Genomic DNA, 57,671 nt, shown 5'->3' with positions numbered 1-57,671 from the left:
CGTCGGTGTCAATGATGCTCGCAAGCGTCGCCTTGCCCACGCGGGCATCGTAGTCCACCACACGGCCGCCCTCGAACTTAATCCAAAAATCGTCGACTTTATTGCCGTGGTGGATGAGCGGCATGGCCGAGTACACGATACCGTCGGCACGCATGCGATCGGGCGAAGTGAAGACCTCCTCGGTGGGAATGTTGGGGAAGAAGGGATGTCCATCGGGCGTCTTGCCCTTGCCGCCGGCCCACTCGTGACCTTTCGTCATGCCAATCGTCAGATCGGTTCCGTTCGAAGCGGTGTAGTGCAGGCAATCAAATTGATTATCGTTTAGGAAACGCAGGTTCTTTTCGAATGCGGCGTCATGGAGTTCCCAGTCGCTCTCCGGGTCCTGGCCATCGGCGCGAGCGGTGTGCAGAATCGCATTCCACAGCTTATAGATTGCAACCTCATCGGCGTCTCCCGGGAACACCTCGTGCGCCCAAGCCACGACCGGAGCGCCGGCGATGCACCACGGATTGATGTTGTAATCCAGTCCACGGCGGAAAACTTTGCACTGCGTATTCCTCGCCTTGGATGCCGCGGCCGGCTTGGCTGGATCGATGCCCTTGAGGGCTGCAGGATCCGCACCCTCGATAAAGATAAAGCAGGCACCGTCCTGGGCCAGGGAATCCAGCTGCAGGCGCTTCCACTCGGGCGTCTGCTCAAAATAGCTTTTATCGACATGCTCGTACGTGAGCCTCGTCACGGCATCATCAGCCCAAATGACCGTCACGTGGCCGGCGCCGGCAGCATAGGCCTCCGCGACCACCACGCGCGCAAACGGCGCGCACTCGACCGGAGACTGAACGACGACCTCCTGGCCGGGCTTGACGTTTACGCCCTTGCGAACGACCAGGCGCGCGTAGTTTTTAATCTTGGGCTCCAGGGCCTTCATGCCCTCCAGAGCTTCTTCGACCGTCAGGGCAGCTCGAATCATGTGCCACTCCATCTATCTATAGAACAGTAAAAAGGCGCGCCGCAAAAACGACGCGCCTTATATCTTAGCGATAAGTATGTATGCAAACGCTACTTCTTCTTGGAGGCCTTCTTGTCCTCCTCGGCAGCCGAACGCTCGATAATGGCGTTGAGCTTGTTATCGGACATACCCTCGGCCTGCGTGCGATACATATTACGCAAGGGACGGATGCGCACGAAGTCGTAGATGAAGTCACCCAGAATGACGACGTAGGACAAAACAATGCCGACCATCTGGACGGGGCTGGACACCGTGCCGCCGGGAGCGAAGTAGAGCGAAGCCCCAATTGCCACGACGAGTACCATGCCGATGGCGAGCACGGCCCACCAGATACGACGGCGCTTGGTGTAGTCCCCATCCTGCTTGAGGAGGATATTCGACACCGTGTAGATGCGGTCCTCCTTGGCGCGCTGTTTGGCCTTGCGGGCGCGTTTCTCCTCCTTGGAAAGGCCTTCCAGGTTTTCACCCTTCTCGAGCTCCTTACGGCGTGCCTTGGATGATGCCGGCACGACGTGAACAGAACCTGCTGCCTGACGAGCGGGCTTGGCGGATGCGGCGGACTTGCGCGCAACCCCGGTGACCTCGCGGGATTGCGTGCGCTTGTTCGTGGCGCTGCGGGTACTCACTTACGCGTTCTCCTTCATGCTTGTGAACTGGGAGCCCGTGATGATCTGGAAGGCCTCGCGATAGCGCTCGGACGTGCCATCGATGACCTCGGCGGGCAGATGCGGGGTCTCCCCCGTCATATCCCAGTTGGCCTTGAGCCAATTGCGGACGAATTGCTTGTCGTAGCTAGGCTGGATCTTGCCCTCCTCGTAGCTGGCGGCAGGCCAGAAACGGCTGGAGTCGGGCGTGAGGCACTCGTCGATCAGCGTGACCTTGCCATCGATGACACCAAACTCAAACTTGGTGTCGGCGATGATGATGCCACGGGTCGCGGCGTACTCAGCAGCGGCCTTGTAGATCTTGAGAGACAGGTCACGAATCTGCGTGGCGATGTCCTCGCCCACGATCTCGCAGCAACGCTCGAACGAGATGTTCTCGTCGTGGTCACCGATCTCGGCCTTCGTGGACGGCGTGAACAGCGGCTCGGGAAGCTTGGAAGCCTCGGTCAGGCCCTCAGGCAGCTGGATGCCGCAGACGGTGCCGTTCTCGTCGTAGGTCTTCTTGCCCGAACCGGTCAGATAGCCGCGGACGATGCACTCGATAGGAATCGTCTGGGCCTTCTTAACCAGCATGGCGCGGCCAGCGAGGTAGTCACGATACTCAGCAAACTCCTCGGGGAAATCCGCCGGGTCGATGGAAACGAGATGGTTGGGGACGATGTCGGCAAACTTATCGAACCAGAATGCCGAGATGCGATTGAGCACCTCTCCCTTAAACGGAATCTCGTCGGGAAGAATGAAGTCGAACGCAGAAATGCGGTCGGTGGCGACCATCAGCAGGTTTTCACCGGCATCGTAGATATCACGAACCTTGCCACGGGAATCCGGACGACGCTCCATCGTTGTCACGTGAGTCACTCCTTACCTAAATACGACAGAAATGCGGGTTCTTTCCCGCACGTTTTCGCAAACTCGGAGCGGCAGGGACGAAACCCCTCCTTCACCGAATAGCGAAAAGCTAGTGCTCCATTGTAGTAGATGCCGCGTCCGCCGTGTGCTCGCGAGGCAGATGAATCGTAAAAGTCGTACCCTTTCCAAGCTCCGACTCCACGGATATGTAGCCGTGATGACGCTCGACAATCTGCTTGGTCACGGCGAGGCCAACGCCCAGGCCGCCAGCTTCGCGGGCGCGGCTGGCATCGGCGCGCCAAAACCGCCCGAAGATGCGCGACAGATCGTCCTTGGCAATACCGATACCGGTATCCGAAACGGCAATACTGACATGCTTGCGGTCACTGAGCACCGACACCACGACCCAACCGCCCTCGGGGGTGTAGCGCATGGCGTTGCTCATGAGGTTGATGACGCATTGCGTGATCATGTCGGGATCGGCCTCGACGACATCGTCGTGTCCCTGGGTTTCATCTGCAAAGCGAAGACGAAGGTCTCGGTCGGCAAACAGACGCTCCTGGCCGTTCACAATCGATCGCACGAACGGAACCATGTCCACCGGTTCAAGATTGAGCGGCGCCGTGCTGTTTTCCATGCGCGACAGGTCGAGCATCTGCTGCACCAGACGGGCCAGGCGACGCGTCTCGGAAGCAACAGTTTCCAAATGTTCATCATCGGTGGGATACACCCCGTCCTGCATGGCCTCGACCGTTGCAAGCATGGCCATAAGCGGCGTGCGAAGCTCGTGGGCGACATCCGAGGTCAGGCGCTTTTCGTGCTTCATGTCCTTCTCGAGCGAGGTGGCCATCTCATCAAAGGTCTCACCCAGCTGATCGATTTCGTCATCGCCGCGCAAGCCCGTGCGAGCTGATAGATCACCATCGCGAATTTGCTTGGCCGTGCTGGTAATACGATGAATCGGCTTGGTGAGCATGCGCGACATGAGCGATCCGATAACGACCGAGATGCAGACGGCAACAACCGCAGCAAGGGCCATGGCGTTAAAGGTCTTCTCTCTAAACGCAGAATCTGCCTTGGTGAGCAGTGCGTCGGACCCGATCGCCCATAGCTTTACCTGTCCGACATGCTCGCCGGAAGACGTTATGATTTCGACGTTGGCAACGCTATCGGAGTCGGTGGGAGCCGACGAGACCGGGCTATGCGAGGCCTTTTTACCGCTTGCGCTGCTCGACGTCGATTCGCTCTCGCGCACATCGGCGGTCGCACTTGCCGAAGGCCATGAGTCGTCATAAACGATCACGCCCTTTTTGTTGACGACCTGCATGCCCAAATCGTCGGACACCAAACTCGATGTCGCGACCGTGCGCAGCTCGCCAGCCGTCCAATTGCCGTTTTCCTCATACGACGTCGCAAGCTTTTCGGCGGCGGAATTGGCGATCTCAACGATATTGGAACGCGTGTAATCCGAAAAGACGGTGCCCCACACAACGGAGACAACGCCCACCAGCACCAATACCGTCATGAGCGACGTCAGGGCAAAAGCCAAGGCCATACGCGAGGGATAGCTCATCGTTGGCCGTGAATCGGAACGAGGCGTGTTCCAACTTGCCTTGGAACCCGCCTCGTTCTCCTGCTTGTGCTTTTGTCCGATTTCAAAGCGCGCAGGTGTCATATGTGATTTCCCTATTTCTCGTCCGACTTATCGGTCTTGGCCGGGGCCTCAAAACGATAGCCGACGCCGTGGACGGTGTAGAGCCACTTAGGCTTCTTGGGATCATCGCCCAGCTTGGCGCGAAGGTTCTTCACGTGGCTATCGATGGTGCGCTCATAGCCCTCAAAGTCGTAGCCGAGCACCTTCTCAACCAGCTCCATACGGTTGTAGACACGACCGGGATGACGGGCAAGCGTGGTGAGCAGCTTAAACTCGGAAGCGGTCAGGTCTACTTCCTTGTTCTCGACCAAGATCTTGTGGCCCGAGATATCGATGACCAGATCGCCAAAGTCGAGCACCTCAACGGCAGGCTCGTCAGCCTGGTGGGCACGACGGAACAGCGCGCGGACGCGGGCGACGAGCTCGCGCGGCGAGAACGGCTTGATCAGGTAGTCGTCGGCACCAAGTTCGAGGCCGATAATGCGGTCCTCGATCTCGCCCTTGGCGGTAAGCATGATAATGGGCACATCCGAGGTATCGCGGATAGTGCGGCAAACGCGCTCGCCGGGAATCTTGGGGAGCATAAGGTCGAGCACGACCAGGTCGAACTGATGCTTCTCGAACTCCTCGATCGCGGACTGGCCGTCGCCGACACCCACAACCCAGTAGCCTTCGCGCTCGAGATAGGCAGCGACGGCGTCACGGATTGCCTTCTCATCCTCGACCAGCAGAATCTTTTTTGCATCTGAAGCCATAACACGGCCCCCCTGTCTCAATTAGCTAAGAACAAGCCCATTTTAACGCACCTGAGCCCGCCGGATGCCGCTATGACGCGGCGGCTCGGCGGGCGGTACTCACAATTACAACGCGTTTATTCCCCTGTTGGCGCCTTTTTAACCCCTCTAAGCTTAAAGAGAGAATAGGCGTGCAGTGACCGTCTCTGGTATACCCTGGCTGTTGCGCACCGTGGCGTACGTAAGGAATGAGTCCGATTTTCCCGCCGTAGCTGGATAATCGCCATACTCCAAAGCGCGGTCGGGCGACAGCAGCGAGCCATAGGTCTTGGCAGAGGTGTCGATCAGGAAATGCGATGCCTGCACCTTAACAAGGTATTTATTCTTCTTGCCAGCCGCACATGCGAGCGGCTCGCGTGACAGGAAGAGGTACGGCCCTCCCTCATTACCGATATACGTGCCCATGTTGCCCAAGCTGCCCACGCCACTATAGGTCGCCTCGATAGAAAACACGAAGGTATCGCCCATATATACGGCCTCGAAAGGCGAGACTGACGAGGGAAGGACTAGCTGGGCACGTTTGGTGTTGTTGCCGTCGGTCAGATCGATTGCCGTTATGCCGTAGTAGACGCCCTCGTCGTTGCGGACACGCGGCGAGATGGTCAAAATGCCGTCGCTCGCACGCGGGGCCGATGCAAAGCGGCCCGTCGATTTCCAAATTGTCTCTGCCTTGGATTCATCAAGCGAGCGACGATAGCAAAACGAATCACTACTCGTTTTATTGCCGCCTGCCGAAGGCATTTTATACCAGATGACTGATGACCCGAACGCCGTAAACAGTGGCGGATCATAGTCCTTGCCACCCCGATCGAGCTCAACCACGTCGCCAGAGAGCGAAGCGCCCGACAGATTTTGAGCGTAGAGCTTCCACGATGAATTGGCAAAGTTCATCTCAACCCACGCAAACACGCCATCGCCGGCACGGACATCGTAAAATGCATATCCCGTGCCCTCGATAGGATCCTCGATTAATGTGGTAAGCGAGCCATCGCCCAGGTTGAGCACACCAAGCGTATTGGCATGCAGGGCAGAAGCAGGCGCCATCATCGCCGCGGCGTAATCGCCGTCGCAGTAGTACAGCAGCGTACCCAGAGGCAGCGTCCACGACGCCGCCGGCTCAAGATCGATGTCGACTGCCTCGTACTCATCCGTAATCGAGATGATTTTGGAATCGTCCTTGATAACCTGCGGCTCGCCGGCGGCATCATCGCTGGTGCCCGTTTTTTTCGAGCATCCGGCAAGCACTGTGGCAGCGCCCGCGGCAGCCCCTCCGAGCACAAAGCCGCGGCGCGATATTCCGTTCTTGACGTGGTCGGCGATACCCATTAGGCGATCTCGGCGCGAGCGGCCTCGATAGCGCGTGTAAGCTGGTCGGCGCAGGAGGTCTTTTTCATACCGCAGGTATTACCAGCGAGAACCTCGATTACACGATCGGCAGGAGCACCCTCGACCAGCTTAGAGATAGCCTTGAGATTGCCGTTGCAGCCACCGGTAAACTCGACGCCCACCACCTTGTTGCCGTCATCGGACAGGTCAAGGTGGATATTGCGAGCGCATACGCCCTGAGGCTTGTAATCAAAACTAATCATTGCGTTCCCCTCTCGTAAAGCAATTTCAGACGTCTATTATCCCCGTCCGAACCGATAAAGTATCGCGGGCACCGATTCAACATTCCCCAATGCGCAAACCGGCAACAGCAATACTAGCAATCTGCTTCCCGAGCGTGGACTTTTCGTTTCTCTTGATACATGTTGTGGTCAGCGATGTGGTAAATCTCGGTCAGTGTATAACCGGGTGCCTCTGCCGTCGCGACGCCAAACGACGCACTGACTGTCAGCACCTCATCGCTCGCAGCAGCAAGGCTGAGGCGAAGATCTTGCACTACTTCACATGCGGATTCGTGATCGGTGTGAGGGCAAATCAGCAAGAACTCGTCGCCACCAATGCGCATAGGCACATATTTCTCGCCTGCCGCCCGCCTCAATACAGACGCCGTACGCCGTAGCAGCTCATCGCCCATTTCGTGACCGTAGAGATCGTTGGTACGCTTGAGGAAATTGCAGTCCATCATGATCACACTCACGGGCAGGGACTCGTTCACCAGGTCGTCGCCAAGGGACTCAAGGTAATTTCTATTGCGAAGTCCCGTCAGCTTGTCCTGGAAAGAAAGCTCCTCGGCGCGCTTTGTCATCGAGATGTTATGCGTTGCCACGACGACCGATTCCAGTCGACCCCGCTCATCGCGGCGCTGTGGAACAACCTGCAGCGAATACCACGTACCTCGGCAGTCTCGTACCTCGGCATCCAAGTACGGCACGCCCTCCATACGATCCCGAAGCGTCTTTATATCTAAGAGTTCCATGACCGCCTCGCGACTTTCGGGACTCACAATGTCTCGGCAAACCGTTGCAAAAAAGTCATATGCCTCGGAGTGCTCGGCAAATATCTTCGCCACCGATGGCGACATGTTAATCCCCTCGATCTCAAGCGTGTCGAGATGCAACAGGAGGGTCGACTCATACGTGGAACTGATGGCATTGATGATGCCGAGCTGCTTGTCCTTTTCGGCCAAATTGCGACGATCGGCGACGATACGCACCAACAGCACTACAACCAAAAACACCAGGAACGCCAGTACGCCGGCAGTGATAAATGAAATCCTGCCCGACATGACCTCAGATTTGGGATAGAGCGCAAACAGGCGATAGTCCTTATACGCCGCACGCACGGCATACCAGGTACTTCCCCGATATTCGACACGTGATAAGCCTTCGTCTTTCCAATCAATTCCGCTATCGGCAAGAAGCCGGGCGAGAGTTATATCGACGGTCGAATCGTTTGAAGAAACGATTTGTGCATCGCGCATCACGAACACCGTTGGGCTCTGATGGAATGTGTTGTTCACGAGCACGTCGGCGATCGTATACGAATAATCATCGGCGGGCTCGGGCGCAAGCGATCGATACCCCAGCGCTACGCCATCACCGTACGGAACAACACTCACGGCAAAGTCGACATCTCGACGCTCAACGACCGTCGAGTAGGACACCTTGGAGCCTCGGTACATCGATGCGACCGACGAACAGGCAAGCTCCTCTCGCCATAGCATCAGCGGATCGCGACCGTCGATATCGTAATGAGCGGCCATATGACCGTCGGCGTCCATGACCAACATTCCCGAAAGGTGCTCGGTATGGACGTACTCCTCGACGAGGTCATCGTTGACTTCAACGTGATCAGGTGGCAAGAACGTCGCAAACGACTCGAGCGCGGCATCCAAATTGTGCGTCGCCTCGGTTTTTCTTCCCTGTTCATATCGGTCATATTTTTCGCAGGCGTTTTTTAAAAACACCATGGTTTCCTGGCCAAACCCAAGCGTTTTATCGAGACAGCGATGCGTGCCGACCACATACAGCAGACCCAACAAAGCAGCGCTGGCCACAACGCAGATAGCCACGGTGACTAATGCCTTTCGGCGTAAGCGGCGCTCATCATTTGTCATGATTCCGCTCCTTGCCCGTCCGTCGTCGCCCCCGCCTTGTACTTGCCCACAATGCGCTCAATCGTGCCATCTCGATCCATCTCGAACAGCACGGTATTGAGGTTTTTGACGTACTCCCCCTCATAGCCGTCCTTAAACGCGACGCCAAGGTCAACCGTCATAACGTTGTCAGCGAACACGCGGTAAAGGCCGGGATACTGGGCGACAAGTCGATCAAGCGGCTGAACGTCCGCCATCCAACAGTCGACATACCCTTTGGCGAGGGCGGCTTTGCAGAGCTCGGCAGAACCATACGATTTGATTTGCACGTCCGGCGAGATTTCCAGATCCCCTGCGAGCAATCGGCGTTCGCTCACCGAGCCCGCAATCACCGCGATGGTCTTGCTTCCATCGAGATGCGCCAAGGACTTGATGCCACTCGTTTTCTTGGCGGCAACCGAGACCGTCACGGTTAGATACGGCTCGGTCCAGTAATACTTATCCTCGCGATAACAGGGAGAATAATCACACCACAGGCAATCGATATCACCGTTTTTGAGCAGCCGGTCGCGATCGTTCCAGTCAATATCGACAAACTGTGGCTTGAGCCCCGCACGCTTGCAGGCCTCGCGGGCGATGTCGATATCGATACCGACGTAATCGCCCGTGGTATCGATATACACATAGGGGTCGTTATCCGTAACGCCGATTTTGAGTACTGGGAGATCTTTGTCGGCTTCATTCGAGGAGGAAGAACTGCTTCGAACGGTATACGTCAGGGCGGCCACACAGGCAGCAACAAGGAGCATGAGCGTAAACGAGACAATGGCGACTCGCTTGATACGTCCGGGCACGCGCCTCCCTTCATCGAAACAGCAGTCGGATTTCATTTTATACCCGGGGCTGATGCGGCAATAAAAAAGCGCCTCGCCCAAGACGGGCAAGGCGCCAATGGTCCAAATGCAACCGCAAGCGGTCGAATTAGTTTAACCCTACTCGAAGCTCAACTGCTCCAGGCGATCGAAGACCGTGTCGATACGGGTGAGGAAGTCCCACGGATCAAAGATCTCGTCGAGCTTCTCCTGGCTGACGGTGCAGCGCGGGTCGGCCTCGAGACGCTCCTTAAAGGTGGGGCCGGAGACGCAATCCTGCACCTCGTGCCAGGTTGCCATGGCGTTCTCCTGCACAATGGCGTACGCGTCCTCGCGGGTGATGCCCGTATCGACGAGGGCCAGCAGGACCTTGGAGGAGAAGATGAGACCGCGAGTCTTGTTGAGGTTGGCCATCATGCGAGCCGGATACAGCTGCAGGCCGTCGATAACGCGGATGAGGCACTGGAACATGTGGTCGAGCGCGATGAAACTATCGGCCTGGGCGACGCGCTCGGCAGAGGAGTGCGAAATGTCACGCTCGTGCCACAGGGCGACGTTGTCGAAGGCGACCTGGGCGTTGGACTTTACGACGCGCGACAGGCCGCAGACCTTCTCCATGGTGATGGGGTTGCGCTTGTGCGGCATGGCGGAGCTGCCCTTTTGACCCTTGCGGAACGGCTCCTCGGCCTCGAGCGTATCGGTCTTCTGCAGGTTGCGAACCTCGGTAGCGATGCGCTCACAGGTGGCCGCGGTGGTGGCGAGAACGCCGGCAAGGTAGGCATGGTGATCGCGGCTGATGACCTGCGTGGACAGTGGGTCGTGAACCAGGCCCAGGTGCTCGCAGACATATTCCTCGACAAACGGCTCGATGGAGCTGTAGGTGCCGACAGCGCCCGAGATGGCACCAAAGGCAACGTTCTTGCGGGCATCCTCAAGACGGTCCAGATCGCGCTTGAGCTCCCAGGCCCAAGAGCCAAACTTCATGCCGAAGGTCATCGGCTCGGCATGGATGCCATGAGTGCGGCCGGCACAGAGCGTATTGCGCTCCTCAAAGGCGCGACGCTTGCAAATCTCGCCGAGCTTCTTGACATCCTCGATGATCAAGTCGCAGGCCTGGGTGAGCTGGTAGCACAGAGCCGTGTCGCCCAGATCGGAGCTGGTCATGCCATAGTGAACCCAGCGGCTGGGCTTGGGGTCGCCCTCGGGAACATCGGCATCGATGTATTCCTTCATGTTGGTCAGGAAGGCAATGACGTCGTGGCGCGTGACTTCCTCGATCTCATCGACCTTCGCCTTCTCAAAGTTGGCATGATCGCGGATCCACTGGGCCTCGTCTTTGGAAATACCGATCTTACCGAGCTCCGCCTGGGCCTCGCAGGCCAGAACCTCGATCTCCTGCCAAATGGCGTACTTGTTCTCGAGGGAGAAGATGTGTCCCATCTCCGGGCGGGTATAGCGATCGATCATAGCGGCTCCTTTTTGGTTATTGGCACGTTGGTCGTAACCCAACCATTGTACCGTGCGCAGGTGCAAGTATGGACAGCAGGCATGAACCTAACATTTTGGAATTGGAGCGGGCATGGGGACATCCGCGTATTTGCTTCGCAAATACGCACCGGCTGCGGCGACACACCCGGACCTACACCCATGCGCGGGCAAAATGGGTTGAATCTGACGCCCCCGGCTGTCTCCCGCGCTCGATGGAGCGGGCAACGGGACGTCCGCGTATTTGCTTCGCAAATCCGCACCGGCTTCAGGCGCCTGCCGGCGCCTTCGCCTGCTCGCTACAAACGCTTCGCGTTTGTTTTACGCTCGCACCCTGGCGGGTTCGAGTCCCGGCGCTTTATTGAAAAAAGCACGGCACCGGAACGGTGTCGTGCTTTTACTTTTTCTGGAGCGGGCAACGGGACTCGAACCCGCGAGTGTCAGCTTGGGAAGCTGATGCCTTACCACTTGGCGATGCCCGCTTGTGTGTTGGCTAGTATAACGCGGTTGTCTTGTTCGATACAAGGGTGGCGATGCTTGTTTTAGCTGTGGAGATTCGTTTGAAAATCGCATCAATTGTGGAGACGAGGACCTTTGGCCTCCTGTTCTCCTTATCTTCTACCTGCGCTTTTGCTTGATTGTTGTATTTGAGCTCAATTTGTCAGGAATTGGGCAAGCTTTTGGTCAGGCTCCGGTACTTACCCGCATGAACCTCGGGGGTAGCCTCATCATACGCGTCGCAGCCTCCCCGTGCGGCGCACGAGGGATAAGGAGCAGCCATGTCCAACGCACCCACGCACTCTGTCCACAGCGCAATCGCAACAGGCCCGCTGCTCCTGCTCCTCTTCCTGCTTTTCGGCTGCCTGGCACCGGGAGCCGCATTTGCCGTCGATGGCTACGACCAGCTCGGCTTCCGCACTATTAGCGATGATTGTGGGCCCTTCTTCATCGGCAAGTATGAAGCTCAAGACGCCTCGATTGTCTACTGCATGAACCAGGAGCGCCCCGGCCCCACCAAGCCGGGCGGCCCATGGCTCAACTTTGATCAAGGCTGGGTGTGGCTCGACGACGAGTTCGCGGCAATCGTTTGTCACGGATATCCTACCGCCACGTCGTTTGGCGGTTACCATCTTTCACCAGATCGCGCCCGCGCCGCCACCCAGCTTGCCGTATGGATGCTCAACGGCACTACCCATGTCGACGGCACCTACTCCTACACGACCGCTCAGGGCAAAACCAAGAGTGGACACTTTACCGCCGACAATGAAGTCGTGGCGGCTGCGCGATGGCTCCACGACAGCGCAAAATCAGGAAGCATCAAAGCCGCTCCGCACCGCGCGCGGCGCTATCTAGGAGCCGTATCGGGCGGCAGCAAACGTCAAGACATGCTCTATGTACTGCCGGCGGTCTCTGTTTCCTTCCAAAAGCAGTCTGCAAACGCTGCCATTACCAGCGGAAACAATACTTATCAGTTTGACGGGGCAACATTCGATGTTTTTGAGAGCGCCAGCGGCGCGCGTGTCGGCACCATCCAGATGGACAGCAACGGTCGAGCGCAGGCAGCACTTCTGCCCAACACGGCATACTACCTAGTTGAAACAAAGGCGCCGGCCGGCTATGTCCCCCGTCGTGATCGCATCGCCTTTACCACGGGGAATGACGGTGGACAGGTCGCCGTTGATGAACAACCCGGCACCATCACCCTGCATGTCGTAAAACTCGATGCCGCGACGAATGCCGGACCCCAGGCTGGAGCTTCACTTGCGGGAGCAGAGTTCACGTGCGTGTCGCAATCCACCCCCGGATGGGCGCAAACCCTCACAACCGATGAAAGCGGTCGAGCTACCCTCACCGATGTCCCCCTAGGAACCTTTACCATCTATGAGTCAAAAGCCCCCGAGGGCTACCTGCCAGCCAACGACAGCTGGTCCTATACCGTTGGAGCCGACCAGCTCGGTGATTCAGGCGTGGTCGAGATCGAATCGCGCGTTTCCGATATCCCCATTGCGTTTGACCTTGAGATTTCCAAATTCAAGGACTACGGCAATAGCGATCAATCCGGCCTGGAGCAGCCGGCAGGAGGTGTTGTCTTTGAGGTTGTCAGCAACAGCTCTCAGCAGGTTGTTGGCACACTGACCACAAACATCTATGGCTTTGCCTCCACCAAAGATCAGTCAGAAGCATGGTTCGGCGCAGGCAAGCGACCCGCCGGTGTCCACGGAGCCATCCCATACGACCGCGCCGGCTACACCGTTCGCGAGGTTCCGGAAACCGTCCCCGAGGGTTTTAAACGTGCAGGGGAATGGACCGTCGGGGCCAAGCAGATTTCCGACGGCGCCGAGCTTCAATATATCGTGGACAACCACGCTCTGTCGACGCATCTCCAGATTGTAAAACGCGATGCCCAAACAGGCGCTTCTGTTCCGCTAGCCGGATTCACCTTCCAACTCCTCGACAGCAATCACAAACCTGTCTCACAAACATGCTGGTATCCAGCACATAATGTAATGGACACCTTTACGACTGACGCGACCGGCACCGTCACACTGCCCGAATCGCTCGTGCCGGGCACCTATTATGTACGCGAAACTTCGGCCAAAGAGCCCTATCTTGTCGGTGAAGAGATCGAGGTAAACATACCCGCCGACATGAACCTAACGCCCATTGCAATCGCCTCGTATTATGACCACGCCGCGACCGGAAACATCAGGATCGTTAAAACCGATGCCGTAGACGGCAGCAGCCTCGCGGGCGCCATCTTTGAGATCCGTGCCTCGGGTGATATCGTGCGCCCCGATGGTAGCATTGCCGCGCTCGACGGTGAGACCGTCGCGACCATCGCGACGGATGAAACTGGAGAGGCACGCGCGGACGATCTCCCGCTGGGATCTGGCACCGCACGCTACGAGGTTGTCGAGACTCAAGCGCCGGCAGGCTTCTTACTCGACCGGACGCACCATATCGTCGACCTTACCTATGCCGACCAGAAAACACCCGTTGTGGAAGCACGGCTTAACGTATCCGACGATTACACCAAGGTTGATATCTCCAAGGTCGATGCAAGCGGAGAGCAGGAAGTGAAAGGTGCACAGCTCACCTTATATGGTCCCGATAAAACCGAAATAGACTCCTGGACCTCATCCGATAAGCCACACCGCATCGAACATCTTGTACCCGGCACCTACTCGTTGCGCGAAACGATGTCTCCGCGGACCTATGACCTTGCCGAGGAGATAACGTTTGAAATAAAGGATACGGGAGAAGTCCAATCCGTCGCGATGAAGGATGCGCCCATCGAGATCAAAGGACAGGTCGACAAGCGTCAGGAACTTGTCCAACCTATCGGGAAGGGTCTGCTGGCCAACGGCGATGGTAAAAATCGCGCCGCGACGCAAACCAATACGGACGGACTTTTCTCCTATACCATCGATGCTCGAAACGATTCAGCTACCTGGGTTGATGAGTTTACGATTACCGATGATCTTGAGTGTGCCAAAGACGGCACGGCGAGATTCGTCTCAATCGAAACCCCCGTCGCCATCGGCGACCTCAACGGTCTGTGCAACGTGTGGTATCGCACGACGCCGTTGGACTCGACAGACGTCGATGGGCCGGCAAACGCGACGCTTGACAATGGGCACGAAAATCCTTGGCTTGAGTCCGACGAAGTAAAAGAGAGTCTGGGTGAGGATTGCCGCCTCGTCGATTACGACGGCTGGCACCTCTGGAAGGCGGATGTCTCGACCACGGAATCCACCACACTCGAGGCGAAAGAACTCGACCTTGCATCCAATACCGTCGTAACGGGCATTCGCATTGAATACGGTGCAGTAGCCGCCGACTTTACGACTCGAAGCGATGTGGATTCTTGGACCCGTGATGATCTCAAAGATGAGCACGACGACCTTGACGATGCCAAAGCAATCCTTGGCACAGACGCTCGGGGCGCAGCCGTGCACATGCAGGCAACGTCGGCTTATACGCCCCAAACCGCACTCACCAACAGCGCGCGCGTCGATCTTTGCCGCAACGGCGGCGGCGATAAACTTGAGTCACATGACGAGGACCGTGTCACTCAACGCTGTACCCTACCGCAGGACCTACCGGCAACAGGATCAGTTCCCATCGCCGCCTGCATCACCGCGCTTCTGACCTCGGGTGCCGCAGCCCTATGGTTCGCTCGCCTTAGGTCGATCCCAAAGAACCGCTAGCACGATGAAAAAAGCGGGCGAGCCAGTCCCCCGGCTCGCCCGCTTTCAATCATTTAAATCGCCGTATCTACTCTGCAGACGAAGATCCACCATCAACGATTGCCTGCTCGGACTCAGGAATCCCATCGGCACCCGTGCTCTGTTCTTGCTCCACCTCTTCGCTGATTGCGGAGGCAGGGGTCGAGCCCTTCGCACCCACGATGTAGGCAGCCCCAAATCCTAACGCAATGGCAATCAAGGTCAAAATCACGTAGACAGGCCAATGGCGCTTAATATACGAAAACACGTTGACTCCTTAGAGCTCCGTCTACGAACGGCGGATAACCTCGGTCACGACCTCGGATACCGTGGCAATGTTCGTCGGGTTGACATTGTGGGGCAGGTCGTCCTCGGTACGAGCACAAGCCAGGCGCGTGCCGTCCACGCCGGCGATGGTGAGGGCTCGGCGGCTCGCCTCGAGCGCGGCATAGGCATCGGTCTTGGCATAGGGCATCTCGAGCGCGCCACAATCGACATGGAACGACTTGCACACCTTGCTGACCAGGTTCATGATGCGGCGATCGCCCTTGAGCAGCTGCTGTTCGCCCTCGACCGTCACCACCGAAAGCCTACCGGCGCCGACGGATTCAAGATTGATGAAGAATACGCCGCGGAGCTTATCGCGATGCGAAGCCAAGAAGGCCTTCATACCGGCGCCATCACAATCCGAGGCGCCCGTTGCCACAAACCAGATATCGTGACCGAGCAGCTCATCGTCACCCATAGAGGCGACAGCCGAGAGCATATCTTCGGAAGAAGCGCCGTCGGAAGACGTAGCGCCGCCCTTCCAGCCATCGTTATCGTCCTCGAAATTATCCCACGAACCGATGCCGCGACCGGACTTCTTGGCATCGTAATCGTCTTCGACGCCCAGCCAATCACTCATGCTGTCCTGTTCGTTTTTCTTTTTACGACCGAACAGGCCGCCCAGGCCGCGCTTGCGAGACTTGGGTGCCGCCGGGGCGGGAGCCGAAATGGTCTCGATCGGCTGAGCGCCCGACGCAACGGGTATAGGAGGCGCAACGGGTGCCGATGTGGGTTCGGGACCCTGAGCGGCAGCAAAGGGGTCGTTGACCTGTGCGGAGGGGTCGGGAAGGTCGAACAGCGACGTGCGAGACGCAACGTTTGCCTGCTTCATCGACGGCAGCGACGGATCGGGGACCGAAGCCAGCGGAGACGAGGAAGGTGCAGGCGACGGAGCTGACGCCGGATCGGGAACATTCATCTGCGGACGCGGCGATGCCTGGGAGGAAATCTGGGCCATAAGGGAATCGACCGTTTCGTCCTGGGTGGGAGCAACATCGGCAACCGTGGCACCGGAACCACTCTGGGTCGGCATGGTGAAAATCTGCGTGGAGTAAGGCCTCGACTCATCTGTCTCGGGAGCCTCGGAAACCGCAGGCACTTCCTCCTGCTCGACCTCGGTCGAATCATCTTGCTCGGCTGCCACGTATTGCTCTTCGTCAGAGTTGGCCTCGACGGACTCGTCCTCGGCGACATCTTGGATTTCGGCAGCATCAATAGGCTCGTCATCGTCTGCCGCGCCGCCCTGCTCATCGGAAACAGGAAGGGGCTCGGCAATCGCGGTGCCTTGCTTTTCAAACGTTATCGTGGAATCGAACTGCGCGGCATCAAACGACATGGTGCTATCGACGTGCTGCTGAGCCTCAAAGGACGTTGTAGCTTCGGCAGCGTCGACGGGCACGGACTGCATAGCCTCGTTCTGCTCGAACCCTTGCGCCGCGCGCTCACGTGCCGCCTCGGCTGCCTGCTGCTGAGCGATAGCCTCCTGCTCGGCAGCCTCGCGTGCGGCAGCGCGCTTCTCCTCGAAATCGTCGACAAATTTCTTGCCCTTTGCAAGCGCGCCCTTAAAGAAGTTGGAAGCGCTGGCGCCAATCGAAGAGAACGCGGATGCAATATCGGCATGGGGCGTTGCCGCGGGAATCTCGGCCGAGAAATCAGTATCGCTCTCGTAAGACACGCGCCTCGGCTGTTCAACGTAATCGTCGTCAGACTCATCCGCAGCGTCTTGCGCCGGCGCGGCGGGAGCCAAAATGTCCAGTCCTACCGCGGGATCGATCGCGGACACCGCCTCGGACTCGGCAACGGCAGCGGTAACCGCGGCAGACTCATCATCCACGGCGACAACGGGCGCAGATGCAGTCACGACGGGGGCAGGCTCGGGCTCAAACGTCGGCTCCTCGCCTTCCTCGTAATCGAGCGTGCAGGACTCGGGAAGCATTCCGAGCGCACGGATGGCATCCGAACCAAAGCGGATGTTGCCGGCGGCATTGCGATAGAGCCTGGGCTCGGGCTCGGCCGCGACAGGCTCCTCCGCCGGCTCGGCAGTGGGAACCTCGTCATTGAACTCTTCGGCCTGGACAGCCTGATTCTGATCCTCGGGCACGATGGCGCCAATCAGCGTCTCGTCGGCAGACGCACCCTCAAAGCCCTCGATCTGCTCGTCGAAAGCCTCGCCCTGTTCGGGCTCGGTCTGAGCGTCGGGAGCAATCGGCTGACCGAACTCGTCCTCGGCGTAGGTAGGCTCTTCATACTCGATGGTGTTGCCGTAGTCGTTTTGCTGTTGGGCCGCGGCATACTCCGCTGCTGCGCGCGCCATCTCCTCGGCACGACGCTTCTGCTCCCCAAAATAGGTATCGAACGGAACATCGTCGGGAAACTCGTTTTCGCCCTGGAAGGGAGCAACGTTGTCCATAACGCCGAGCATAGCGGCGACAGAAGACTTGTTGCACACTGCGCCGGACGTATAGGGAAGCACAAAACGGTTAGAAATGATGTTTGCCGCGTTGGCGAGCGCAACGAGGGAAGCGAGGATCGCGACAATCCACAGCAGAACCTTGAGCGCGCCGGGGAGCGGCAGGATACGCAAGATGGCAACGGCAGCAGGGGCAACCGTGGCAACGGGCAACAGCTTGGCGATGAGCGCACGATACGAAGCATAGGGCTCGCGGGCGAGCAGCTCAGCACGGGGAGAGTCGTAGTGTGCGACAACGACCACCGGGCGGTTGCGCGGAGACGCGAGCGGGCCCGAGGCCTTGTGGTAGGCGATGACATTTTGGCTCACGCCCGTCTTGCCCAGGCGCGAAACCACGGGATGGCCCGTGCGCTCGAGCACGTAAAGAACGGCACCGACAATGGCCAGCAAGGTGCCGACCAAGCCGATGCCGCCGCCGATGCCCATCAGCAGGGCGCCGGCAAACGCAAGAATACCGGTAACGGCAAATGCCAACCTGCTGGGCGCCGGGGCATTGAACTCCTGAACCTCGGGATCAAAGCCGTGGTTGCGGAAGATCTGAGCGATATCCTCGGCAGCCAAGCGCTCTTCTTCGCTGCATGCCGGCGTGATGCCGGTGTTCTGCAGCAGGTGGTTAATATAGTTCTGGGTGTTCGCCATGTGCGCTCCACATCCATAATCCGGCAAATAGGCCCAATGCATGCACATTAGAACCGTATATAGTCGAAAGTATACCCCGAGCGAGCGCAAACGACCGAATTCGGGCCATCTTAACGCCCCGAGCGGACAAGGATATAGCCTAATCTCCATATCGGACTAAAATCATGGCAGCAAACCACCTTCTCATGCGAGGACTCTATGACGGCAAGCGACGCGACCGCGACAATTAAAAAGGGGAATTCGGAGCCCAGTTTCGATAAAACGGCTCAGCGCATCCTCAATCTTTTCTTTGTGCTCAACAGCTCCCCCGAACCGCTGACGACCGAGCAGATCGTCTTGGATTCTGACTTGGGATATGGCTCGGGCAATATCGACTCGGATAAGCGCAAGTTTCGGCGCGATCGTGACAAACTGCTCGAACGCGGCATCTTAATCAAGGAGGTTCGCCCCGCCGGCGCGCAGGAGACCGAGGAAAGCTCATGGACAATCGACCGCGAGCACACGTTTGCGGCAGGCGGCCTCATCACCGCAGACGACGCCGATATCCTGCTCAACGCTATCGACCAGACAATAGCGGCCGGCTCATCCACTTTTGCCGCGCCGCTTGCCGATATTCGTTCCAAGATTGCCTACCTCACCGGCAGGACGACGGCGGACGAAGCACCGATCCGCCGCTCTCCCACCGTCGATGCGGTATGGAGCGCCTTTGCCGAGCGATGCGCACTGCGATTTTTATATCAGAACGGACGCGGTGAGCAGAAAGAGCGTACCGTCTGCGTCTACGGCATGTTCGAGCGCGAGGGCGTTGCGTACTTCTGCGGCCTCGACAATGCCACCGACGACATCAGGACATTCCGCTGCGACCGTATCGTTCGCGCTTGGCGTCCTTCGAAGGCCTACGCCATCCCTGCAGACTTCAATCTCAACGACTACCTGTTCTTTGAATTCGATTTTGCCGACCGCCCGCCCGTTGCGGCTACGTTCTCGTTCGCCCCGCAGACGCAGATCGATATGATCAACGGCCTCACGCGCGGGCGAGGTGAGCTCGCACACACCGATTCGGGATGGACTTGGACCGTTGACGTGCGCGATCTTGAAGCCGCCGCCTCATTTTGCATGGCCCACGCCATGGACGGCATGAGGCCCATGGCCCCCAAATCGCTCAAGCAGGCGTGGAACCACCTCATTGAAAGGACGGTGCACGAGCATGCCCGTGCGTAAACTCACCAGCGAGCAGAGGCTCTCGCGCGCCATCGACATTATGGAGGCCCTCTACGCCGCCGGCGAGAGCGGCATGACACGAACCGAGATTTGCAGTCGCTTTGACATCACGGGGGCGTCGCTCGACGAGATTCTCGAGATCGTCTCGACGCTCGCGGACCGAGAATCGGGTGCGCGTATCATCTGCGAATGCCACGGCGAGCGCGTGGTCCTCACCGGTGACGCCGGGCGTGTACTACCGCTGCGCCTGAGTGCCGCCGAGGGCGCTGTGCTCAACCACGAACTTGAATCGTTGGGGATCGAGCCCCAGGCGGCGGCTCGAATTCGACATGCTCTTCTACCCGAAGAGCTCGGCTATAACCAGCACGTCTTTGACACCGTCAACCACGGGTCGCACTGGCAGCAGCTGAGCTGCGCCATTCAGGACGGTGTTCGCTGTCGTATCTCGTATCGCTCGATGGACGATGCGCGGCCACGCGAGCGCCTGGTCGACCCCTTGCGCATTACAGCAAACGGCGACCAAACATATCTGATTGCCTGGGACATCGCGGTCGATGAGCAGCGCACCTATCGCATGGATAAAATCGAGGGACTCGCCTTGACGGAAGACTCCGTCGTGCCTCACGCACCGGACGTTGCATCCCTCCACGATTCCCTTGCCCGGACGCAGCGTAGCGCAAAGCTCTTGATGCCATTCGATATGGCGGAGCATCTGGACTGGGCCGGCATCACCCTAATCGAACGCAGCGGGACAGACATGGCAACGGTAACCGTACATTACGGCTCCGAGCGTTGGCTGCTGAGCCAGATAATCGCAGCGGGCGGAGCCATCCGCATCTTGGATGACCCCGCCCTGTCAAAGCGTCTGTGCGATATGGCAAAAACCCTCGTCTGTCCGCTTTAGCGCCGCCGCTCGTGGCGTGCACGCCACAGCTGTAGATAGTGCCCGATCTGCGCCGATTCGATGCGCTGGTAGGAGCTCGTGGGCAGCGACGTTAAGAACTTCTTTCCGTAGCCCTTCGTCACCAGGCGCGGGTCGGCCAGAATCAGCACGCCGCAATCGGTCGACGAGCGGATAAGGCGGCCGGCCGCCTGCTTGACCTCGAGCACTGCCTCAGGCAGCGAATAGCGCGCCCAAGCGCGGTCTTCGCGCAGGTTGCGCTCGCACGAGAGCGGGTCCGTGGGGCTCGAGAACGGCAGCTTGGGAATGATGACGCAGCGCAGCGTCTCGCCGCTGGCGTCAAACCCCTCCCAGAAGGCCTTAAGCGCAAAAAGCGATGAGGTTGGCTCGTTGATAAACCGGTCGCGCAGGCGACGAGGAGATGAGTTGCGCTGCTGGCAGTTGAGTTCCAGGCCCGCACGAGCCATCTTGGGCTCGACGCGATCGTACAGCTCCTCCATGTCACGCCTGTTGGTGAACAGCGTGAGCACCGAGCCGCCCATGGCAAGATGAGCGTCGACCAGCACGCGCTCGAGCGCCGTAAGATAGCTCTCACGATCGCGCGGATCGGGGATATCGCCCGCAACGACTACAGCCATGTTCGAATCGAAGTCGTAGCTCGAGTCCAAGTGCAGCGATGAGGATGTTGAAGCACCGATGCGATCGAGGCCGACCGCATGGTTAAAGTGTTCAAAGCTTTTGGACACCGTCATGGTCGCCGAGGCAAAGATAGCCGTGTGAACCTCGGGCAGCCACTCGGTTGCCAAGGCCTCGCCAATATCGATGCGCTCCGCGGTCATCGACTCGCCGCCGGCACGCAGCCTGCGATTGACCTGCAGCGAATACACGTAGTGTTCATCGGTGCCGTCAATGATGAGCTTGAGGTTCTCGGCCAGCTCGTGCAGGCGGCGCGAGATATCACCCAGGTCGACAACAACCTCGGGCTTGTCGGCGGCGACGGCTTGTACCAGCGCGTCGACGCTCTTGTCAGCTTGTTCCAATGTGCCGATGGCAGCGTAGGCCGACTGTAAGAAATCATGCCAGTCGTCAGATTCGCGCAGCTCGGGGCCAATCCATAGATTGGCATTGTCATAGCCCCCACGGGCACGGCGACCGAGCTCGCGAACGCCATCGAACACGCCGGCGATCGCCATGCTCGCGCGCGCAACCGTCGACGTCGCCTTGGCAGTAAGGCCCAGATAGAGCGTAGAGCCCTCGGAGGTTGCCAAATCACGGGAAACCTGGCTTAGCGCGCCGGTGCTCGAGCCACCCAGACGCTCAAACAGAACGCGTGATTCGTCCGCCGACACCACGCGCGCCCATTGACGGCGTGCCTCGCGCTCGATGGAGTGGGCCTCATCGATCACCCAGTGACGGATCGGAGGCAAGATTCTGCCCTCGGCCGCAACATTGCGGAACAGCAGGGAATGGTTGGTGACCACCACATCGGCATGCGCCGCGCGACGGCGGGCGCCGTGGACCAGGCATTTATCGGGGAAAAACGGGCAGAGGCGACGGGCGCACTCGCGCGACGCCGTCGTAAAGTCGGGACGGTTGACACTGCGCCAGCGAATGCCGAGCGAATCGAGGTCGCCATCGGCCGACTGACACACGTACGCCATGATGACCGCGACTGCCGTAAGCGTGTCGGCAGGATCACGCTTGGTCGTAATTTCGACTTGGCCACGGCTCATGCGCTCAAGCTTACGCAAGCATGGATAGTGGTCATAGCCCTTGAGGGCGCAAAACGATAGGCCTCCGTCCAGCTGCTCGGCAAGTTTGGGCAGCTCATGATACATGAGCTGGTCGGCAAGATTATTCGATTTAGTCGCGATACCAACCGTGATGTTGTTGCGGCGCGCGGCCTCGGCAAAAGGCACTAGGTAAGCCATCGATTTGCCGACGCCCGTCCCCGCCTCAATCACGCGATGCGTTCCCGTAACGAGTGCGTCACGGACCTCGAGCGCCATCGCGATTTGCTCATCGCGCGGCTCGTACGTGGGATACATGCGATTAACCAGGCCGCCCGGCGCATAGTCCGCCTCGATTTCCTCGCGGCTCGGCATCTTAAGGACCGGCAGCTCGTCCGCATCGACGCGATCATCGGCCCGATCGGCCTTGAGCACGTCGACGCGGGCGGCGCTGAGAGAGAAGATGGAACCGGGGTTCTGTCCCGCCAAGAACGAGAAGATGGGACGATAGGACCAGGGCACGTCGGGGTGCATGTCGGCCAGGCGCGCCATTAAGCCCTGAGGCAAGTCGTTGAGCGCCACGAGCAACACACGCCACACGCCACACAGGGCGTCGACATCGGCGTTGGCGCGGTGCGACACCGAGTCGCAGCCAAACAGGTCGGCCATGAAAGACAGCTTGTGAGAGGCCAGGCGCGGAAGCGCGATGCGCGACAGTGCCAGCGAATCGATCCAGATGTCGCTGACGTTGACACCGCCCTTGACCGACTCGATAAACGAACGGTCGAAGGTGGCGTTATGTGCGATCACCGGGCATCCACCGACAAAATCGTCGAGAGCGGCCACGGCCTCGACAGCCGATGGGGCATCTGCCACATCGGCATTTGTAATGCTCGTGAGCTTGGTTATCTCGGCGGGAATCAGCTGCTTGGGATGCACGAAGGTATCGAAGCGATCGACAACCTCGCGGCCAGAAAGGCGGGCCGCCGAGATCTCGATAAGTTCATTGTCCTGCACCGAAAGACCTGTGGTCTCGGTATCGAGGACGATAACGTCTTCCTCGATGAGGCCAAACGATTGGGTTTTGGCGCGCTCGGCAAGCGTGGCATAGGAGTCGATGACAAACTGCGGCGTTCCTGACGAAACCGCGTCCTCGATTAGCATGCAATGCCCGCTCGACGAAGACCCATACGGATCAGGCTGTCACAGACCTGCGGGAACGTCATGTCATCGGTGTGGCGGATTTCATCCGGATACAGCGACGTATCGGTCATGCCGGGAATGGTATTGGTCTCGAGGATAACGGGGCCGTCCTCGCTCACGATAAAATCGCTGCGCGAGATGCCCAGGCAACCGAGCGCCTTATGGGCAGCACAGGCGAGCTCCTGGGCACGAGCGTAGTTCTCGGGTGAAATCTGCGCCGGAATGCGATGGATATCCGTGGGGTCGACATACTTCACGTCCAGATCGTAGAACTCGCAGTCCTCGGGCTTGCGGATCTCAACGATCGGCAGGGCGCGCACGTCATCCTCGCCATACACGCCGACGGTGATCTCGGTACCCTCGATGCACTTCTCGACCAGCACCTTGTCGCCGTACTCAAACGCCTTGGCGATTGCCGCAGGCAGCTCAGAGGGCTCATGGACCAGGGAAATGCCATAGCTGGAACCGTTTACGGCCGGCTTCACAAAGCAGCGCTCGCCACAAACCTCGACGATATGATCAATATCGACTTCATCGCCCGCCTCGAGCGCGAGGCCGGGGGCAATGGGAATGCCCGCCTTGGCGTACAGGAGCTTCGAGACCTCCTTGTCGGCACCGCAAGCGCTGGCAAGCACGCCCGAGGCCGTGTAGGGGATACCCAAGGTCTCCATGGCACCCTGCACGGCGCCATCCTCACCGCCGGCGCCGTGCATGGCGATAAACGCCACGTCAAAGCCACCGGTCGCCATGGTTACCATAAAATCATCGGCAGCCGTGTCGAGCAGCTCCACCGAGGTGTAGCCGGCCTCCTTCAAGGCCGCCACGACGTTCTTTCCCGAATTGAGCGAAATCTCGCGCTCAGCGGAATGACCGCCCGCCAAGACCGCTACGTGCATGTTCTCTAGGCTTTTACCCGGCATGGGCAGACTCCTCCTCTATAATTTCTGCAGCTGATACCATATTGTAGCGATACCCTCTACGTTTCCCCAAAATCGAAAGGCTTCCATGAATCCCAGGACTAAATCTCAGGACATTCGCGACTTGAGCCAAAACGATATTCGCGAGCTTGTGGCCGAACTTGGCCAACCCGCCTTCCGCGCAAAGCAGCTCATCGAATGGGTCTTTGAGAAGAACGTTTGTTCGTTTGACGATATGACCAACCTTCCCAAGGCTTTCCGCGAGCAGCTTAAAGAGGCTTTTGCCTTTGACACGCCGACTGAACTCACCAAGCAGGTTTCCAAAGATGGCTCTCGCAAGTATCTGCTCGAGTACCACGACGGCATTTCCGTCGAGACTGTCGGTATGCCCCGTCGTAACAAGCTTTCCGTCTGCGTTTCCACCCAGGCAGGCTGTGGCATGGGCTGCGCCTTTTGCGCTACCGGTCTCAACGGCCTCAAGCGCTCTCTGACCGCTCAAGAGATCGTCGACCAGGTGTTGCACGTCTCGAATGATTTTGGCGAGCGTGCCACAAGCGTCGTTTTCATGGGCCAGGGCGAGCCTTTCGCCAACTACGACGAGGTTCTCAAGGCACTGCGCATCCTCAACGACCCCGATGGCATCGGTATCGGCGCTCGTCATCTCACCGTCTCTACCAGCGGCGTTATTCCCGGTATTCGCAAATTTGCCGACATCCCCGAGCAGTTCACGCTTGCCGTTTCCCTGCATTCCGCCATCCAGTCGACGCGCAATAAGCTCATGCCCGGTGTTAAGAAGTACACGCTGCTCCGCCTTCACGAGGCACTTCAGCTCTACACCGAAAAGACTGGCCGCCGCCCGACCTATGAATATGCCATGATCGAAGGCGTCAACGATACGAATCCCGAGATGCAGGCACTCTGCGACTTCTGCGAGGGAACGCTGTGCCACGTTAACCTGATTCAGCTTAACGACATCGAGGGCAGCCCGCTCAAGCCGTCGCCGATTCATAAGGTCGAGGATCTTCAGCGTCGCCTTGAGTCTCGTGGCATCGAGACCACAATCCGTAATTCTCGCGGCAATGATATTGATGCCGCCTGCGGTCAGCTGAAGCAACGTTTCAAGGTCCAGAAGAACGCATAGGGGAGTCTGCGTCCCATAACGTTTCATGTGAAACATCCGACAGCCCTGGTTGCAAATAATGCAACCAGGGCTGTTTCATTTCTATTCATGCTATTGGATTTGATTTACATAAGGTTAGTTATATGGCCAAAATAAGGGGTCCTTGTCTCCTAAATCAGACAGGGCCCACTTTAAAACTGGCAAATAATTGTTAGGTACCTAATAACCAACATTTTCCCACTGATGGTTAACCCAGTCTTGGTTAATCTTGGGATTCTTAGTCACCTGAGCAGTGCGCATAGCGACATCTTCGGTCATCACATCCATTTTTTTCTTAGATGTATCGACGATATCCTGAGCTCCGCGCAGCAGTCGACCGCGCAGTTCATCATCCGTCGCAATCTTATAACCAGCAAAAGCACCAGCGGCGACGGTGGTTGCAAACGCAATGACCGCGAGAACCTTACTCTTCATCCTGATCCTCCTGCCCAAATTGAATCATCTCGCCAAGGATACGGGAGAGCTCTTCTTCGTCTTTGAACTCGATTTCAATTTTGTTCTTGCCACGCGAGCTCTTCACACGAACATTCGTGTTGAAAACTTGACGAAGGACTCGAGCGGCCTTTTTGAATGACTGAGGTGTTGCTGGCCTCGGAGTCCTTGGCGTCTCTCCGGCAGAAAACAACGGAGCAAGATTTTCTGTCGCTCTAACGGAAAGACCTTCTGCAACAACCTTCTCAGCAAGTCGAATCCTGGCATCTTCATATGGAACTGCAAGAATCGCTCTCGCATGGCCCGCAGTAAGCTTGCCCTCGAAAATCATCTTCTGTACGACTTCGGGAAGATCTAGCAAACGAAGTGAATTTGTAATTGCAGAACGAGACTTACTGACAGCCTTTGATAATGCCTCTTGTGTCATACCGCTGGCATCAATGAGCTGACGATAACCCTTCGCCTCTTCGACGGGATTCAAATCAGAACGCTGAAGATTCTCGATAAGAGCAAGAGCGAGCATCTCCTCATCATTAACTTCCTTAATGATGACAGGCAGTTCCTCAAGACCAGCAAGCTTTGACGCCTGGTAACGGCGCTCACCAGCAATGATCTCATAGCCGTTTCCATGCTTGCGAACCAACAGAGGCTGCAAAACGCCATGTTCTTGAATCGACTCGCTCAACTCTCGAAGTTCGGTTTCGTTAAAGTGAATTCGCGGCTGATTAGGATTGGGAACAATATCCTCAATAGGCAGTTTAGTTTCAGATGCGGCATTTGAAGCCGATGCAGCCGAACCACCGGTCTCATACTCGGCCTCTGAGACCAAAGCATTGAGTCCACGTCCCAATCCTCCACGTTTCTTTGCATTAGGCACGCTTGATCACCTCTTTTGCAAGGTTCATATACGCTTTTGCACCCTTATTTTGAGGTGCATAGGTAATTACTGGTTCTCCAAAAGACGGAGCTTCGGAGATTTTAACCGTACGAGGGATCAGCGTCTTAAATGCCTTATCACCAAAGTACGATTGAACCTCCTCAACAACCTGATTCGACAGAGAAGTACGCGAGTCAAACATCGTCATTAGCACGCCATAGGTGTCTAAGCCCTTGTTCAGACGTGATTTCACCATCTTCATTGACTCAAGCAGCTTCGTAACGCCCTCGAGTGCGTAATACTCGCACTGAATCGGAATCAAAACGCTGTCTGCTGCGGTCAAAGCGTTGATGGTGAGCAAGCCGAGCGAAGGAGGACAGTCAATGAAAATAAAATCGAACTCGTCTTGAATGGGCTCAAGCAAATCTTTGAGGCGGGTTTCACGAGCAATTGCGCTTACGAGCTCAATTTCGGCGCCTGCAAGTTGAATTGTTGCCGGAATAACGAATACCTTTTTGCAATTTGTATCAAGAACAAGCGATTCTGCCGGCACGTCATTCAGTAATGCATCATAGATGCACTGATTAAGGTCTTCTTTTTCAATTCCAAATCCACTGGTGCTGTTTCCCTGCGGATCAAAATCGACAATCAGTGTCTTGCGTCCCTGTTCACCCAGTGCTGCTGCAAGGTTTACAGCCGTCGTTGACTTACCGACGCCGCCTTTTTGATTGATGATTGCAATAATACGCGTGTCTTTTGCGCTCTTCGAACGCTTAACGTCGCGAAATCCCACGGTCCCTCCTGGTGTGTATTAAAGCTGTCAAACGGAGGATGTTTCACGTGAAACATTCCGATTCGAAATCAACCGCCATGTTTCACGTGAAACACCGCAAGTTGTTAGTACCCATTATGTTTCACGTGAAACATCTAGGCAAGCGGATTCTTCTTTGCCATGCCATTTGCACGAGGCAATGAAACGGAAGCTGGATGACTCTTCTTAAGAACAATGAACTCCCTGTGGCCCAAGCCCTCAGGCAAATCGATTGCATCATTCAGAAGCAGAGTGAAGCCGCAGATCTTAGCTGCTGACATGCCAGTAGAAAGCTCCTCATCTGATGGATTGCCTTTCGTGATAACAAATAGCCCTCCATCTTTGAGGTACGGAGCCGCATACTCAACAAGAATCGGTAGAGGGGCGAGTGCACGAGCGGTTACGACAGAGAACTGTTTCTTATGGCTTCGAGCATATTCTTCAAGGCGATCATGGACTGCATGACCATTTTTCAATCCCAGAGCATAAGCAAAAGTATTGACAGCATCGACCTTCTTGCCAACAGAGTCAATATAAGTAGCTTTTCGATGCGTGGTTATCGTTAATGGAATACCAGGGAAGCCCGCACCTGTTCCCATATCGAGCAAAGCACCCTCAGGAGCCTTATTGATATAAGGGAGCAAAACAAGTGAGTCGAGGATATGAAGTACAGCAGCATCTTCTACGTTAAGAATACGAGTGAGATTGGTTGTCTTATTAGTTTCAAGAACCAAATCCAAATGCTGAATACATTTCCTTAGATCAGCATCATTTATATTCAAGGAATACTCTTTGCAATAGGAAGTTAGACGACTCAGTATCTCGTCAGCCTGCTGATCGGTGAGTACAAACAACAGAAGCTCCTTTCTGACAAAAATCAGTGTATCGAGAACTTTTGACAAAAAAGGGGACGTGGAAACCACGCCCCCTTAGCATAAACTCGAGTAAATTATCGAGCAACAATCACCACATGGCGATCAGGGTCAGAACCCTCAGAATGGGTATCAACGTCATCATTGCCTCGAAGCGCAATGTGAACCAGTCGACGCTCATAGGCATTCATGGGCGGAAGCGAAACACTCTTATGAGTACGGATGACACGCTCGGCGGCAGACTGAGCCATAGAGGCAACCTTGTCCTGACGACGGCTCTTGTAGCCCTCAACGTCAACCACAACCGGATACCTAAAACCAAGCTTGCGGCTCACCAGCAAAGAGAACATAACCTGAAGGGCATCAAGAGTACGACCATGACGGCCAATGAGAACAGCAAGATCAGGAGCCGTAACATCCAAAATCAGCTCGCCCTCGTCGCCCTCGTACTCATCAATAGGAGAGTTGGCGGCATCGAAGTGCGAAAGGATGGAACGCAGAATGGAAATCGCAACATCGGCAATGGTGTCGAGCTCCTCATCGGTCAGCTCTTCACCGGCCTTGTAGCGCTGTGCAATCTCGGGATAATCGCCCGCAATCTGCGGGGCAACCTCCTCAAGCATATCCTCGATGATCTCTTCAGACATAACGTACTCCAAAAGTTAGGTACCTAAATAAGATTGATATCCCGACTACTTCTTCTTGTGCGGACGCGGCTTCTTCTCGCGACGGGTAACCTCGACCTGCAGCGGAGCGTTCTTGAGGCGCTCCTCCTCATCGGCCTTAGCCTTGTCGATAACCTTCTGCGTCACGAAGATCTGCTGGACAACCTGCCAGGCAGAAGACACATCGTAGTACAGCAGAACGCCGACTGGCAGGCTCCAGCCCATCCAAAGCATCATGACGGTCATGACGACGGCCATCATGCGCATGCTCTGGGCCTGCTGACCGGTCTGATTGCGAGACATATACAGCTGCGGAATCAGGGTCAAGACAGCAAACAGAATCAGGCAAACCAGCGCAGGCAGCGCAACCATAAAGCCATCGGCAAAGGAAGCGCTCGGCGTGGTGGTCAGGTCGGGCAGGATGTTGAAGAACGAGAACGTGCCGTCGCTAAAGTAGTTCGGCAGGTTACGCAGCAGCGTAAATAGGGCGAACAGGACAGGCATCTGGATCAACAGCGGCAGGCAACCAGCCATGGGGTTGAACTTGTTCTCGCTGTAGAACTTCTGCATCTCCTCGGCCTGACGCTGGGGATCGTCGGCGTAGCGCTCCTGGATCTCGAGCATCTTGGGCTGCAGCACCTGCATACGGGCCGTCGACTTGGTCGACTTGAGCATGAGCGGCGTCAGCAGCAGACGGATGATGACCACCAGGATGATGATGGACAGGCCCCAGTCGACCGCAAAGGTCTGGATGAGCTTGAGCAGCTCGAAAAGGATGTTAACAATCCAATCCCACATGTAAGTTTTCCTCCGATAGCGAGTGCCCGCTAGGGCACAGGGTCATAACCGCCGACGTGCAGGGGATTGCAGCGAGCGATGCGCCTCACGGCAAGCCAGCAGCCTCTCAAAACACCGTACCGCTCAATCGCCTGAATGGCGTATTGCGAGCACGTTGGGTAATAAATGCAAGCGTCAGGTAATAAGGGCGAAATAACCTGTTGATATATGCGAATAGGAGCGATGGCAACACGTCGCAAAACGTGATTGCTCATCGCTCCTCCCCGGCAACGCCGGCGCGTTTCATAAGCGAACGCAACGCCTTGTCCATCTCCTGCGGCGAGGAAATCCTCGTCTTGGGAGTCGCGAACAAGATGATGTCATAACCCGCAACGGGAAATCCGCAGCTGCGGGCGGCCTCGCGCATCACACGCTTAGAACGGTTGCGCACGACTGCACAACCGAGCCGTTTAGCACCAACGAAGGCGACCCTTCCGGAGTCGCCTTCGCCAACCGATTCACATATGGTCATTCGAATCAGAGGGTGATTGAAACGACGCCCCTGACTGAACACATGCTCGAAATCTTGCCGAGACTTAATAGTCTTCATGCGAGATGTGTGTATCGCTGCTAGACAGTGAGACGCTTGCGGCCCTTGGCGCGGCGACGGGCGAGCACGGCACGACCACCCTTGGTGGCCATACGGGCACGGAAGCCATGGGTCTTGGCACGCTTACGCTTATTAGGCTGATACGTACGCTTCATCTTAAGTTCCTCCTGCTGCATTTCGAGTGTCCGCGGGAGCGCGGACGCAGATATAGACACGTGAGCTTGAAGATTGTAGGGAAATCAATGTTCAAATGTCAAGAAATCAAAGGTAAAAGGTTGCAAAGAGTACACGGTTCCCCCATAAGCAGAACCGGCATTTGAGGCAGCAGGCAACTTTTCACGAAATTTCATCGAGTTTTCAACAGGTCGTGTTGGAAATGTTGAGAACTTTTCGTCCGTTTTCCAAAGTTTTCAACAGGTTTTGAAAACTTGTCGAAAGATGAGAAACATTGCGCGGTGAGCTACTATTTGTTCAAAACCTTTTGAAAGATTGCGAGCGGCATGTCTGACGACTTCTACACCATGGTCGATTCCGGTGACCCGGCACCCGACAACGAGCACATCACCGGCGTGCGCGAAAAACGCAACGAGGGTGAGCAGGACACCGCACAAGCACCAAAAGCCATGTATGCAGCGCGCATCGCGGTCTACGATGACATGCTGTCGACACCGCGTGTCATCGTCATCGAACCGCAAGACGTCCGTACCTACTTGGAAGAGACAACCAACACCGTCTACCAGTGCATGAAAGAGCAGGGAGGACGCATCTCGCTGATGGTTATCCGCGAGATTGTCGAAAACTTTATCCACGCGCATTTTGCAGAGCCCATCATCTCGATTCTCGACGGTGGCGATACCATCCGCTTTGCCGATCAGGGTCCGGGCATCGACGACAAAGAGCGTGCCTTCGATTTTGGCGTAACCAGCGCAAACAGCAAGATGAAACGGTATATCCGCGGTACCGGAGCCGGGTTTCCCATGGTACAGGAGTACTTGGAAAACGCCGGCGGCGCCGTCTCCATCGAGGACAACATGGGCAACGGCACCGTCGTGACGGTAAGTCTGAACCCCAAGCGCGTGCAGGAAATCGAGCGTGCCGGCGGGCGAGGGGCAGCCGTGCGACCCGAAGCAGAACAGCAGGCATACCCCCTAACCAACACGTTTGCACAGCAGCCCGCGGCGCAGCAGATGCAACAGCCTGGAAGTTTTCCCATGCAAGACCCCCAGGCACCGCTGGGCAACGCAATGCAAAACATGCCGGAGGGCATAGGCTCGGCAGATCTGGACACAGGCACCGTGCAGCAGGCGGCAGCCATGTCAAACGCCCCGCAAATGGGCTATCAACCGTACCCGCAAGGGTATCCTCCCCAATATATGCCGCAGCAGGGATACGCCCAGCCGTATCCCCAACAGTATCCTCAGGGATACCAGCAGCCGTACCAACAAATGCCCCAGGCGCAGTACAACCCATGGGCCCAGCAGATGCCTCCGCAGCCTTATCAACAGTGGCCGCAAAGTTTTCAACAGCAGCTGCTGCCCATGCAGAGTTCTCAACGACCAGCAGCTCAAATGATGTATCCTAATGCGGCGAATCAATATGCACAGCCGCAGCAAAACGTATTTGTGAGCGAGCGCGGCGAAGCGGCGCTGGGCTATCTGGCTCAAAACCAAGAGTGTGGCGCAACCGACCTGGCACGAGCGTTTGGAAACTCAGCGCCCACGTGGTCGCGAACGCTCAACGACTTGGCGCAGGCCGGCTTGGTAATCAAACATGGCCAGAAATATCATCTGACCGAAATAGGCAGCGCTCGCGTGCGGGCCCAAAGTTAAGGAACGGGAGAAACAGTGGACGAGGAAGCAAGCATCATCCTGGGAGATGCCATCGCCTTTTGTCAGCGCGACGGCCAAGATGCACGCCTCATCAATATGCTGGGACAATCGCGCGCCGTGAGTTTAACCGAGGACACTCTGACGATTGAGGCACCTTCACGCTTTGCCATCGCTCAGCTCAAAAAGCATCAGCCGACCATCGAGGCGTACCTAGAAGAAATCGCCTTTGCACCGATTGCGCTCAATATCGTGGCACCGCAAGGCGCCTCGACAAATACGGCCCCGGACGCTCACCCGGTAGCGACCGCCACCGCAGCGGCAACGCCGGTGCCCGAGCCTCGACGCGACGATGTTTCCCGTGAAACCATGGCGCCGCAGCCGGCTGCTTCGTTCGCACCGGCGGTAGAGCCAGTCCCCTCGCCCATCCCGACCGCCACGCATATGCCCGTCGCACACGAGGCGACACCCGGCGAGGAATCGGGCATTGCAATCAAAAACACGTTGTCCGCCGACGATTTCCGCCGCATGATGACCCAAATGAACGGCAGGCCACCGGCGAAAAGCGCGAGTTCGTCCGCAGCGCCGGCAGCACCTTCGGCGGCGGCCCCGGCGGCAGTCGAGAAAAACGCGGACGGGGCGCCCCTCGCAGCGAATTCGAAATTCACGTTTGAAAACTTCGTCTTCGGACCGGAGAACAGCCTTGCCTACCGATCGGCACTCAAATTCGCCATGCTTGCAGACACGCCCGGTACCTGCACGTCGCTGTTCATCTACGGCAAATCGGGCCTGGGCAAGACGCACCTGCTGCTCGCCATCAAAAATGAGCTGGCAGAGAAATCGCCCGAGATCAAGGTGAAGTACGCCAACTCGCAGGCGTATCTGGACGACTTGATGACGGAATTCGACCGCCAAAAGAAGAGCAACGCCCCCATTATGCAGGCGTACCACGGCGTCGACGTGCTTATCATCGATGACATCCAGAACATCATTGGCAAGCGCGCGAGTGTGGATTACTTCTTCCAGTTGATGGACGAATTTATCCGTAACAACAAGAAAGTCGTGATCGCCGCCGACCGCGCCCCCAAGGACCTTAATATGGATGAGCGCCTGACCAGTCGCTTTAATGCCGGTCTGCTGTGCCTGGTGGCGGAGCCCAGCTACGAAATGAAGTACAAGATTTTGCAGCGTTATTACGAGAACACGATCGCCGCCGCACCCGAGGCGGGCAACGACTCGTTGCTGGCGGCCTACGGGGGCGACGGCGGACATCTGACCGACGCGCACTTTAAACACATGGCCGAGGTCTCGGGCACCAACATTCGCGAGCTCGAGAGCTTTTGCGAGCGCTGCGCCGGCGAGGCGGGCGACCGCGAGCGCGAGGGCGGGGAGCTCACCTTTGACGATATCGACGCCATCGCCAGCCAGTACTTCGACACATCGGCCAAAAAGATCAACGTCCAGACGGTTCAGTCCGTCATCGAAGAGCAGTACGGCGTGACGCACGAGGAGCTCATCGGCCCGCGTCGCAACGCCAATATCGCCAAAGCACGCCATATCGCTATCTACCTGGCCATCGAGATGTGCGAGATGACGACCACGGCGGTGGGCGCCGAATTTGGCAACCGCAACCACTCGACCGTCAGCACGAGTTACAAAAAGGTCCAGAAGATGATCCAGGAAGACCGCACCGTCACCGAAGACCTCAAGTCGCTGCGCGATAAAATTACACTGCGCTCGTAGGGAAATAGAGACACCTGTTGAAAACTTGTCGAAACCACGGGCATAAGGTGTCTAAAACCCAACCCGCGGTGATGAAAAGTTTTGCGCAGGTTTTGAACGTGGAAAACCACCCCTGTTGCACACAGGTTGCTGTCGATTCTCTTTCCGGGTCTGACCTGCGTCTTAGGGAGTAATCAACAGTTTCGTCAGTGCTATTACTATTATTAAGATATTTATATCTATAGAAAGGTATTAAAAGATGAAGTTCACCGTCAGCCAGAGCTCGCTTACACAAGCCATCGGCGTCGTTATGAAGGGTGTCGCTTCGGCATCCACCCTTCCCATCCTGTCGGGCGTGCTCGTTAAGGCCCAAGACGGCATCTTGGAATTCCAGACCTCTAACTACACTATCTCGATCCGTCATCGCATCGCGGCGCATGTCGAAGAAGAGGGCGAGATGGTTATCCCCTGTAAGATGCTCTCCAATATCACCAAGACCCTCCCCGATGCCCCGGTCACCTTTGAACTGTCCGAGCGCCAGGTGCTGATTGGTTGCGAGAAGAGCTCTTTTAGGCTGAACACGCTCGATGCCAATGACTTCCCCGAGTTTCCGGCCTATGCCATCGAGAGTGCCGTGGAGCTGCCGACCGATGTCTTGTCCGAAATGGTCGGCCGCGTGTGGCGCGTCACCTCGACCGACAAGGCTCGCCCCATCCTGGGCGGCGTGCACATGAAGGTCGAGAACAACACCGTACGCCTGGTGGCGACCGATTCCTTCCGCTTGGCCGTGTGCGATACGCAGGTCGAGACCTCGACCCTCGAGGGCTCCTTTGAGCTCAACGTTCCGGCTGACGCCTTTAACGACGCGCTGAACATCATGGCCAGCCAAGCGACCATCATGATCGGGGCTACCGACACCCAGGTCGTCTTCGAGGCCGGCAACACCACCTACGTGTCGCGCCGCATCGAGGGCGTGTATCCCAACTACAAGCAGCTCATCCCCGATTCGTGCGTGACGAGCGTCAAGATCGACGTCGCCGCCTTTAACGCCGCCCTCAAGCGCGTGGCCGTTATCGCGAGCGCCAACCCCGCCGTCAAGTTCGAGATCGATGTCGAGAACGGGCAGATGGGCCTGTCCTCCATTTCCAATGACCAAGACCTTGCGCAGGAGACGATCGATGTCGAGGCCGAGGGCGAGTCGGGTACCATCGCCTTCAACTACCATTACATCTTCGGCTGCCTCAATGCCCTGTCCAAGGAGAAGGAGATCACGCTGGAGCTCAAGAGCTACTCGCAGGCGGGCATCTTCAAGTCCTACGACAAGATCAACTACCTGTACCTGGTCATGCCGGTCCGCATCTAGCGCTGCGCCATGACCATGTTCGCCCGCGATCTTTCCGTCGCGCACTACCGCAGCTTCGATAGCTATCGCCTTGCCCTGGACGAGGGCGTGACGATACTCGCGGGACCCAACGCGGCGGGAAAGACCAATCTCATAGAGGCGCTGCAGCTGCTGACGAGCGGCGCCTCGTTTAGGCATTCGACCGCAGCCGAGCTCGTCCATGACGGCGTGGGCTCGTGCAAGATCGAGCTGAGGCTCGAGGGCGACGGCCGCGTGCTTGATATGGGATTGAGCGCGGAGGACGGTAAGCGCTCGTTTAGTCGCAACGGCAAGAGATGCTCTGCCGCCGGTGTGCGCGGGGTTCTGCCGAGCGTGCTGTTTTGCCCCGACCATCTGGACATGGTTAAGCGAGGCGCCAGTGTGCGCCGCGCCGCCCTTGATGACTTTGGCATGCAGCTGAGCGCACGCTATGCCGATCTTGCGAGCACCTATGGGCGCTGCGTGACCCAGCGTAACGCCTTGCTCAAGGAGACCTGGTGCTGTCGCGAGATGCTCGGCGCGTGGAACGATTCGATTGCCCGCGCGGGCTCGGCTCTGCTCGTGCACCGGTTGGCCCTGCTCGACCGGCTGGCGGGCCATGTGCACACTGCCTACGGGCAAGTGGCGTCAGGCGAGGCCGCCAACGTGACCTATGCGTCCACGCTGGGGGATTTGCCCCAGGTCGAGGATCGCGAAGAGCTGAAGGGTTGGGCGTACGAGCGCATGCTGGCCGCCCTTGACGAGCATGCCGACGAGGAAATTCGCCGCGGCGTGACGTTGGTGGGACCGCATCGCGATGAGATCGAGTTCACCGTGGCGGGTCGCTCCGCCCGTTCATTTGCCAGCCAAGGACAGCAGCGCACGCTGGTGCTGTCCTGGAAGGTGGCCGAGGTGGCCGTGGCTCGCGATGTCCTGGGCACCGCCCCGCTGCTGCTTCTGGACGACGTGATGAGCGAGCTCGACGGCGAGCGTCGCGGCGCTTTCCTGCGGCTGATCGGCGATGATATCCAGACGGTCATAACTACGACCAACCTGGGGTACTTTACCGATGACCTGCTTGATCGAGCCAAGGTGGTGAGCATGGGTGAGACGTGCTAATTACGAGCGCGAGAGCGAGACAGTCGCCTTCAGTGGATTTTTGAACGCAGAGCGCCAGCGCATCCTGGCGTCCGCGACCCCCGAGCGCCGTGCGCAGATGGAGGCTGCCGAGGAGTCGCGCACGGTCTATCGCGCATGGAACGCGGTGTGCTCGGGCACGCGCGAGGGACGGCATGTGACGGGGCTGCGCTACCTGCCCGAGTCCAATGAGCTGCTGGTGTATCTCGACTCGCCCTCGTGGACGCAGGAAATGACGCTGTTGCGCGAGATCATCCGTGCGCGCATGGAGCGCGCCGGTGCGCATGTGGACGGCCTGGTGTTCAAAACCACCGCGCCCGGTCACACGTCGCCCGCCGCCAAGGAGCGCCTGCGCCCGGCGACGACCGAGCGACCGCCGGCCCCGCACGCCGACCTAAGTGAGGCCGAGCGTGCCGAGATCGAGCGCCAAGTGGCGCCCATCGAAGACCAAAAACTGCGCGAGGCCCTCGAGAATGCCATGAGAGCCAGCGCCGAGTGGGCCAAGGGCGTGCAAAGCAAAAAAGAGCCTTAAATCGCATCTGGTGGCCTTGTAGAGCCAAATACCCTCGTTCCCGAGGGTATTTATTTACGATAAACTAGTAAGGCTGTACACATTTTCTTGACTGAAGGAGGACGTGTGGCAAACGAAAACGATTACGATGGCGGCGAGATTAAGATTCTCGAAGGTCTCGAGGCCGTTCGTAAGCGCCCGGGCATGTATATCGGCTCGACGAGCGCCAGCGGTCTGCATCACCTGGTGTGGGAGATCGTTGACAACTCCGTCGACGAGGCCATGGCCGGTTTCTGCACCGAGATCCAGGTGACGGTCCACGCCGACAACTCCATCACGGTCGTCGACAACGGGCGCGGCATCCCCGTCGACGAGCACCCTGTTAAAAAGATCCCGACGCTCGAGGTCGTTATGACGATCTTGCACGCCGGCGGTAAGTTCGATAACTCGGCCTATAAGGTCTCGGGCGGCCTGCACGGCGTGGGCATCTCCGTCGTCAACGCACTGTCCAAGCGCGTGGTCGTTCAGGTTCGTCGCGATGGCAACACCTACGAGATGGAGTTCTCGCGCGGCAAGACCGTCAAGAAGATGGAGGTCGTGGGCACCTCGGATTCAACGGGCACCACCGTCACCTTCTGGCCCGACGACGAGATCTTCGAGACCTGCATCTACGATTTCGATACGCTGCACAACCGTCTGCAGGAGACGGCGTTCCTCAATAAGAACCTTAAGATTGTGCTGACCGACGAGCGCGAGGCGACTCCCCACGTGGAGGAGTTTTGCTACGAGGGCGGCATCATCGACTTCGTCAAGTTCCTCAACGAGGGCAAGGACGTCCCCGAGGCCTTTAAGGAGCCCATCTACATCGAGGGCAAATCGGATCCGGACGCGCCTGTGACCAAGATGGGCGAGGTCGAGGTTTCCCTGCAGTGGAATAGCGGCTACGGCGAGAACGTCATGTCGTTCGCCAACGACATCTACACTCCCGAGGGCGGCATGCACCTTGAGGGCTTCCGCACCGCGCTCACTCGCGTGATCAACGACTACGCGCGCAAGCAGAACCTGCTCAAGGAAAAAGACGCCAATCTGACCGGCGACGATGTACGCGAGGGCCTTTCGGCCGTTATCTCGGTCAAGCTGCCCGATCCGCAGTTTGAGGGCCAGACCAAGGCCAAGCTCGGCAGCTCCTATATGCGCGCGCTGACGCTCAAGATCGTGACCGACGGCCTTGCCGATTACTTGGAGGAGCATCCCAAGCCCGCCCGCGAGATCGTCAAGAAGGCGCAACAGGCCTGCAAGGCGCGCAACGCCGCCCGCAAGGCGCGCGAGGCGACCCGCCGCAAGAGCCTGCTCGAGACGGCGTCCCTGCCCGGTAAGCTCGCTGACTGCTCGGTGCGCGATGCCGAGCTGACCGAGCTCTTCATCGTAGAGGGCGACTCGGCAGGCGGTTCGGCCAAGGACGGCCGTCGCCGAGACATCCAGGCGATTCTGCCCCTGCGCGGCAAGATTCTGAACGTCGAACGCGTTGGTGACCATCGCGCGTTCTCGAGTGACACCATCCAGTCGCTGATTACCGCGATCGGCTGCGGCGTCACGACGAGCGCCGGCGACGGCGGCGACTTCGATATCACCAAGGCGCGCTACCACAAGATCATCATCATGACCGATGCAGACGTCGACGGTGCGCATATCCGCATCCTGCTGCTGACGTTCTTCTACAAGTACATGCGTCCGCTGATCGATGCCGGCTACGTCTATGTTGCCTGCCCGCCCATCTTTGGCATTAAGGTGCGCAACAAGATCCACTACGTGTATCCCAACGGCCGCCAGCCCGAAGACGAGATCCTGCGCGACACCATCCAGAGTCTGGGCCTGAACCCCGACGACAACGACGAGGACGGCAAGGCCAAGGACGGCAAGATCACCAAGAAACGCAAGGGCTATACCGTCCAGCGCTACAAGGGCCTGGGCGAGATGGACCCCAAGCAGCTTGCCTCGACGACGATGGATCCCAAGACCCGCATCCTGCAGCGCGTGTCGATCGAGGATGCCGTGGTGGCAGACCGCGCCGTGCGCGAGCTGATGGGTTCCGAGGTCGGCTATCGCCGCGAGTACATTGAAAAACACGCGCACGATGCGCGCTTCTTAGACGCCTAGGTTTCCCAGGCACCCCATCTTGCCCTTCAGGATTTCGGGCGCCGCACGCAAGGCGCGCGCCCTCATCCTTCAGGGCAACCTGGGGCACCTGGAAAACCTAGGAGGGTTATCCGGTGTTCCCGGTAATTCGTCTCCGTGGCAGGGAACTAATGGACCACGCAAACCATGAGGAGGTAACGTGGCAGACGATATCAACAATAACGAGGGTATGGGCGAGGCCGGCGATGCCGGTATGCCCGATGATCTGAAACGCCTGCTTGCCCGTGCTGAGCAGGGCGAGGACGGCGATCCGGACGCCTATAACCCCGATGCCGATGATGATGAGGAAGAAGACGACGACGGCGAGCTCGAGGAGAGCTTTGGCGAAGTCGACCGTGGCGCCTCTGCCGGCGAGGATATCAACGGCGGCCAGCTCCAGATTTCGGAGTTCGGCCGTGAGATGAAGCAGTCGTTCATCGAGTATTCGATGTCGGTCATCACGGCGCGCGCCCTGCCGGACGTGCGCGACGGCTTAAAGCCGGTGCACCGCCGCATCCTGTACGCGATGAACGAGAGCGGCATCTACCCCAACCGCCCACACAAGAAGTCGGCGTGGACGGTCGGCGAAGTTATCGGTAAGTACCACCCGCACGGCGATTTCGCGGTCTACGAGGCCATGGTTCGCCTGGCGCAGTGGTTCTCCATGCGCACGCCGCTCATCGACGGTCACGGCAACTTCGGCAACATCGATGGCGACGGCGCGGCGGCCATGCGTTACACCGAGAGCCGCCTGGCAAAGCCCGCCATGGAACTGTTGCGTGACTTGCAGAAGGATACCGTCGACTGGCAGCCCAACTACGACGAATCGCTCGCCGAGCCCGTGGCACTGCCTGCGCGCTTCCCCAACCTGCTGGTCAACGGCAGCCAGGGCATCGCCGTCGGCATGGCCACCAACATCGCTCCGCATAACCTCACCGAGGCGATCGAGGCCACCTGCTACCTGATCGACAACCCCGACGCCACCGTCGACGAGCTCATGCAGATCATGCCCGGTCCGGACTTCCCCACCGGCGCCATCATCATGGGCAGCGCCGGCATTAAGCAGAGCTACGAGACCGGCCGCGGCTCCATTACCGTGCGTGCCAAGGCACACGTGGAGTCCACCAAGACCGGTCGCAGCCGCCTGGTCTTTACCGAGATTCCCTACATGGTCAACAAGGGCACCCTGCAGGAGAAGATCGCCCAGCTCGTCAACGACAAGCGCATCGAGGGCATCTCGGATATGCGCGATGAGTCCAACCAGAAGGGTATCCGTCTGGTCATCGAGCTCAAGAAAGGCGTCATTCCGCAGGTCGTGCTCAACAACCTGTATAAGTACACCTCTCTGCAGACGACCTTTGGCGCCAACAACCTGGCGCTTGTCAACGGCGTGCCCAAATGCCTGAGCCTGCGCGAGATGCTGCAGCACTACATCGACCACCAGGTCGACGTCGTCACCCGCCGCACCCGCTTCGACCTTAAGAAGGCCCAGGCCCGCGCGCATATCCTCGAGGGCTACCTGATGGCCCTTGACCATATCGACGAGGTCATCAGCATCATCCGCTCCTCGCAGACCGACTCCGAGGCCAGCAGCCGCCTGATCGAGCGCTTTGGCTTTACGCCCGAGCAGACCACGGCCATCCTCGAGATGAAGCTGCGCCGCCTGACCGGCCTGGAGCGCGACAAGATCCAGGAAGAGCTGGACGGCTTGCGCCGCGCCATCGCCTACTACGAGGACCTGCTGGCGCACGAGGAGAAGATTCTGGGCGTCATCAAGGAGGAGATGCGCGAGATCTCGAAGAAGTTCGGCGACAAGCGCCGCACCGAGATCAGCCAGGTTGAGAAGGACCTGGATGTCGAGGACCTCATCGCCGACGAGGACATGGTCGTGACCATCACCCACACCGGCTACGTTAAGCGTATCCCGGTGGCTGCCTACCGCGCCCAGAAGCGCGGCGGCAAGGGCGTGTCGGGCGTCAACCTCAAAGAGGACGATGTCATCGATGAGATGTTTATCGCGTCCACGCACGAGTACGTGCTGTTTTTCTCGAGCAGGGGCAAGGTCTATCGCCTGAAGGTGCACGAGCTGCCGGTGGGTACGCGCCAAGCGCGCGGTACCGCGATCGTCAACCTGCTGCCCTTCGAGGAGGGCGAGAAGATCGCGAGCGTCATCAGCTGCCGCGAGTTCCCGGCCGACGAGTATCTGATGTTTGCCACCAAGAGCGGCATGGTCAAGAAGACCGTGATGAGCGCATACGACCGCAGCCGCCGCGACGGCCTGATCGCTATCAACCTGCGTGACGACGACGCGCTGCTGAACGTGCGCCGCGTGCGCGAGGGCGACAAGATTATCCTAGCCACCACCGCGGGCAAGGCAATCATGTTCTCCGAGGAGCAGGTGCGCGCCACCGGCCGCGACACCAGCGGCGTTCGCGGTATCGGCATGAAGGACGGCGTGAGCGTTCTGGGCATGGAAGTCACTAACGGCAACGGCGATCTGTTCGTCATCACCGAGCGCGGCTACGGCAAACGCACGCCGGTCGCGGACTACCCGGAGCAGAATCGCGGCGGCCAGGGCGTCTACACCATCCAAATGACCGAGCGTAAGGGTAACCTCGCGGCCATGAAGACGGTGGGCCCGCAGCACGAGCTGTTCATCGTGACGGAGGGCGCGACGGTCATTCGCGTCAAGACCGACGAGATCAGCCAGACCGGCCGCGCCACCCAGGGCGTCAAGATGATGACCGTCGACGACAACGACCGCATCTGCGCCGTAGCCCGCATGACGGCCGCCAAGGAGAAGCCCGAAGGCGAAGGCGCCGAGGCCGCAGCCGACACCGAAGAGGCCCCAGTCGACCTAGGCGACGGCAATGACATGCCAGAGGATCTCCTAGACGAGTAAGAGGCCCTAGCTGGTAGAAAATATCAGACCCCATATATCGGCGGTCGGCGCACTGCGCGCCGACCGCTTTTTTGAAAACTTTGGGACCCCATGGTCGCTGGGCTGGCGAGATGGTTTTGGTTTGTCGCGAGTTCCGCACGCAAAGAAGGCCACTTAATGTGGCCTTCGTCTTGCGCAGGACTGTCCGAGCAGCAAACCAAAACAATCTCGCCCAGCCGTCTGACACACCCCTCAAAGATTTTCAAAAAAGTTGTTGACGCGCGCGTAACGACTCGTCTAATATATCCCTTGCGCGATGGACCTGTAGCTCAGTTGGTTAGAGCGTCCGGCTGATAACCGGGAGGTCACAAGTTCGAATCTTGTCAGGTCCACCACTTTCTTTCGCAATAAACACCCCAGCGAGAGCCGAGTCGCCGCTGGGGTGTTTATTACTGTCTCCGTGGGGGTTTAGCTCAGCTGGGAGAGCGCGGGCTTTGCAAGCCTGAGGTCAGGGGTTCGATCCCCCTAACCTCCACCATGATGGACCTGTAGCTCAGTTGGTTAGAGCGTCCGGCTGATAACCGGGAGGTCACAAGTTCGAATCTTGTCAGGTCCACCATCAAAACCGTGAAGAGCCCTGGGGCGTTGCCTCGGGGCTTTTTTCTTACCTACTGAAAGTAGTCAAAAAAGCCCCGTCCCAAATTAACTACTTTGATTTTGTGTGCTGTGCGAAAGTTTGGGTAGTATAGCTATTCAATGCGGCGGGCTGCCGCGTGTTAACCGCTACGTACCGGAGGTGTTCCATGGTTCGCGTCGACATAGAGACCATCGTCATGGCCGCCGGTCCCGTGCCATCGCTTATCGTACTTCGTGAGCGCAGCAGCAAATCGGACTCGCCCGCGCCGCTGCGTTCCCTTTCCATTCAGACTGGTTCGTTTGAAGCTGCTGCCATCAGCCGCGGCATCGATAGCGGCCGCGCCGAGCGCCCGATTACCCATGACCTGCTGCTCGATACCGTTGACGCCCTGGGCGCCAAGCTCGAGCGCATCGAGATCGTTCGCGCCGAGCCGCCGGTGTTTTACGCGACGATTGTCGTACTGGCCGATGGTGACGAGCGCAAGATCGATGCCCGCCCCAGCGATGCCATCGCCCTTGCCGTGCGCAGCAATGCTCCCATGTTTGTGGAGGACGACATCATGAATCGCCTGGGCACCGTTTCTGCCCATGCCGAGGAAGTCGACGACGAGCAGGAGTTCGAGAAGTTCGACGAGTTCGTCCATACGCTCTCCCCCGATGACTTCTAAATGCGGGGCGTCCAGGTTGCGGAGCGTTCGCTGATGGCCGGCGGCATGTCGGCTGAGGCGGCCGCCATCGCGCGTGAAGCCCAGATGCGCTCGGAAGCATCCGAGGCGGCCCGCCTCGCCTATGTGACACAGGCCCGCACGCTTCGCGAGCGCCGCGGCTCGTTTATCAAGATGGTTGTCATCTCCGCCCTTGTCGCGGCAATCTGCTCGCGCCTTCGTGGTACAGTTGGTGCGCTTGGGTTTTCGATCTCTACGGGCCTGGTGATCTGGGGCGTGGTCGACGCGGTAATGCTGACCAGTCAGATCAAGGTGCTCGACAAGCGTGCGGTGGATATGATGCACGCCCGCGACGCTGCCGCCAAGATCGCTGCTGAGGCACAAGAACTGTAACGACGCCGGATTCGATGGGAAGGTCTAAAGATGGCACAGGATATGCAGGACGCCGGTAACGTCTCCGCCGAGCTCGACGCCATGGTGTGTGACCTGATTGGTGCGTTCTTGGACGACCTTGCCGCCGGCGAGAATCCGGGCGTAGTTGTGGCGATCGAGGACGCTGCTTCCAACCGTTATCTGGCGGCGCTCGATGAGGATGGCGAAGAGGCGTGCCTCGAGGCTGCCACCAACTTTATCTCCGAGCACAAGATGGGTCTTAAGGACGAGGGGCTGGGCCGCATCGCCCGTTACGCCATCGGCTACACCGGTTGTGTCGAAATTGACGGCGGCTATCACGACGCCCTGCTCGTGAGCTTCTTCGAAACCACGCTCGAGAGCGGTTTTTCGGCATACGTGCTGTATGAGGGCATGGGTGCCGGCGATGGTTTTATGTGGAGCGACCCTGAACCTGCAGGTGAGGAAACCCCTCTTATCTAAAATCGCTAAAATAAACGAGTTTTCGGTAAAAGGCTCAATATTCCCGCTGAGCGTTGTATCGCTGGGCGGGCCGCATACGCGTGCCGTTTGTATATGGATAGAAGATAGGGGAACTACATGCGCGTAGACAATCTGAGGAACATCGCCATCATCGCCCACGTCGACCACGGCAAGACGACGATGGTCGACAAGCTCCTGCGTGCCACGGACGCCTTCCGTGCCAACCAGCAGGTCGAGGACCGCGTCCTGGACTCTAACGACCAGGAGCGTGAGCGCGGCATTACGATTCTCGCCAAGAACATCTCTATCGAGTACAAGGACGTTAAGATCAACGTCATCGACACCCCGGGCCACGCCGACTTTGGCGGCGAGGTCGAGCGTGTGCTGCGTATGGCCGACGGCGCCCTGCTGCTGGTCGACGCTTTTGAGGGCCCCATGCCCCAGACCCGCTTTGTGCTGCGTCACGCTATCGACACCGGCCTTAAGATCATGATCGTCATCAACAAGATTGATCGTCCGGGTGCTAACCCCGAGAAGGCCTACAACGACTGCCTCGACCTTATGGCCGACCTGGGCGCCACCGACGACCAGCTCGAGTTTGCCATGGAGCACGTCATCTACGCCAGCGGCGTCAACGGCTTTGCCCGCCTCGATCCCAATGACGGCAACATGGATATGTATCCGCTGCTCGATATGATTATCGACGATATGCCCGCGCCCGAGGTTGATGAGAACGCCCCGCTGGCCATGCAGTGCGTGACCATCGACCACTCCAACTTCGTTGGCCGTATCGGCATCGGCCGCGTGTACTCCGGCACCATCCACCAGGGCGACCAGATCCTGGTCGTCAAGAACGACGGCTCCAGCGCCACCGCTACCGTCAAGCAGCTCTTTACCTTCGACTACCTGGGCCGCACCGAGTGCCAGGAAGTCGGCGCCGGCGACATCGCCGCCGTCGTGGGCATCGACCGCACCGATATCGGCGATGTTTACACCGACCCCGAGAACCCCGTCGAGCTCGAGCCCATCGAGATCGACCCGCCGACCCTGTCCATCGTCTTTGAGGCTTCGACCTCCCCGCTCGTCGGCCGTGACGGCGACATCGTGGGTGCCCGTCAGCTCAAGGAGCGCCTGTTCAACGAGGCCGAGAACAACGTGACCATGAAGATCGAGGAGCTCGAGGACAAGAGCGGCGTCGAGGTCTCGGGCCGCGGCATTCTGCACCTGTCCGTTCTGATGGAGTCCATGCGCCGCGAGGGCTTTGAGTTCCAGGTCGGTCGTCCGCGCGTTCTGTTTAAGAAGGACGAGAACGGCAACAAGATGGAGCCTGTCGAGCAGGCCGTCGTCGAGTGCCCGGACGAGTACTCGGGCAAGGTCGTTGAGGTCTTCGGCACCTCCGGTGGCATCATGACGAGTATGGATACCTCGGGCATCGTGACGCACCTTGAGTTTAAGATCCCGACGCGTGGCATCATGGGCCTTAAGAACCGCATCATGAACGTCACCCACGGCGAGGGCGTGTTCTACCACACCTTCCTGGAGTACGGTCCCTACGCCGGCGAGATCGGCAACCGTCAGAACGGTGCCATGATCTCCATGACCACCGAGAAGGCCGTTGCCTATGCCCTGGGCACGCTGCAGGAGCGTGGCCAGCTGTTTGTTGAGCCGGGCACCGAGTGTTACGAGGGCATGATCGTGGGCGAGCGCAGCAAGGCCGGCGACATGGTCGTCAACATCGCCCGTACCAAGAACCTGGGCAACCAGCGTTCCTCGACCTCCGATATTTCCGTGCAGCTGGTGCCGCCCCGCACCTTCTCGCTGGAGGAGGCGCTGGAGTACATCGCCGATGACGAGCTGGTGGAGATCACTCCCAAGAATATTCGCCTGCGCAAGCGTCTGCTCAATGCCACCGACCGCAAGAAGGCCGCCGTCCGTGCCGGTCAGGTCAACAAATAAGCGCTGGGGCTTATAACCGCCAATAAGAAAGGGCGTCGACCGCGATGGTCGGCGCCCTTTTTGGTGCAAGGGGGACAGGTTCGCTTGCACCACCACAAAGGTGCCTGTCCCCTTTGTGGTGGTTGGCAGCTAGGCGGTGGGGAGTTCCGGCGTATTAGCCGGCTGTTGCGACTTTAGGTGAGCGTTGCGCCAGATGATCTGGATAACATAGCCGAGCGTGAAGACAAAGGCCACGCCGCTGATGAAATCGCCTACGAGGGGGATTGCCGTAAGTGCACCTGCGATCACGCCGCCGGCGGCCGCCATGGCGTAGCGGTTCTGGCTGTGTCCGACCATGCGCGCGATCGCGCACCCTGCAAAGGCACTCGACACCAGCGCGATGCCAATAACACCGCACATGAGGGCTCCGGCAAGCGACAGACCAGCGATAGAGATAATTAGCAGTAGGACGGCGGGGACGATAGCAATCGTGCCCAGAAGACCGCTCACCCACAGGGGCATGGGGCGCTGGTGGAGCATGCCGGCGGCGCTGGCGGTTGCGCGCGGAAAGACGAGTTCGAGCAGTAGGGCGACAAAGCAGGCCGAGAGTGCCGCGGCGACGATACCGCCGATGACATCGTTAACGGTGGAAGTATCCTCGCTCTCGGTGCGGTCGATCTTGAGCGCGCCGACCTCGGCTCCCGCGGCGCGCTCGGGGTCCTCGGAGACGTGCGCGTTCACGGTGCCGGTGATGTGGGCGTTCTTGCCCAGGATGAGCTTATCGGCCCAAACCTCGACATCGCCCTCGACGGTGCCATCGATAGTCACCGTATCGCCCGCAAGCGCTGCCGACTTGGTAGAGCCGCGCAGGGCAACCGTCTCGCCTATCGCATAGAAACAGTTGGTGGTGCTGTCGGAATTGAGCACGACATGCTGGCCGGCAACGGTCACGCTGCCATCAACCGTAGTCTTGGCAATGTCGATGGTGCGCGCCGCCAAGCGGACGGCGCCGCCCACCGTGCAGTCGCGGATGGAGAGGCTCTCGCCTGCTGCAATTATGTCGCGGCCGATGGACGCATCGTCCAAGTTGAGGGCCTGACCTGCCCAGTACAGGTCACCTTCGACGCCGGACGAATTGGCGTCATTGTCGGTCGCAAGTACGTTGCCTGCGGTGTCTGTGCCGGCGAACGACGCCGTGGGAAGTGCGGTGACCGCTAGGGCGACGAGCGCGAATAGGATCGTGATGCGGACCCACGCTTTACGGCGCTGGGTCGACGGGAATTGATTACAGGGCATAGTGAATCCTTCGTCAGATGCTCGACATACACCTAACAGGGTACCCAACGCGTGGGCGCTCTAAAAGAACCTCTCGGTTGCATTTCGAAGGGTCGTGCCGTGCTGTTTACTTTTTACGGTGCAAGAAGCGCGCGATATCTTCTTCGGTGGGGCTTTTGATGTCAAAGCGCAGCGAGAGCCAGCGCAGACCCATGGTCACGACAACGCATACGACCAGCGCGGCGACATTGCTCATAATGCCGCTCATAACGAGACACACATAGCTTGTCGATCCGGCGATGGCGGCGATGGCATAAAAGTTAGTACGTTGGAAAATGCCCGGAACCACGCCCATAAAGCCGTCGCGCAACATGCCGCCGCCCACCGCGGTGAAAAAGCCCATCATGATGCACACCGCCGGTGCAAAGCCGTAGACCAGCGCCTTGTCTGCTCCAGTGGCGGCGTAGATGCCGACCGAGATGATGTCGAGCAGGGGAATGAGTTTTTCGGGCTTGTCGACGATTGCCGGGAAAATATAGATGATGGCTGCCGTGGCAATGGAAAGCGGCAGCGCCATTGGCTGGTTGAGGATGTAGACGTTGCCCACCTGCAGCGTCATGTCGCGTAAAAGACCGCCGCCCAAGCCACAGACCACGGCAAGCGCGACCGCGCCCACCAGATCGAGCTTGTGCTCGCGCGCGACCAACACGCCCGAGATTGAAGCCGCGACGACGGCGAACATTTCGAGCCAAAACGGGATGGCGACCATGGCATCTGTGGCGTGTGAGGTAACGGTCATAGCGGCGACGACGGGCAAGATGGGGTCCTTTTGGTTGCGGGTTTAGACAATGCCCGTACATAGTACATGGTTGGCGGGCGTGGTGATCCTATTGCTCGGTAAACGGTCGGGACTGGGTGGGGGCGTAGGTTCCATGTTTGGGGATCTGGGTCGATGCTGAACGCGATGGGGGCGTGGCTGAATAGGAGGGATGTCCAAATTTTGAGCAGCGCTCAAAATTTATCCGGTCGGCTTACGCCGACCGCGCTGCGCTAAAAACGCGCCACTGGCGCGTTTTCTTTACGCTTTGCGCCCTGGCGGGTTCGAATCCCTCCTCCTCCGCCGTATTTGCTTGTAAGGGACTCTAAACAAAAAAGCCCCCGTTTTCGGGAGCTTTCTCAACCAAAATGGCGGAGGAGGAGGGATTCGAACCCTCGTGACCTTATACAGGCCAAACGGTTTTCGAGACCGCCGCATTCAACCACTCTGCCACCCCTCCGCGTGGGGTAAAAACAAAGCAGGCTCGAAGGCCTGCTTTGGAATTAACTGGCGGAGAGTCAGGGATTTGAACCCTGGAGACGCTTTTGACGCCTACACGATTTCCAATCGTGCTCCTTCGGCCACTCGGACAACTCTCCGTTAAATGCGAAAGTCAGTATACACGAGGAACCGCAAAGTGCAAACAGAAAAGTTGGCATTTTTTAAAACGCTTGGCCGTGCTTGGCGCTGCAGTGGGGCTTGAGGTCCCAAAAAACGGCTTCCGACCAGCGTGGTCGATCAACTCAATTGTTCAAAAAAGGGTATTCATAAGCGACTTGGCAATGAATTTAAAAATCTTTGGGTGGTGCTGTGGGCCACTGGTATGCATTTTGCGACCACAGCCTTGTGCCCGCTGACCTGCGGCTTGGCTCAGCTTGTCCCCACGGCACCGTATCTTGAACACAGATCCGTCAAGCATTTGGTCAGCATTTGGTTGGAATGCGCATGAAGTGCCGTGTGAGCATGGACATATGTGGAGGTCATGAGGTTGTAGCTGCATATTCTTGCAGCCTAGGAGGTTGAAAGATATTATTACCAAGTCTTTTCCTGCTTCAGGCGCACCTTCACGACCTGAAGCCACATTTGCCCAGAGGAGGTGACAATATGAAGGCTTATGAACTGCTGTTCTTTGTTGACCCGTCGCTCGACCCCGAGACTCGTCTCGCTGTTATGAAGCGTATCGATACCACGATCGCTGAGGGCGCTGGCAAGGTCGACTCCGTTGACGAGTGGGGCAAGCGCAAGCTCGCCTACGAGATCAACGACCTCACCGATGGTGACTACACCCTCATCAACTTCCACGCAGATCCTACCCAGATCGCCGAGCTTGATCGCGTCCTGCGCATCACCGACGCTGTGGTCCGCCACATGATTGTCCGTCGCGACGACCAGGAGTAAGACTGTCGTTTTGGACTGGGCTTGTGCCCCAAGAGGAAGTAGTGAGTTATGAGCATCAATCGAGTGAACATCACCGGTAACCTCACCCGCGATCCCGAGCTGCGCGCCACCGCCGGCGGAACCCAGGTTCTGTCCTTTGGCGTCGCCGTGAACGATCGTCGCCGCAACGCGCAGACTGGCGAGTGGGAGGACTATCCCAACTTTGTCGACTGCACCATGTTCGGCACCCGCGCCGAGGCCGTGAGCCGTTTCCTGGCAAAGGGAAACAAGGTCGCGATCGAGGGCAAGCTGCGCTACAGCTCTTGGGAGCGCGACGGCCAGCGCCGGAGCAAGCTTGAGGTCATCGTCGATGAGATCGAGTTTATGAGCTCCCGTGGTGGCCAGGGTGGCTACGACCAGGGCGGTTACGCCCCCGCAGCTCCCGCGCCCGCAGCACGTCCTGCCGCACCGGTGGCTACGCCGCCCGCGGTCGACGTCTACGATGAGGACATCCCGTTCTAAGGGTTGTTCACCTATTTTTGAGTGAGAGGCGGCTTCGGTTCGCCGAAGTTGCCAAACGAAAGGTATTTTGACATGGCTAATGATTTTTCTGCACGTCAGCCGCGTCGTAAGTACTGCCAGTTCTGCAAGGAGAACACTGAGTTCATCGACTATAAGGACACTCAGCTTCTCCGTAAGTACATGACCGACCGTGGCAAGATTAAGCCCCGTCGCGTCACTGGCGCTTGCACGCAGCATCAGCATGACATCGCCAACGCCATCAAGCGCGCCCGCGAGATGGCTCTCCTGCCGTACACCGTCCCCGTGGTTTCCTCTCGTGGCAACCGCGACCGCGGCTAAGAAGGGAGACGCATCATGAAGGTTATTCTTCTCGATGAGATCAAGGGCAAGGGCGGCGAGGGTGACGTCGTAGAGGTCGCTCAGGGTTACGCTGAGAACTTCCTGTTCCCCAAGAAGCTCGCTGTTGCCGCCACCAAGGGCAACCTCAAGCAGCTTGACGAGCGTCGCAACAACATCGCCAAGCGCGAGGCCGTCCGTCTGGCTACCGCCAACGAGACCAAGGCTGCCTTCGAGGGCAAGACGGTCACCGTTGACGTCAAGGTCGGCGACGAGGGCATCCTCTTTGGCTCCGTTACCGCCGCTATGATCGCTGACGCCATCAAGGCTCAGCTCGGTATGGACATCGACCGCAAGCGCGTCGAGCTCGGTAAGCCCATCAAGGTTGCCGGTGCCCACACCGTTGCCATCTCGCTGTACCGCGAGATCAAGGCCGAGGTTGTCGTTCTCGTCGGCGTTACCGCCGAGGAGCTCGCTGCCGAGGCTGAGGTCGAGGAGGCCGCTGAGGTCGCCGAGGCCGAGACCGCCGAGGTCGAGACTGAGGCTGCTGCCGAGTAGCATTTGCTGCAACGCAACAATCTTGTTCTAAGAAGGGCGCTCTGGGAAACCAGGGCGCCCTTTTGTTTTTTGCGCTGAGTGAGTGTCATGGTGAACGTTGCGTCGAAGTCCTATATACAGGACCGTTCATCCGTTTGGTTCGGTGATGATTGGCGGCGCGCGGCGCGTTTTGGGACCGTGGCTGATACTATGGATGCTCGCAAGCGATATGAATGAGGATGCTCATGGCATATGACGATAGGGAGACCGGGCTGACGGTTGAGGACCGCGGCTCCAAGTTGGGTCTTCCCCAAAACCAAGATGCAGAGGCCAATGTACTGGCCGCTATGCTGCTATCGCCCGAGGTGGTCGAAGAGGCCCAGGTCGAGCTGCAGCCCGATGACTTCTACCGGCCCATTCATAAGACCATCTATACCGCGATGGTCGATATGTACAACAGCCGCATTCCCATCGACTCCATCTCGCTGATTGATTACCTGCGAAGCATCAACAAGCTTGATGCCGTGGGCGGCGAGGCCTACATTTTGGAGCTGATGGGTCAGACCCTGTCGCTCGTCAACTGGCAGCACCATGCCGCCATCGTTCGCCGCGATTCGATGCTGCGTGAGTTGATCGGCGCCACCAACGAGATCAACGCGCTGGCATATAACGCCCCCACCGACACCAAAGAGGTTGTGGAGCTGGCCGAGAGCAAGTTGCTCAAGGTCACGGCACGCGAGGTCAAGTCGAGCTACAAGACGCTGACCGAGTTTATGGTCGAGGCCTATAACGAGGCCGAGGAAGTGTGTCAGGCCGGTGGTCAGGCGGCGGGCGTACCCACGGGTTTCCCGTCGCTCGACCGCATGCTCATGGGCTTTCGCGAGGGTCAGCTCATCATTATCGGCGCCCGTCCTGCTGTAGGTAAGACGTCGTTCGCCCTGAATCTGGCGCTCAACGCTGCCGCCGCTGGTTATACCGTCGGCTTCTTCTCGCTGGAGATGTCGGGCAAGGAAATTGCCCAGCGTCTGATCTGCGCCTACGCCATGATCTCGATCAGTGACTTTCGCATGGGCCGCATTAGCCCCGAGCAGTGGGCCAATATCAACGAGGCCACGCAGACCTTGTCTAAACTCGATATTCTGATTGACGATACGCCCGGCACCACAGTGACCGAGATTCGCGCCAAGAGCCGCCGCATGCTCCACAACAAGGAGAAGGCAATCATCATCCTGGACTACCTGCAGCTGGTGAGTCCTCCGCCGGGACGCCGCTCCGAGAGCCGTACCGTCGAGGTCTCCGAGATGTCGCGTGGTCTGAAGATTATGGCCAAGGAGCTCAAGATCCCGCTCATCGCGCTATCGCAGCTCTCGCGTCAGGTCGAATCCCGTACCGGCAAGCGCCCGCAGCTTTCCGACCTTCGTGAATCAGGCTCCATCGAGCAAGACGCCGATATCGTTATGTTCTTGGACCGCTCTGCCGACGAGGCCGAGGCCTCGCGCGACGATCGACCCGACGAGGGCGTTACGCGTATCGTCGTGGCCAAGAACCGTTCGGGCCCGATCGGCGACGTCGACCTGATGTTCCTGCCGGCATCCACCAAGTTCTATGAGCTTGATGGGGCACATGCCGAGGAGTAGGACAGGCGCCCGTTGCACGGGTATACTGGGAATGTTTTGTGCTTCTGCGTGCCGGCGTGGCGCGTAGACAGTCCATGAATGTAAGGAGTAAACATGCCGTCAACCGTTTTGGTCGGTGCCCAGTGGGGCGATGAGGGCAAGGGTAAGATTTGCGACCTGGTCGCCGGCGACTTCGATGCCGTCGTACGCTACTCGGGCGGCAACAACGCCGGCCACACCATCGTCGTCAACGGCAAGAAGTACGGCCTGCACCAGGTGCCCTCCGGCATCATGTATTCCGACCACGTGTCGGTGATCGGTAACGGCTGCGTCGTTAACCCCAAGGTTGTTCTTGAGGAGATTGACATGTTCGAGGCCGACGGCATCACCACCAAGAACCTCAAGATTAGCGGCAACGCGCATGTCATCATGCCGTACCACATCGATCTGGATGGCGCCTTTGAGCAGAAGCTCGGCAAGAAGAACATCGGTACCACCAAGCGCGGCATCGGTCCGTGCTATCAGGACAAGATGGCCCGCATTGGCCTGCGCATGCAGGACATGCTGGACGATGCACTGTTCCGCGACAAGCTGGAGACCGCTCTCGCCCGCGTGAACCCCGAGCTCGAGCTCATCTACAACCTGCCCACCTACACCGTGGACCAGATTTGCGACGAGTACCTGCCGATGGCCGAGCGCCTGCGTCCCTACATCACCGAGACGAGCCTGCTGCTCAACAACATGATCGACGAGGGCAAGGACCTGCTGTTCGAGGGCGCCCAGGCGACGCTGCTCGACATCGACCACGGCACCTATCCGTACGTGACGTCTTCCAACTGCACCGCCGGCGGCGCCATCACCGGCTCCGGCGTGGGCATGAAGAACGTCGACCGCGTGCTGGGCGTCATGAAGGCCTATATCACCCGCGTCGGTTCGGGCCCCATGCCCACCGAGCTTTCCTATGAGTCCGAGGCCGGTCACACGCTGACCGAGGAGGGCTATGAGTACGGCGTGACTACCGGTCGCCGTCGTCGCTGCGGCTGGTTCGACGGCCCCATCGCCAACTACGCCTCGCGCGTCAACGGCCTCACCGATATTGCCCTGACCAAGCTCGACGTGCTTTCGGCCTTCGACACCATCAAGGTGTGCGTGGCCTACGACGTCGATGGCGAGCGCTACACCAGCGTGCCCGAGCACCAGGTGCGCTTTGAGCATGCCAAGCCCATCTACGAGGAGCTCCCCGGCTGGAAGTGCGACATCACCGGCTGCCGCAGCTTTGACGAGCTGCCGCAGGAGGCCCAGGACTACGTGGCGTTTATCGAGGATCTGGCACACACCCGCGTGACGTTTATCGGCGTTGGCGCTGGTCGCGAGCAGATCATCAACCGATTCTGGAAGTAATCGGTTCATACGGTTATTGCGATATACCCCTTTGCAGCCCAAGTGGGCGGCCGAGGGGTATATTTGCTTGCAAAGGGCTCGCGCGGAGCGGGCCGTTCATCCATAGAGGAGGCACCCTTGAAGGCGGACACTCAAACCATCGACATCCTGTTGTTGGGCAGCGGCGGCCGCGAGCACGCTCTGGCGGCCAAGCTCGCAGCATCACCGCGCGCCGGCAAGCTCTACATTGCGCCGGGTAACGGCGGCACCGCGAGCTGCGGCGAGAACGTTGTTCTCGACGACTGCGATCCTGCGGCCGTGGCGGCGTTTGCTCAGAGCCACGGATGCGGACTCGTGGTAATTGGCCCCGAGGCTCCGCTCGTGGCGGGCGTGGCCGACGCCGTGCGCGCGGCGGGTATTCCCTGCTTTGGCCCGGGTGCCGAGGGCGCCCAGATGGAGGGCTCCAAGCTGTTCTCCAAGCAGCTCATGGAGCGCGCCGGTATCCCGACGGCAGCCTACGGCTCGTTTACCGACGAGGCTTCGGCTCTCGCCTACGTGCGCGAGCAGGGCGCTCCGCTGGTCGTGAAGGCCGACGGCCTTGCCGCGGGCAAGGGCGTTATCGTGGCGACCGAACTTGAGCAGGCCGAAGAGGCCGTGCGCGAGTGCTTTGGCGGCACCTTTGGCGATGCCGGCAACACGGTGGTTATCGAGGAGATGCTCGTTGGCCCCGAGTGCTCGCTGCTGGCCTTTACCGACGGCAAGACCGTGCGCCCCATGGCCACCTCGCAGGACCACAAGCGCGCGCTCGAGGGCGACAAGGGCCCCAACACCGGCGGCATGGGCGTCTACAGCCCGGTGCCCATCGTGACCGACGAGGAACACGCCACCATGGTGGCGGTCATGGAGCAGACCGTGGCCGAGCTCGCTGCCGAGGGCATCGACTACCGCGGCTGCCTGTACGGCGGCTTTATGCTCACGCCTGCCGGTCCCAAGGTACTGGAGTTCAATGCCCGCTTTGGCGATCCCGAGACTCAGGTCGTGCTGCCGCGCCTTAAGAACGACCTGGTTGAGGTCATGCTCGCCTGCGCCAACTGCGAACTCGATCAGATTGAACTCGACTGGCGCGACGAGTGGGCCGTGGCCGTTGTACTGACGAGTGCTGGCTACCCCGGCAGCTACGAGAAAGGCAAGGTCATCACCGGTATCGCCGACGCCGAGGCCATGGAGAACGTGACCGTGTACCACGCGGGCACTGCCGTGGTGGACGGCCAGCTCGTGACCAATGGTGGCCGCGTACTTGCCGTGACCGCTCTGGGCGACACGTTCGAGAACGCTCGCAACCTTGCCTACGAGGCCTGCGAGAAGATTGATTTTGAGGGCAAGACCCTGCGTCACGACATCGGCCTGCGCGCGCTGCGCGGCCGCGACGCCTGGGATGCCTAAAATCCGAGAGGAATGAGACGGATGGACGAGAAGAACGAAGAACTCGTGGACGCGCAGATCGTCGAGGAGGACAGCCGCATGTATGGGCACGCCGAGGGCGAGCCTGGTGGCGAGGTCGCTGACGAGCCGGCGCTGGTGCTGGGCGACGACGACCCGCACGATGCCGAGCTGCACGAGAAGATTCTTTCGGAGGAGTGCGCCTGGAAGGGCAAGATCCTCGACGTCCACCGTCTTGAGGTTGAGCTGCCCAACGGTCGCCGCAGCGCCCGTGATATCGTTCGCCATCCGGGTGCGGCGGCCGTTGTGGCACTGACCGAGAGCGGCAAGATCGTACTGGTGCGTCAGTACCGCACCGCCATCGACCGCGTGACGGTCGAGATTCCCGCCGGCAAGCTCGACCCGGGCGAGGACCCGCTCGATTGCGCCAAACGCGAGCTGCATGAGGAGACGGGCTTTAGGGCCGGTCGCATTCGCTTTTTGACGTCGATTGTCACGTCCTGCGGTTTTTGCGATGAGATCATTCATGTCTACCTGGCCACCAAGCTCGAGTTCGACGCGCCCAACCCCGATGATGACGAGTTTGTCAACGTGGACCTGGTGCCGCTGCACGAGCTGATCGACGCCGTGCTCGACGGCAAGATCGAAGACGCCAAGACCGTCGTGGGCGCCTTGGCCTGCGATAGCATCGCGCACCGCTTGGGTGGGGCCGAGCTCTAGGTTACGCGGTTTTACCAAACCGCGTAACGAGTCGACGCTGCAAACGCCCCTAAGCGGCAATCTGCCTTTCAATCGTCGCTCGCGTACCGAAGTACGCGTCGCTCCTCTTTCAAGGCACCTTGCTCGCTTAGGGACGTTTTCGCTGACGCTGCCAGAACATCGGCGTTATGCTTGTTGGGACGCTTTGTTTTCAGCCTGACCGGTTCAACCGGATTTCTCACGCTATTTATTTCTCTTCGAGGATTGCATGTTTAAAAGGTTTCTCTCGTATTACGAGCCCCAGATGGGGCTTTTTGTTGCCGATACTGTTTGTGCTCTGGTGCTTGCCGCCATTGACCTTGCGTTTCCTATTATTCTGCGCAATTTGACCGGTGGGCTGTTTACCCAGGGTCATGCTGCCATTATGCAGGCGCTCGGTATGATCGCGGTGGGACTGGTGCTGATGTATGTCATTCGCTGTGCCTGCCGCTACTTTGTGAGCTATTGGGGCCACGTGATGGGCGCGCGCATGGAGTCCAAGATGCGTGAGGACCTGTTCGATCAGTACGAACGGTTTAGCTTTGCATACTTCGATCGCAACAGCTCGGGCGACATGATGAGCCGCGTGGTCAACGACCTGTTCGATATCTGCGAGGCGGCGCACCACGTGCCCGAATGGATTATTATCTGCGGCATTGAGATCATCGGCTCGTTTGTGATTCTGTTTACCATCGCGCCGGTGCTCGCACTCGCCATGGCTGTGGTGACAGCGGTGTTCGCGGTCATTATGTTTTGGCAGAATATGCGCATGCGCGAGGTCTTTAGCGATAACCGCAAAAAGATTAGCGGCATAAATGCACAGCTGCAGGATTCGCTGGCGGGCATGCGTGTGGTCAAGAGCTTTGCCAATGAGCAGACCGAGCGCTCTAAGTTTCGCGCTTCGAACGATCGCTATCTTTCGTCCAAGGAGAACATGTATCACGCCATGGGCGTCTACACCGCGACGTATGGCCTGCTCTCGGGCGTGCTCTATGTGATCGTGGTGTTGCTGGGCGGTTGGCTCGTTGCCCAGGGTCAGCTGCAGGCGGTCGATATGGCAACCTTCGCGCTCTACATTTCGCTGTTCTGCACGCCGCTCGAGACGCTCGTCAATTCGGCCGAGACGTATCAGAAAGCCATCGCCGGCTTTAAGCGCATGGATGAGGTGCTCTCGACTGTCCCCGATATTCAGGATAAGCTGGGTGCTGCGGATCTGCAGGTGACGGCTGGTGCCGTGGAGTA

49 protein-coding genes and 6 tRNA genes (2 of these 55 running past the window's edge) are annotated in these 57,671 nt (G+C 58.6%); 27 read left to right on the top strand and 28 right to left on the bottom strand.

The features are described 5' to 3' along the window. From DXC18_RS02600 to DXC18_RS02550, 11 genes are all read right to left on the bottom strand, one after another. Positions 1-970, bottom strand: partial view of an aminopeptidase gene (locus DXC18_RS02600; RefSeq protein WP_117716228.1) — the 5' portion only. Its footprint begins 311 nt before the window's first position; the window shows 970 of its 1,281 coding nt (coding positions 1-970); the start codon lies at positions 968-970; its stop codon lies off the left edge, out of view. Positions 971-1,059: 89 nt separating this feature from the next. Next, a complete protein-coding gene (locus DXC18_RS02595; protein WP_117716227.1) occupies positions 1,060-1,635 on the bottom strand; it encodes a hypothetical protein in 576 nt (191 codons plus the stop codon). After that, entirely contained in the window at positions 1,636-2,514 is an 879-nt protein-coding gene (locus DXC18_RS02590) for a phosphoribosylaminoimidazolesuccinocarboxamide synthase (RefSeq protein ID WP_035136481.1), read from the bottom strand. A gap of 118 nt (positions 2,515-2,632) precedes the next feature. Beyond that, the gene (locus DXC18_RS02585; protein WP_117716226.1) at positions 2,633-4,198 is read right to left on the bottom strand and encodes a cell wall metabolism sensor histidine kinase WalK; all 1,566 of its coding nucleotides are present in this window, start codon (positions 4,196-4,198) and stop codon (positions 2,633-2,635) included. An 11-nt stretch (positions 4,199-4,209) separates the two neighbouring features. Then, positions 4,210-4,932: a response regulator transcription factor gene (locus DXC18_RS02580; RefSeq protein WP_117716225.1), complete on the bottom strand. Its 723-nt coding sequence runs from the start codon at positions 4,930-4,932 to the stop codon at positions 4,210-4,212. Between the two features lie 153 nt (positions 4,933-5,085). Then, positions 5,086-6,297, bottom strand: coding sequence for a twin-arginine translocation signal domain-containing protein (locus tag DXC18_RS02575; protein ID WP_117640630.1), 1,212 nt, complete (start codon positions 6,295-6,297; stop codon positions 5,086-5,088). Beyond that, positions 6,297-6,560, bottom strand: coding sequence for a TIGR03905 family TSCPD domain-containing protein (locus DXC18_RS02570; RefSeq protein WP_117629999.1), 264 nt, complete (start codon positions 6,558-6,560; stop codon positions 6,297-6,299). The genes DXC18_RS02575 and DXC18_RS02570 overlap by 1 nt, the downstream gene beginning before the upstream one ends. Positions 6,561-6,673: 113 nt before the next feature. Continuing rightward, positions 6,674-8,473 carry a diguanylate cyclase gene (locus DXC18_RS02565; protein WP_117716224.1) on the bottom strand — a complete coding sequence of 600 codons (1,800 nt, stop codon included), beginning with the start codon at positions 8,471-8,473 and terminating at the stop codon, positions 6,674-6,676. Beyond that, positions 8,470-9,306, bottom strand: coding sequence for an ABC transporter substrate-binding protein (locus tag DXC18_RS02560; RefSeq protein ID WP_158551950.1), 837 nt, complete (start codon positions 9,304-9,306; stop codon positions 8,470-8,472). Before DXC18_RS02560 ends, DXC18_RS02565 begins: the two co-directional genes overlap by 4 nt. 138 nt (positions 9,307-9,444) lie before the next feature. Continuing rightward, entirely contained in the window at positions 9,445-10,791 is a 1,347-nt protein-coding gene (gene purB / locus DXC18_RS02555) for an adenylosuccinate lyase (protein ID WP_055251306.1), read from the bottom strand. A 425-nt stretch (positions 10,792-11,216) separates the two neighbouring features. After that, positions 11,217-11,291: transfer RNA gene (locus DXC18_RS02550), tRNA-Gly, on the bottom strand. Between the two features lie 297 nt (positions 11,292-11,588). Between DXC18_RS02550 and DXC18_RS02545 the strand changes: the two genes are divergently transcribed. Further along, positions 11,589-15,020, top strand: coding sequence for a SpaA isopeptide-forming pilin-related protein (locus DXC18_RS02545; protein ID WP_117716222.1), 3,432 nt, complete (start codon positions 11,589-11,591; stop codon positions 15,018-15,020). Between the two features lie 67 nt (positions 15,021-15,087). Here the strand turns inward: DXC18_RS02545 and DXC18_RS02540 are convergent, their stop codons facing one another. Together DXC18_RS02540 and DXC18_RS02535 are read right to left on the bottom strand one after the other, a co-directional pair. After that, a complete protein-coding gene (locus tag DXC18_RS02540; RefSeq protein WP_022094153.1) occupies positions 15,088-15,306 on the bottom strand; it encodes a hypothetical protein in 219 nt (72 codons plus the stop codon). Positions 15,307-15,327: 21 nt separating this feature from the next. After that, positions 15,328-18,474: a hypothetical protein gene (locus DXC18_RS02535; protein WP_117716221.1), complete on the bottom strand. Its 3,147-nt coding sequence runs from the start codon at positions 18,472-18,474 to the stop codon at positions 15,328-15,330. 198 nt (positions 18,475-18,672) lie between these two features. Here DXC18_RS02535 and DXC18_RS02530 point away from each other — a divergent pair, with 198 nt between their 5' ends. Both DXC18_RS02530 and DXC18_RS02525 read left to right on the top strand, forming a co-directional pair. Further along, positions 18,673-19,695: a YafY family protein gene (locus DXC18_RS02530; protein WP_117647825.1), complete on the top strand. Its 1,023-nt coding sequence runs from the start codon at positions 18,673-18,675 to the stop codon at positions 19,693-19,695. Continuing rightward, positions 19,682-20,599: a YafY family protein gene (locus DXC18_RS02525; RefSeq protein WP_117716220.1), complete on the top strand. Its 918-nt coding sequence runs from the start codon at positions 19,682-19,684 to the stop codon at positions 20,597-20,599. The genes DXC18_RS02530 and DXC18_RS02525 overlap by 14 nt, the downstream gene beginning before the upstream one ends. On the opposite strand, the gene DXC18_RS02520 is transcribed toward DXC18_RS02525, so the two are convergent. Both DXC18_RS02520 and DXC18_RS02515 read right to left on the bottom strand, forming a co-directional pair. Further along, positions 20,596-23,490, bottom strand: a complete 2,895-nt coding sequence (locus DXC18_RS02520; RefSeq protein ID WP_117716219.1) for a helicase C-terminal domain-containing protein — start codon at positions 23,488-23,490, stop codon at positions 20,596-20,598. The two genes, DXC18_RS02525 and DXC18_RS02520, sit on opposite strands and share 4 nt — an antisense overlap. Next, positions 23,484-24,449: a D-alanine--D-alanine ligase gene (locus tag DXC18_RS02515; protein WP_117716218.1), complete on the bottom strand. Its 966-nt coding sequence runs from the start codon at positions 24,447-24,449 to the stop codon at positions 23,484-23,486. The genes DXC18_RS02520 and DXC18_RS02515 overlap by 7 nt, the downstream gene beginning before the upstream one ends. Before the next feature lie 85 nt (positions 24,450-24,534). On the opposite strand from DXC18_RS02515, the gene rlmN reads away from it, so the two are divergent. Beyond that, the gene (gene rlmN / locus DXC18_RS02510; protein ID WP_055251319.1) at positions 24,535-25,587 is read left to right on the top strand and encodes a 23S rRNA (adenine(2503)-C(2))-methyltransferase RlmN; all 1,053 of its coding nucleotides are present in this window, start codon (positions 24,535-24,537) and stop codon (positions 25,585-25,587) included. 198 nt (positions 25,588-25,785) lie between these two features. Here rlmN and DXC18_RS02505 read toward each other — a convergent pair whose 3' ends face one another. The 9 genes from DXC18_RS02505 to rpmH all read right to left on the bottom strand — a co-directional run bounded on the left by DXC18_RS02505 (position 25,786) and on the right by rpmH (position 30,825). After that, positions 25,786-26,040 carry a hypothetical protein gene (locus tag DXC18_RS02505; RefSeq protein WP_117716217.1) on the bottom strand — a complete coding sequence of 85 codons (255 nt, stop codon included), beginning with the start codon at positions 26,038-26,040 and terminating at the stop codon, positions 25,786-25,788. Beyond that, positions 26,030-26,935 (bottom strand): ParB/RepB/Spo0J family partition protein, encoded by a 906-nt coding sequence (locus DXC18_RS02500; protein ID WP_199412172.1) that lies wholly within the window; start codon positions 26,933-26,935, stop codon positions 26,030-26,032. The genes DXC18_RS02505 and DXC18_RS02500 overlap by 11 nt, the downstream gene beginning before the upstream one ends. Then, entirely contained in the window at positions 26,928-27,728 is an 801-nt protein-coding gene (locus DXC18_RS02495; RefSeq protein ID WP_117716216.1) for a ParA family protein, read from the bottom strand. The genes DXC18_RS02500 and DXC18_RS02495 overlap by 8 nt, the downstream gene beginning before the upstream one ends. Positions 27,729-27,862: 134 nt before the next feature. Beyond that, positions 27,863-28,600: a 16S rRNA (guanine(527)-N(7))-methyltransferase RsmG gene (rsmG, locus tag DXC18_RS02490; protein ID WP_233508979.1), complete on the bottom strand. Its 738-nt coding sequence runs from the start codon at positions 28,598-28,600 to the stop codon at positions 27,863-27,865. A 95-nt stretch (positions 28,601-28,695) separates the two neighbouring features. Next, the gene (locus DXC18_RS02485; protein ID WP_117716215.1) at positions 28,696-29,265 is read right to left on the bottom strand and encodes a R3H domain-containing nucleic acid-binding protein; all 570 of its coding nucleotides are present in this window, start codon (positions 29,263-29,265) and stop codon (positions 28,696-28,698) included. A 45-nt stretch (positions 29,266-29,310) separates the two neighbouring features. Beyond that, positions 29,311-30,081, bottom strand: a complete 771-nt coding sequence (locus tag DXC18_RS02480; protein WP_117716214.1) for a YidC/Oxa1 family membrane protein insertase — start codon at positions 30,079-30,081, stop codon at positions 29,311-29,313. 29 nt (positions 30,082-30,110) lie between these two features. Beyond that, positions 30,111-30,335 (bottom strand): membrane protein insertion efficiency factor YidD, encoded by a 225-nt coding sequence (gene yidD, locus DXC18_RS02475; RefSeq protein ID WP_117716213.1) that lies wholly within the window; start codon positions 30,333-30,335, stop codon positions 30,111-30,113. Beyond that, complete coding sequence (rnpA, locus tag DXC18_RS02470) at positions 30,332-30,670, bottom strand: ribonuclease P protein component (protein ID WP_117716212.1); 339 nt, start codon at positions 30,668-30,670, stop codon at positions 30,332-30,334. The genes yidD and rnpA overlap by 4 nt, the downstream gene beginning before the upstream one ends. 20 nt (positions 30,671-30,690) lie before the next feature. Beyond that, positions 30,691-30,825: a 50S ribosomal protein L34 gene (gene rpmH / locus DXC18_RS02465; protein WP_019127408.1), complete on the bottom strand. Its 135-nt coding sequence runs from the start codon at positions 30,823-30,825 to the stop codon at positions 30,691-30,693. 345 nt (positions 30,826-31,170) lie between these two features. Here rpmH and DXC18_RS02460 point away from each other — a divergent pair, with 345 nt between their 5' ends. The 14 genes from DXC18_RS02460 (at position 31,171) to typA (ending at position 46,412) form a co-directional block, all read left to right on the top strand. Further along, complete coding sequence (locus tag DXC18_RS02460; protein ID WP_117716211.1) at positions 31,171-32,499, top strand: ATP-binding protein; 1,329 nt, start codon at positions 31,171-31,173, stop codon at positions 32,497-32,499. Between the two features lie 15 nt (positions 32,500-32,514). Continuing rightward, positions 32,515-34,239, top strand: coding sequence for a DnaA ATPase domain-containing protein (locus tag DXC18_RS02455; protein ID WP_117716210.1), 1,725 nt, complete (start codon positions 32,515-32,517; stop codon positions 34,237-34,239). Between the two features lie 238 nt (positions 34,240-34,477). Beyond that, a complete protein-coding gene (gene dnaN / locus DXC18_RS02450; protein WP_099432409.1) occupies positions 34,478-35,581 on the top strand; it encodes a DNA polymerase III subunit beta in 1,104 nt (367 codons plus the stop codon). 9 nt (positions 35,582-35,590) lie between these two features. Further along, positions 35,591-36,697, top strand: a complete 1,107-nt coding sequence (locus DXC18_RS02445; protein WP_117716209.1) for a DNA replication/repair protein RecF — start codon at positions 35,591-35,593, stop codon at positions 36,695-36,697. A gap of 40 nt (positions 36,698-36,737) precedes the next feature. Beyond that, positions 36,738-37,247 carry a DciA family protein gene (locus tag DXC18_RS02440; RefSeq protein ID WP_233508978.1) on the top strand — a complete coding sequence of 170 codons (510 nt, stop codon included), beginning with the start codon at positions 36,738-36,740 and terminating at the stop codon, positions 37,245-37,247. A gap of 105 nt (positions 37,248-37,352) precedes the next feature. Beyond that, on the top strand, positions 37,353-39,383 hold the full coding sequence (gene gyrB / locus DXC18_RS02435; RefSeq protein WP_055310298.1) for a DNA topoisomerase (ATP-hydrolyzing) subunit B: 2,031 nt from the start codon (positions 37,353-37,355) through the stop codon (positions 39,381-39,383). Positions 39,384-39,591: 208 nt separating this feature from the next. Then, a complete protein-coding gene (gyrA, locus tag DXC18_RS02430) occupies positions 39,592-42,303 on the top strand; it encodes a DNA gyrase subunit A (protein WP_199412174.1) in 2,712 nt (903 codons plus the stop codon). A gap of 297 nt (positions 42,304-42,600) precedes the next feature. After that, positions 42,601-42,677: transfer RNA gene (locus tag DXC18_RS02425), tRNA-Ile, on the top strand. A gap of 67 nt (positions 42,678-42,744) precedes the next feature. Then, positions 42,745-42,820, top strand: a tRNA-Ala gene (locus tag DXC18_RS02420). 4 nt (positions 42,821-42,824) lie between these two features. Further along, a tRNA-Ile gene (locus DXC18_RS02415) sits at positions 42,825-42,901 on the top strand. 184 nt (positions 42,902-43,085) lie between these two features. After that, a complete protein-coding gene (locus DXC18_RS02410; RefSeq protein WP_117716207.1) occupies positions 43,086-43,586 on the top strand; it encodes a bifunctional nuclease family protein in 501 nt (166 codons plus the stop codon). Next, on the top strand, positions 43,587-43,976 hold the full coding sequence (locus tag DXC18_RS02405) for a hypothetical protein (RefSeq protein WP_117584034.1): 390 nt from the start codon (positions 43,587-43,589) through the stop codon (positions 43,974-43,976). A gap of 30 nt (positions 43,977-44,006) precedes the next feature. After that, positions 44,007-44,456, top strand: a complete 450-nt coding sequence (locus DXC18_RS02400) for a hypothetical protein (RefSeq protein ID WP_089572580.1) — start codon at positions 44,007-44,009, stop codon at positions 44,454-44,456. Between the two features lie 117 nt (positions 44,457-44,573). Further along, the gene (gene typA / locus DXC18_RS02395; RefSeq protein ID WP_089572581.1) at positions 44,574-46,412 is read left to right on the top strand and encodes a translational GTPase TypA; all 1,839 of its coding nucleotides are present in this window, start codon (positions 44,574-44,576) and stop codon (positions 46,410-46,412) included. Positions 46,413-46,541: 129 nt separating this feature from the next. On the opposite strand, the gene DXC18_RS02390 is transcribed toward typA, so the two are convergent. The 4 genes from DXC18_RS02390 to DXC18_RS02375 all read right to left on the bottom strand — a co-directional run bounded on the left by DXC18_RS02390 (position 46,542) and on the right by DXC18_RS02375 (position 49,082). After that, positions 46,542-47,687, bottom strand: a complete 1,146-nt coding sequence (locus tag DXC18_RS02390; RefSeq protein ID WP_117716206.1) for a polymer-forming cytoskeletal protein — start codon at positions 47,685-47,687, stop codon at positions 46,542-46,544. A gap of 106 nt (positions 47,688-47,793) precedes the next feature. After that, entirely contained in the window at positions 47,794-48,483 is a 690-nt protein-coding gene (locus DXC18_RS02385) for a trimeric intracellular cation channel family protein (protein ID WP_229057814.1), read from the bottom strand. Positions 48,484-48,852: 369 nt separating this feature from the next. Then, positions 48,853-48,943: transfer RNA gene (locus DXC18_RS02380), tRNA-Ser, on the bottom strand. 48 nt (positions 48,944-48,991) lie between these two features. Beyond that, positions 48,992-49,082: transfer RNA gene (locus tag DXC18_RS02375), tRNA-Ser, on the bottom strand. A gap of 505 nt (positions 49,083-49,587) precedes the next feature. On the opposite strand from DXC18_RS02375, the gene rpsF reads away from it, so the two are divergent. The 9 genes from rpsF to DXC18_RS02330 form a co-directional block, all read left to right on the top strand. Further along, the gene (rpsF, locus tag DXC18_RS02370; RefSeq protein ID WP_006235831.1) at positions 49,588-49,881 is read left to right on the top strand and encodes a 30S ribosomal protein S6; all 294 of its coding nucleotides are present in this window, start codon (positions 49,588-49,590) and stop codon (positions 49,879-49,881) included. A 48-nt stretch (positions 49,882-49,929) separates the two neighbouring features. Further along, entirely contained in the window at positions 49,930-50,382 is a 453-nt protein-coding gene (locus tag DXC18_RS02365; RefSeq protein ID WP_006235830.1) for a single-stranded DNA-binding protein, read from the top strand. 72 nt (positions 50,383-50,454) lie between these two features. Next, positions 50,455-50,721, top strand: coding sequence for a 30S ribosomal protein S18 (rpsR, locus tag DXC18_RS02360; RefSeq protein WP_006235829.1), 267 nt, complete (start codon positions 50,455-50,457; stop codon positions 50,719-50,721). 15 nt (positions 50,722-50,736) lie between these two features. Further along, on the top strand, positions 50,737-51,276 hold the full coding sequence (gene rplI, locus DXC18_RS02355) for a 50S ribosomal protein L9 (RefSeq protein ID WP_022094073.1): 540 nt from the start codon (positions 50,737-50,739) through the stop codon (positions 51,274-51,276). Between the two features lie 218 nt (positions 51,277-51,494). Next, positions 51,495-52,892 carry a replicative DNA helicase gene (gene dnaB, locus DXC18_RS02350; protein ID WP_006235827.1) on the top strand — a complete coding sequence of 466 codons (1,398 nt, stop codon included), beginning with the start codon at positions 51,495-51,497 and terminating at the stop codon, positions 52,890-52,892. Between the two features lie 93 nt (positions 52,893-52,985). Beyond that, the gene (locus tag DXC18_RS02345) at positions 52,986-54,272 is read left to right on the top strand and encodes an adenylosuccinate synthase (RefSeq protein ID WP_117716205.1); all 1,287 of its coding nucleotides are present in this window, start codon (positions 52,986-52,988) and stop codon (positions 54,270-54,272) included. Positions 54,273-54,389: 117 nt separating this feature from the next. Further along, positions 54,390-55,694: a phosphoribosylamine--glycine ligase gene (purD, locus tag DXC18_RS02340; protein WP_117716204.1), complete on the top strand. Its 1,305-nt coding sequence runs from the start codon at positions 54,390-54,392 to the stop codon at positions 55,692-55,694. 21 nt (positions 55,695-55,715) lie between these two features. After that, the gene (locus DXC18_RS02335; RefSeq protein ID WP_199412171.1) at positions 55,716-56,411 is read left to right on the top strand and encodes an NUDIX domain-containing protein; all 696 of its coding nucleotides are present in this window, start codon (positions 55,716-55,718) and stop codon (positions 56,409-56,411) included. Between the two features lie 247 nt (positions 56,412-56,658). Continuing rightward, positions 56,659-57,671 carry the 5' portion of an ABC transporter ATP-binding protein gene (locus DXC18_RS02330; protein ID WP_117716203.1) on the top strand. 760 nt of this gene lie beyond the right edge of the window, so only the first 1,013 of its 1,773 coding nucleotides appear in the window; it begins with the start codon at positions 56,659-56,661; its stop codon lies beyond the right edge, outside the window.

The sequence above is a fragment of the Collinsella sp. OM08-14AT genome (assembly GCF_003438115.1).
Classification (GTDB): domain Bacteria; phylum Actinomycetota; class Coriobacteriia; order Coriobacteriales; family Coriobacteriaceae; genus Collinsella.
This window is presented reverse-complemented; position numbering and strand designations above follow the sequence as displayed.

Coding starts and splice junctions, on each gene's coding strand:
- DXC18_RS02590 (WP_035136481.1), bottom strand. CDS start 2,514: ATGGAGCGTCGTCCGGATTCCCGTGGCAAGGTTCGTGATATCTACGAT.
- DXC18_RS02585 (WP_117716226.1), bottom strand. CDS start 4,198: ATGACACCTGCGCGCTTTGAAATCGGACAAAAGCACAAGCAGGAGAAC.
- DXC18_RS02580 (WP_117716225.1), bottom strand. CDS start 4,932: ATGGCTTCAGATGCAAAAAAGATTCTGCTGGTCGAGGATGAGAAGGCA.
- DXC18_RS02575 (WP_117640630.1), bottom strand. CDS start 6,297: ATGGGTATCGCCGACCACGTCAAGAACGGAATATCGCGCCGCGGCTTT.
- DXC18_RS02570 (WP_117629999.1), bottom strand. CDS start 6,560: ATGATTAGTTTTGATTACAAGCCTCAGGGCGTATGCGCTCGCAATATC.
- DXC18_RS02565 (WP_117716224.1), bottom strand. CDS start 8,473: ATGACAAATGATGAGCGCCGCTTACGCCGAAAGGCATTAGTCACCGTG.
- purB (WP_055251306.1), bottom strand. CDS start 10,791: ATGATCGATCGCTATACCCGCCCGGAGATGGGACACATCTTCTCCCTC.
- DXC18_RS02545 (WP_117716222.1), top strand. CDS start 11,589: ATGTCCAACGCACCCACGCACTCTGTCCACAGCGCAATCGCAACAGGC.
- DXC18_RS02535 (WP_117716221.1), bottom strand. CDS start 18,474: ATGGCGAACACCCAGAACTATATTAACCACCTGCTGCAGAACACCGGC.
- DXC18_RS02530 (WP_117647825.1), top strand. CDS start 18,673: ATGACGGCAAGCGACGCGACCGCGACAATTAAAAAGGGGAATTCGGAG.
- DXC18_RS02525 (WP_117716220.1), top strand. CDS start 19,682: ATGCCCGTGCGTAAACTCACCAGCGAGCAGAGGCTCTCGCGCGCCATC.
- DXC18_RS02520 (WP_117716219.1), bottom strand. CDS start 23,490: ATGCTAATCGAGGACGCGGTTTCGTCAGGAACGCCGCAGTTTGTCATC.
- DXC18_RS02515 (WP_117716218.1), bottom strand. CDS start 24,449: ATGCCGGGTAAAAGCCTAGAGAACATGCACGTAGCGGTCTTGGCGGGC.
- rlmN (WP_055251319.1), top strand. CDS start 24,535: ATGAATCCCAGGACTAAATCTCAGGACATTCGCGACTTGAGCCAAAAC.
- DXC18_RS02505 (WP_117716217.1), bottom strand. CDS start 26,040: ATGAAGAGTAAGGTTCTCGCGGTCATTGCGTTTGCAACCACCGTCGCC.
- DXC18_RS02485 (WP_117716215.1), bottom strand. CDS start 29,265: ATGTCTGAAGAGATCATCGAGGATATGCTTGAGGAGGTTGCCCCGCAG.
- DXC18_RS02480 (WP_117716214.1), bottom strand. CDS start 30,081: ATGTGGGATTGGATTGTTAACATCCTTTTCGAGCTGCTCAAGCTCATC.
- yidD (WP_117716213.1), bottom strand. CDS start 30,335: ATGAGCAATCACGTTTTGCGACGTGTTGCCATCGCTCCTATTCGCATA.
- rnpA (WP_117716212.1), bottom strand. CDS start 30,670: ATGAAGACTATTAAGTCTCGGCAAGATTTCGAGCATGTGTTCAGTCAG.
- rpmH (WP_019127408.1), bottom strand. CDS start 30,825: ATGAAGCGTACGTATCAGCCTAATAAGCGTAAGCGTGCCAAGACCCAT.
- DXC18_RS02460 (WP_117716211.1), top strand. CDS start 31,171: ATGTCTGACGACTTCTACACCATGGTCGATTCCGGTGACCCGGCACCC.
- dnaN (WP_099432409.1), top strand. CDS start 34,478: ATGAAGTTCACCGTCAGCCAGAGCTCGCTTACACAAGCCATCGGCGTC.
- DXC18_RS02445 (WP_117716209.1), top strand. CDS start 35,591: ATGACCATGTTCGCCCGCGATCTTTCCGTCGCGCACTACCGCAGCTTC.
- gyrA (WP_199412174.1), top strand. CDS start 39,592: ATGGGCGAGGCCGGCGATGCCGGTATGCCCGATGATCTGAAACGCCTG.
- DXC18_RS02410 (WP_117716207.1), top strand. CDS start 43,086: ATGGTTCGCGTCGACATAGAGACCATCGTCATGGCCGCCGGTCCCGTG.
- DXC18_RS02405 (WP_117584034.1), top strand. CDS start 43,587: ATGCGGGGCGTCCAGGTTGCGGAGCGTTCGCTGATGGCCGGCGGCATG.
- DXC18_RS02400 (WP_089572580.1), top strand. CDS start 44,007: ATGGCACAGGATATGCAGGACGCCGGTAACGTCTCCGCCGAGCTCGAC.
- typA (WP_089572581.1), top strand. CDS start 44,574: ATGCGCGTAGACAATCTGAGGAACATCGCCATCATCGCCCACGTCGAC.
- DXC18_RS02390 (WP_117716206.1), bottom strand. CDS start 47,687: ATGCCCTGTAATCAATTCCCGTCGACCCAGCGCCGTAAAGCGTGGGTC.
- rpsF (WP_006235831.1), top strand. CDS start 49,588: ATGAAGGCTTATGAACTGCTGTTCTTTGTTGACCCGTCGCTCGACCCC.
- DXC18_RS02365 (WP_006235830.1), top strand. CDS start 49,930: ATGAGCATCAATCGAGTGAACATCACCGGTAACCTCACCCGCGATCCC.
- rpsR (WP_006235829.1), top strand. CDS start 50,455: ATGGCTAATGATTTTTCTGCACGTCAGCCGCGTCGTAAGTACTGCCAG.
- rplI (WP_022094073.1), top strand. CDS start 50,737: ATGAAGGTTATTCTTCTCGATGAGATCAAGGGCAAGGGCGGCGAGGGT.
- dnaB (WP_006235827.1), top strand. CDS start 51,495: ATGCTCATGGCATATGACGATAGGGAGACCGGGCTGACGGTTGAGGAC.
- DXC18_RS02345 (WP_117716205.1), top strand. CDS start 52,986: ATGCCGTCAACCGTTTTGGTCGGTGCCCAGTGGGGCGATGAGGGCAAG.
- DXC18_RS02335 (WP_199412171.1), top strand. CDS start 55,716: ATGGACGAGAAGAACGAAGAACTCGTGGACGCGCAGATCGTCGAGGAG.